This is a genomic window from Actinopolymorpha sp. B17G11, from assembly GCF_040196095.1.
Classification (GTDB): domain Bacteria; phylum Actinomycetota; class Actinomycetes; order Propionibacteriales; family Actinopolymorphaceae; genus Thermasporomyces.
Genome location: NZ_JBEFTW010000010.1, coordinates 57,672 through 115,342, shown reverse-complemented (window position 1 = coordinate 115,342; position 57,671 = coordinate 57,672). Strand labels below are relative to the sequence as shown.

Genomic DNA, 57,671 nt, shown 5'->3' with positions numbered 1-57,671 from the left:
GTCTCCCCACCGCTGTCGAGTGTTCGTGCGTACGTCCGAAGCGGAGGTCGCGTCGGCCCTGGCGCCGCAGGTCGACCGCATCCTCACCGGAGACGTCTGCACCGGCGATGTCGGCATCGTGGACGTCGGGACCGTGGACGTGGGCATCGGCGACGTGGGCGCCGTGGACGTCGGGACCGTGGACGCGGGCATCGGCGACGTCCGGACCGGTGATGACCCCGAGGTGCGCCATCTCGCCGATCCGTCCGTCCCGGCCGCCGTCGAGGCGCTGGCGGACCGGACGACGACAGTGCTCGCCACGCCCGCTGTCCTCCTCGCCGCCGGGCCTGGCTGGTTCCAGCGGGTGATCGAGGCGGCGACCTCCACCCGGCCGGCTCCTGGGCTGCGCGACATCCCGCTCGATCCTCGGCGGTGGCCGGCCTGGTGGTGGGGCCTGCTCGTCGGGATGGGCATGATCGGCGCCGGGCTCGGCGCGGCGGCGATCACGCTCGGCCCGGTGCTGCTGTGGTACGACCGCGACTTTCTCGGCGCGGACCGTACGCACCTGCATGCCATCAACCACCACCTGGTGTCGTTCCTCCAGCACGACCGGATCACCATGGCCGGCACGATGGTGGCGATCGGAGCGTTGTACGTGGGCCTTGCCGCGGGCGGCATCCGCAAGGGCTGGCCGTGGGCCCGCAACGCCTACCTCGCCTCAGGTCTGGTCGGGTTCCCCACGTTGTTCTACTTCCTGGCGTTCGGATTCGTGGAGCCGCTGCACACGGCCGTCACCGTGGTGCTGTTCCCGATGTTCCTGCTCGCGACCTGGCGGCGCCCGCCGGAACCCAGATGGAGGCTGCTTCCGGACGGTCCCGAGCGGCTTCGGCGCCGGGCGCTCGTCGGACAGCTCCTCCTGATCGTCACCGGATTCGGGCTCTTCGTCGGCGGCGCCACGGTGTCGGTCGTGGGTCTCACCACGGTGTTCGTCCCCACCGACCTGCAGTTCCTCCTCACCGATGCCCACGCTCTCCACGGTGAGAATCCCCGCCTGATGCCGTTCATCGCGCACGACCGGGCCGGCTTCGGCGGGGCGCTGATGGCGGCGGCTCTGGCGATCACGGCGTTGACCCTCTGGGGTTGGCGGCGCGGGGAGTCCTGGGTGTGGTGGTCGCTGGCGTGCGCCGGGACGGCCGGGTTCGCTCCCGCGGTCATCGTGCACTGGCTGATCGGCTACACCGACCTCTGGCACCTGGCACCGGTCTATCTCGGTATCGGTATGACGGTGGGCAGTCTTGTCCTCGCCCGACCGTTTCTGTGCGCCCGCCCGAACGCGGTGGGCGGCCGTGCTTGCGGGCCGGGGAGCTCGAGCGCGCTCCCGTCCGTTCGTACCTCCTCGACGTCTGGTCCGTTACCGTGACGGCGACCTGTCCGTCAGCGTGCGAGGAGCCACCGTGGAGTTCGCGACAGCACAACAGCGCGTGTGGGACAACAAGGTGGCCAAGGGGTTCAACGTCACCGACGTACCGCTGGAATTCTGTCTGCTCCAGGGGGAGGTCGCCGAGGCGTTCGACGCCTGGCGGCGCAAGGAGCCCCATCTCGGAGAGGAACTCGCCGACGTCGCCCTCTATCTCCTGTCGCTCGCCCGGATGACCGGAGTCGACCTGGGCGCGGAGGTGGAACGCAAGCTCGCCATCAATGCCCGTCGTAGGTACGAACGCGATGAACGCACCGGCACCCTGAACCGAGTCGTGGGAGAGGACCCGAGTGGGTGGGAGCGCTGACGGGCAGCGGCCAAGGTGGGGGAGCACTGAGGGGTGAAGACGACCGTGTGGGAGCGCTGACGGGCGACGGCCACGCTGTGAGCGATCGCGAGCGCGGGATCCTCGCCGACGTGGTGACCGCCTTCGGGTTGGGCGAGCTGTCGACCGTCGAACCCGTGACGACTGGCACGATGAACCGGAACTGGCGGGTAAGCACGCCGGCGGGTGTGTACGCGGTCAAGCAACTGCTCGACGTCGGAGCCGACCAGGCGAGGCGCCACCACGCGGCCACCTCCGCCCTTGCCGCCAAGGGCTTTCCAGTCCCGTGCCCGGCCGCCCTGGCCGGCGGCGACACACTGCTGGTACATCCGGCCGGCCTGTTCGCCGTCTCGGCCTGGGCCGCTGGGGTTCACCGCGCAGGCAGTGAGCTGGACCTGGCGCGGTGCGAGGCATTGGGGCGGGTGCTCGGTGACGTCCACGTCCTGCTTTCGTCCGTCCTGCCCGCCGCCCCGCCGCTCGTGCCGGCGGACACGAAGGATCCGGGCGTGGTGTGCGAGGCCATCGACCGGTACGTCGCCCTCATCGATGGCCGGCGGTCGCGCGGCGATGGTGACGACTTCGACGAACGTGCGCGCGGTCTCCTCCTGACCCGCCGCGCCTCGATCGAGGCGCAGGTGTGCCGCCGGCCGGATGACGCTGCGCGGGTTGGACCGGCAGGGTGGATCCACGGCGACTTCCAGCAGTACAACGTGCTCTGGGATGGTGGTCGTGTCTCGGCCGTCCTGGACTGGGACCGGATGAGGGTGGGCGTCCTTCCCAGCGAGGTGGTCCGCGCCGCGGTCTACATCTTCTCCCACGCTGACGGGCACGGCGTCGACCTGGATCGGGTGGCGGCGTTCGTGCGTGGGTATCGCGCGGTGGAACCGGTGGACGCGGCTGCGTTCGCCGACGCGGTGCACCGCTGGTGGTGGAACCAGCTCTGCGCACTGTGGCAACTCAGCCGGCACTACGAGCTCGGCGACCTGCGGTGCGATCGCTTCTTCTTCTCCGAATCGGCGCTCCTGTCGTGGTGGGAGCACCACGCCGACGACGTGCGTGACGCGTTCGCGAGCTAGCTCCTGACCGTCGTCTGGGCGGAGCCTCGCCCATGAACAAGAGGCTGGAAGAACTCGCGGTCCATCCCGGCCACCTCGGCGATCGCGCGGAGGAGTACGCCGTCGCCGACCGATGTCTGGCCCGCGACGAGCGCGTCGAGGGGCTGCGTTCCGAGTCCGGGTGCGTACGTGTCAAGCGCGGTTCGCTTCGCCTGGACGGAGGGCTCGGTGAACTGGAGTGCCACGAGGTCCTCCTCCCTCGCGCAGCCACGGATCCCGCCTTCGCCGAGTGGGCGGGTCGGCGTCAGCAGCGCCAGGCGTTCCCACGCGGCCCGAACATCCTTCGTGCGTACGCATCCACCCAGTGTCAACGGAATCTTGCGGCCCTCCGCCGCGAACAGGCCGAGCGCCTGGCGGACTGCTCGGTGACAGGTGATGTGGTCGGGGTGGCCCGTCACGCCGTCGTCGGAAACGGTGAGAACGACGTCGGGTGAGACCTCTGTCAAGGTCTGCTTGACACAGGCGACGATCGCGGCGATCGCGCCGGCCTCCGCCAACGCACCCGTCGACGGCTCCGCCGGCGTACCCGTCAAGGGCTCGGCCGACGAAGCCGCCAACGGGCCCGCCCGGGAACCCGGCACCGGCACGGGCCCGAGGTCCCGCCATCGCCGACCGCCGATGACGCCAGAGTCCTTGACTCCCAGGGCTTGGCAGGCGCGTGCGTATCGCGCGGCACCTCGGTCCGCGGCGGCGTCGATCGCGACCTGATCCGGCTCGCCGGCGGCGGCGCGTGCGGCCGCGACTCCGACGATGCCCGCTTCGCCCGCGGTGAGCGACACAAGGCGCACTGTGCAGCCGGCCGCTGCGTACGCCGCCAGCGTCGCGCCGGCGAAGAACGTCTCGTCATCGGGATGCGCGAACACACCGAGCACTCGGGTCTCCCGCCCGCGCGGCAGCGGAACTCCTCGAGCCCCGGTCGCCTTTGGTCTCGCCGTCATGCGTCGGCCGCGTCCGGGATGGCCGCGACCTCAGGCCTGGTGGTCATGAAGCTGAGCCCGGCACTTCCATGATCGTGCAGCTGACCACGGCACTGCCGTGATCATGAAGCGAGACCGGGTCGTGAAAGCAAAAGGGGCCATAGAACCCGAAAAGCTTCATCGTCACGATCATGATCACGAGTCGAGGGCGTCGCGGATGGGGACCAGCTTGGCTTGGGCCTCGGCGAGTTCGGCTTCGGGTACGGAGTCGGCCACGATGCCGCAGCCGGCGTAGAGGCGCAGCCGGGTCGGGTCGTCCGGATCCAGCTGGGCGCACCGCAAGGCGATGCCCCACTCGCCGTTCCCGGTCGCGTCCATCCACCCGACGGGACCCGCGTAGCGTCCGCGGTCCATGCGTTCGAGCTCGGCGATCAGCCGCAGCGCCACCGGCGTCGGCGTACCGCACACCGCCGCCGACGGATGGAGCGCGGCGGCGAGCTGCAGCGACGTCGAGGAGTCGGTGAGGACGCCGGCGAGATCGGTCGCGAGGTGCATGACGTTCGGCAGGTGCAGGACGAACGGCGACTCGGGCACGTTGACACTCGAACAGTGTGGCGCGAGCGCGTCAGCCACCGACCGAACGGCGTACTCGTGCTCCTCCAGATCCTTGCTCGACCGGGCCAGGGACGCCGCCAACGCCAGGTCGTGCGCGTCGTCGTCGCTTCGCCGGATCGTGCCGGCCAGCACCCGCGAGGTGACCAGGCCGTTGTCCAGGCGCACGAGCAGCTCGGGTGTCGCGCCGATCAGCCCGCGTACGGCGTAGGTCCAACACGCGGGATAGCGCTCGGCCAGCCGGCGCAAAGGCCACCGCAGGTCGAGCGGCTCCCCGGCGACGGCCAGAAGATCGCGGGCGAGAACTACTTTGTCGAGTTCGTGCGCACCGATCCGGCGGACGGCGTCGGCGACCGCGCCCACCCACTCGGTGCCGGTGAGCGCACCGTCGGCGAAGGCCACATCGCGCGGCGGGCGTGGTGGCGGAACCGCAGTGCCCAGGGTGTCCAGCGACGGTACGCCAGGAAGGGCCGGCTCGACGGTCACCGTCGTGAGCCAGGTCCGGCCGTTGCGGCGGCCGAGGAGGACCCGCGGAACGACCAGCGAGGACTCGCCAGGCTCGTCCGCGAACGCAAAGGACCCGAACGCCACCAGGCCCGTGCCCGGCACGCCCACCTCGTCGCGCACGGCGGCAGTCCCCACCACCGCCGACCACCAGCGCACCGCCACCTCGAACCGGTCGGGGCCGGAGACGTCCAGCCGGACCGCCTCGCCGTGCCCCACGAACCCGGCGCCCCGCCGCACCCACGCGGTCGCCTCGGTCGTGGCCAGGGTCTGCAGCAGATCGACCCGATCGTGGATCTCGGTCGTACGCACGACGAGCCGTGGAACGGCGTCGGCGGCGTTGTCTTCGCGGAGAACCGGCGATTGCGTCACGGCTCCACAGCGTAGAAGGTCGATCGGCACAGGCGTCGCGCTCGCCCCCAGGAGGTCGTGAGAGGTTGGACACGTGGCTCGCGCATCTCTGGCTAAATCCCCCCGTGACGTGGCGGCGATGTTCGACGACGTGGCCGAGCGGTACGACGTGACGAACGACATCCTGTCCCTCGGTCAGGACCGGCTCTGGCGACGGGCGGTCACGCGCGCCGTTGATCCGCGGCCGGGCGAGAGGGTACTCGACCTCGCCGCGGGGACGGGTACGTCGAGTGAACCGCTGGGCCGGGCCGGTGCCGCGCTCGTCGTCCCCTGCGACTTCTCGTGGGGGATGTCGGCGACGGGCAAACGCGCCCGGCCGGACCTGCCGTTCGTGGTCGGTGACGCGGTCCGGCTGCCGTTCGCGGATGCCAGCTTCGACGCGGTCACGATGTCGTTCGGGCTGCGCAATGTCGTCGACGTGACGGGCGGGCTGCGGGAGATGCTCCGCGTGACCCGTCCGGGTGGCCGGCTGGTGGTGTGCGAGTTCAGCCAGCCGGTGTGGAGGCCCTTTCGTACGGTCTATCTCGAGTACCTCATGCGGGCCGTGCCGGCGCTCGCCCGCAGGGTGTCGTCGGATCCGGAGTCCTACGTCTACCTCGCCGAGTCGATCCGGGCCTGGCCGGCGCAGGCGGATCTGGCGCAGACCTTCGCCGCGGCCGGCTGGGCGGGTGTGGAGTGGCGCAACCTCAGTGGCGGCATCGTCGCCCTCCACCGCGCCCGCCGCCCCTGACACGAAGATCATCGGTGGGAAGTGGGTCAGCGCGACGTGGATCGATCGCCCACTTCCCGCTGATGATCTTGGACGGTGAGCAGGTACGACGACCCACCCACCCGGGTTGTTGGAGGTTCGTCGGCGCAGATGTCGGCACAGATGCCGGTGAAGCTCCAACAACCTGGGTGGTCACGTCAGCGAGGGCGATAGGCGCTTGCCCGGTGGCGGATGTCGAGCACGGTCACGGTGTGCTTCGCCTCGTCGATCTCGTACAGGACGCGCCATTCCCGGCCCAGTCGGGCGCTGCAGATGCCCGCGAGTTGTTCGCGAAGGGGCTTGCCGACGCGTTGCGGGTTCTCCACCAACGGCCCGGTGATGAATTCCACGGCAGCCGTCGCCACAGCGTGGGGAAGTCCGTCGGTCAGGGCGCGGCGGGCGCGTGAGGTGACAGCCAGGTCGTAGGCCTGGCTCACGACGCCCGGCGCTGTTTGAGCAGGGCGCGAACGGCATCGACACCGTGGACAACCTCACCCTTCCTGACCTCCTCGCGTGCTTCGGCAAGAGCGCGCAACGTGTCAGGGTCGGCCTTGATCTCCTCGGTCTCGCGAAGGGCCAGCCAGGTCTCGATCGCGAGCAGCACTGTCTGGTGCAGGCTGCGTCGATCCTCTTCTGCGGCGACGCGAAGCTCGTCTTCCAACTCGGGCGGGAGTCGTAGCGTCATGGCCATAGCGTGATGGTATCAATCTGCACCGTTCTGATGGCACGCCTTGAGGCTCTGTCCTGACCTCACCCGGCAATTCCCAACGATGCGCGACATCTTCACCGCGCATCGTTGGGAATGATCACGCATGCGTGATCATTTCGCGGCCCAGCGCCGCCGATCGTTTTAGCAAGGTCGATGTCACGTAAATCGCCAGGTCAGCACGCATGTCCCCGCCTGCGGGGGCGCCGGTTGCCGCCCCCGGCCACGCCGTAGACTGTGCGTTGCGTGGACTCGTGAAGGCATTCACAAGTTCGCAAAGGGGCGTCACCCACGGGGTTCCGGACAAACTCCTCACCAGGTACGAGGAATGATGAGCCGCCAGAGCATCGACGACGACGCGGATGTCATCGTCGTCGGAGCAGGACCAGCCGGTGCCACGACCGCCTATCACCTGGCGCGCACCGGGCTCGACGTACTGCTCCTCGAGAAGACCGCCTTCCCGCGCGAGAAGGTCTGCGGCGACGGGCTCACCCCTCGTGCCGTCACCCAGCTGGTCAAGATGGGTATCGACACCTCGCCTGAAGCCGGCTGGCTGCACAATCACGGCCTGCGTATCTACGGCGGCGGCATGCGACTCGAGCTGCCCTGGCCGGACCTGGCCGAGCACCCCACCAACGGGCTCGTCCGCAAGCGCACCGACTTCGACGAGCTTCTCGCCCGGCAGGCGCAGAAGGCCGGTGCCCGCCTCCACGAACGCACCGCGGTGACGGGGCCCGTGGTCGACGAGCACACCGGCCGGATCGCCGGCGTCACCGCCAAGCCGCACGGCGCCGAGACGGAGACGACCTACCGCGCGCCGCTCGTCATCGCGGCCGACGGCAACTCCTCGCGCCTCTCGGTCGCGGTGGGCCGGCAGCGCCGCGAGGACCGCCCGATGGGCGTCGCGGTGCGTACGTACTTCACCAGTCCCCGCCACGACGACGACTGGCTCGAGTCGTGGCTGGAGCTCTGGGACGGTAAGCCCAACCAGAGCAACCTGTTGCCCGGCTACGGCTGGGTGTTCGGCATGGGCGACGGCACCAGCAACGTCGGGCTTGGCCTGCTGAACACCAGCAGCGGATTCAAGAGCGCCGACTATCGCGGCCTGCTCAAGGCATGGCTCTCCGGGATGCCCGAGGAGTGGGGCTTCGTCGAGGACAACCAGGTCGGCCCGGTACGCGGCGCGGCGCTTCCGATGGGCTTCAACCGCCAGCCGCACTACTCCGCCGGACTGCTGCTCGTCGGCGACGCCGGCGGGATGGTGAATCCCTTCAACGGTGAGGGGATCGCCTACGCGATGGAGTCCGGCGAGCTGGCCGCCGACGTCATCGCCCAGGCGCTCGCACGGCCGGCGGGTCCGCACCGGGAGCGGGTCCTCGCGGCCTATCCGAAGGCGCTGAAGGCACGGTACGGCGGGTACTACACACTCGGCCGGCTGTTCGTAAAGGCGATCGGGAATCCGCAGGTGATGAAGATCGCCACCCGGCACGGTCTGCCACGCCCGCTCCTGATGCGCTTCACGATCAAGCTGCTGGCGAACCTGACCGATCCACGGGGCGGCGACGCACACGACCGGATCATCAACGCGATGTGCAAACTCACACCCGCGGCCTAGGGGGTGGGTACGCATGAGAGATGGGGGCCCTAGGATGGCGAGCCGGTCTGAGCTCGGCAGCCGGCGCGGCGTGCGCGCGGGCGTCGCGCCAACGCCGCCGCGTCGGTGGGCGCCACACACCTGTGTGCGGGCACATCACAGCACGGCGAGAAAGGGGAGCGGGCCGGCGTGAACAACCTCTACGTGCCGATTCTCGTGCTGCTGCTGCTCGGCGGCGGCTTCGCGGTCGTCTCCGCGGTGGCCGGATCCGTCATGGGTCCGAAGCGCTACAACCGCGCGAAGGTCGACTCCTACGAGTGTGGGATCGAGCCCACACCGCAGCCGGCCGGCGGTGGCCGTTTCCCGGTGAAGTACTACATCACCGCGATGCTGTTCATCATCTTCGACATCGAGATCATCTTCCTGTTTCCGTGGGCGGTCGCCTTCGACCAGATGGCGATCTTCGGTCTCGTCGAGATGGTGCTGTTCATCGTGACCGTGTTCGTGGCGTACGCCTATGTCTGGCGGCGCGGAGGTCTCGAATGGGACTGACCGTGAGCCGTCGTCTGCCAGCCAGATCCAGTCGTTCGGAAGAGAGCTGTTGATCGCACATGGGCATCGAAGAAAAGCTGCCCTCAGGGCTACTCCTCACCACGGTGGAGGGTCTTGTCGGGTACTTCCGCAAGGCGTCGCTGTGGCCCGCGACATTCGGGCTGGCGTGCTGCGCGATGGAGATGATGACCACCGGCGGCCCGGTCTATGACACGGCACGGTTCGGCATGGAGGTGTTCCGCGCCTCGCCGCGGCAGGCCGACCTGATGATCGTCGCCGGCCGGGTGAGCCAGAAGATGGCCCCGGTGCTGCGCCAGATCTATGACCAGATGGGTGACCCCAAATGGGTGCTGTCGATGGGCGTCTGCGCCTCCAGCGGCGGCATGTTCAACAACTACGCGATCGTGCAGGGCGTCGACCACGTGGTCCCGGTCGACATCTACCTGCCGGGCTGCCCACCGCGGCCGGAGATGCTCCTCGACGCGATCCTCAAGCTGCACAAGAAGATCCAGAACGAGAAGCTCGGCGTCAACAAGCAGGAACTGCTCGCCGAACAGGAGCGCCTCTCGCTGGAGAGCGCGCCCACCTCGGAGATGAAGGGGCTGCTCCGATGAGTGGCGCTGAGACACCGGACCAGGTTCCGGACGAGACAGCCGACGACCGGCTGCCGGAGAAGCACGAGCCGGCGCCGCCGGAGATCCTCGGCGTCCGGCGCGGCGCCTTCGGTGTGCGGGGCAGCGGCGACACCTCCGGTTACGGCCGGCTGGTCCGCACCGTCGCCCTTCCCGGCGGCACTGTCCCGCCCTACGGTGGCTGGTTCGACGAGGTGACCGACCGCCTGGCCGAGGTGCTGGGTGACGAGGGCGCTCCGGGCTTCGACGAGGCGATCGAGAAGGTCGTGGTCGACCGGGGCGAGATCACGTTCTACGTCCGCCGCCAGCACATCGTCGAGGTCGTACGAAACTTCCGCGACGACCCCGCCCTGCGCTACGAGTTCTGCAGCGGCGTCTCGGGCGTGCACTACCCGGGCGACAAGGACCGGGAGCTGCACGCGGTCTACCACCTGCTGTCGATGACCCACAACCGGCGGATCCGGCTCGAGGTGGCCTGCCCCGACGCCGACCCGCACATCCCGTCGGTGGTCGAGGTCTACCCGACGGCCGACTGGCACGAGCGCGAGGCGTACGACTTCTTCGGCATCGTCTTCGACGGCCATCCCGGCCTGACAAGGATCCAGATGCCGGACGACTGGCCGGGCCACCCGCAGCGCAAGGACTACCCGCTCGGCGGCATCCCGGTCGAGTACAAGGGCGCGACCATTCCGCCTCCGGACGAACGGAGGGCATACACCTGATGACCACGCAACAGGACCGTACGCACGACGAGGCGCGGCAGGACCCCTACGCCAGCGTCCGCGACACCACCGAGGGCCAGGTCTTCACAGTCACCGGTCAGGACTGGGACTCGGTCGTCGCAGGTGCCGCCGAGGCCGCCGACGAGCGGGTCGTCGTCAACATGGGTCCGCAGCACCCCTCGACCCACGGGGTGCTCCGACTGATCCTCGAGCTCGACGGCGAGACGGTGACCGATGCCCGGTGCGGCATCGGCTACCTCCACACCGGCATCGAGAAGAACATGGAGTACCGGAACTGGACCCAGGGGGTCACGTTCTGCACCCGGATGGACTACCTCTCGCCGTTCTACAACGAGGCGGCGTACGTCGGTGCGGTCGAGAAGCTCCTCGGCATCACCGACGACGTGCCGGAGCGGGCGCAGACCATCCGGGTGCTGATGATGGAGCTCAACCGGATCTCCTCGCACCTGGTCGCGATCGCCACCGGCGGCATGGAGATCGGCGCGCTGACGGTGATGACGATCGGCTTCCGCGAGCGCGAGAAGGTGCTCGACATCTTCGAGCTGATCACCGGCCTGCGGATGAACCACGGCTACATCCGGGTCGGCGGCGTCTCCCAGGACCTGCCGGACAATGCGATCGAGAAGCTCCGCGAGCTGATCGCGTGGTTCAAGAAACACCTCAAGGAGTACGCCGAACTCTGCAACGAGAACCCGATCTTCAAGGGCCGGCTCTGCGATGTCGGGCACCTCGACCTCACCGGCTGCCTGGCCCTAGGTATCAGCGGTCCGCCGCTTCGGGCGACGGGCTACCCGTGGGACCTGCGCAAGACCCAGCCGTACTGGGGTTACGAGACCTACGACTTCGAGGTCGCGACGTGGGACACCGCCGACTCCTACGGCCGGTTCCGGATCCGCCTGCAGGAGATGGAAGAGAGTCTGAAGATCATCGAGCAGGCGACCGACCGGCTGGAGAAGACGCCAGGCCCGGTGATGGTGGCCGACAAGAAGATCGCCTGGCCGAGCCAGCTCGCGCTCGGGCCGGACGGCCTCGGCAACTCCCTCGACCACATCAAGCACATCATGGGCGAGTCGATGGAGGCGCTCATCCACCACTTCAAGCTCGTGACGGAGGGGTTCCGGGTGCCGGCGGGTCAGGCGTACTTCGCGGTCGAGAGCCCGCGCGGTGAGCTGGCCTGCCATGTGGTCTCCGACGGCGGCACGCGGCCGTTCCGAGCCCACTTCCGTGACCCGTCGTTCGTCAACCTGCAGGCCACGGCGGCGATGTGCGAGGGCGGCATGGTCGCCGACGTCATCGTCGCGGTGGCGAGCATCGACCCGGTGATGGGTGGTGTGGACCGGTGAGCGCCGAGACCACTGCGCGTACGGAGAACCCGGGTGATCCCGCGATCTCCGAGCGTACGAAGAACGAGATGCGCGAGATCATGGCGCGCTATCCGCAGGCGCGCTCCGCCCTGCTGCCGATGTTGCACCTCGTGCAGAGCGAGGTCGGCCACGTCAGCCCCGAGGGCATCGAGGTGTGTGCCGAGCTGCTCGACCTGACCGCGGCCGAGGTGGCGGCGGTCGCGACGTTCTACACGATGTACAAGCGCCGCCCGGTCGGCGACTACCACGTCGGTGTCTGCACCAACACGCTGTGCGCGGTGATGGGCGGTGACGAGATCTTCGCAGGACTCAAGGAACACCTCGACATCGGCAACGACGAGACCACGCCCGACGGCAAGGTCACCCTCGAACACGTCGAGTGCAACGCCGCCTGCGACTACGCGCCCGTCGTGATGGTCAACTGGGAGTTCTTCGACAACATGACGCCGGAGAAGGCGCGGCAGCTGGTCGACGACCTCCGCGCCGGCACCGAGGTCCAGGCGAGCCGCGGTGCCCGGGTGTGCACCTGGCGGCAGGCCGAACGGGTGCTCGCCGGTTTTCCCGACGGACGCGCCGACGAAGGTGTGACGGCCGGCGAGGCCTCGCTCGCCGGGCTGCGGCTCGCCGAGTCGCGAGGCTGGGCGGCACCGAGTGGCGGCGCCGGAGAGCCACCCGCGATGACGACCCAGCCGGCGACTCCGGCCGCCGCCACCCGGGCAGCGGAGCAGGCCGACACCCAACGGGCCGAGTCGGAGTCCAAGATCGCCGAGGTCGACGCTGGCCACGACTCCGCCAAGCGTGACGGGACCGCCAACGGCGATGCCAGGAAGGGGAAGCGGCGATGACCGATCCGCTGGCACCAGTGCTGACCGCCAACTGGGCGCAGGATCGCGCGTGGACCCTCCAGGCCTACTCCGACCAGGGCGGCTACCGCGCGCTTCGCAAGGCGTTCGGGCTGGACCCGGACGAGGTCGTCACCATGGTCAAGGACTCCGGCCTGCGTGGCCGGGGCGGTGCGGGCTTCCCGACCGGCATGAAGTGGGGCTTCCTGCCGCCGCTCGGTGAGAAGCCGCGCTACCTGGTGGTCAACGCCGACGAGTCCGAGCCGGGCACCTGCAAGGACATCCCCTTGATGCTGGCCAGCCCGCACACGCTGGTCGAGGGCGTCATCATCTCGGCGTACGCGATCCGCGCGCGGCAGGCGTTCATCTACGTCCGCGGTGAGGTGCTGCACGTCGTCCGCCGGCTGCAGCAGGCGGTGCAGCAGGCCTACGACGCCGGCTTCATCGGCCACGACATCCTCGGCACCGGCTACGACCTCGACGTCGTGGTGCACGCCGGTGCGGGTGCGTACATCTGCGGTGAGGAGACCGCGCTGCTCGACTCGCTCGAGGGGCGACGCGGCCAGCCGCGGTTGCGCCCGCCGTTCCCGGCGGTGGCTGGGCTCTACGCCTCCCCGACCGTCATCAACAACGTCGAGTCGATCGCCAGCGTCCCGGGCATCGTGGCCAACGGCCCGGAGTGGTTCTCCGGGATGGGTACGGAGAAGAGCAAGGGCCACGTGATCTACTCACTGTCCGGTCACGTGCGCCGCCCAGGCCAGTACGAAGGTCCGCTCGGGATCACACTCCGCGAACTGCTCTCGTTGGCCGGTGGAATCCGTGCCGGGCACGAGCTGAAGTTCTGGACGCCCGGCGGCTCGTCGGTGCCGATGCTCACGAAGGAGCACCTCGACGTCCCGCTCGACTTCGAGGGCATGGTGTCGGCCGGCAGCCTGCTCGGCACCCGCGCCCTGTCGATGTACGACGACACCGTGTGCATCGTGCGGGCGGTCCTGCGCTGGACGGAGTTCTACAAGCACGAGTCGTGCGGCAAGTGCACGCCGTGCCGCGAGGGCACGTGGTGGCTCGTGCAGATCCTGCAGCGCATCGAGGACGGCAAGGGTAGCGAGGACGACATCGACACGCTCGTCGACCTGTGCGACAACATCCTGGGCAAGTCGTTCTGCGGGCTCGGCGACGGCGCGACCTCACCCATCACGTCCTCGGTGAAGTACTTCCGAGACGAGTACATCGCGCACGTGACCGGGGGTGGGTGCCCGTTCGACCCGGCCGCGGCGACCTTGTTCGAGTCAAGACCGGCAGGAGCGACCGTATGACCCTCCAGAGCCAAGGCACGCCGTCGGCGGAGCTGGAGAACCTCGTCACGCTCACCATCGACGACATCCCGGTGAGCGTGCCGAAGGGCACCCTGCTGATCCGGGCGGCCGAGTTGATCGGCATCGCGATCCCCCGCTTCTGCGACCACCCGCTGCTGGACCCGGTGGGTGCGTGCCGGCAGTGCCTGGTGGAGATCCCCGACGCGGGCAACGGCCGCGGCATGCCCAAGCCGCAGGCGTCCTGCACGATTCCGGTCGCCGAGGGCATGGTCGTCAAGACCCAGTTGACATCGGCCGTCGCCGACAAGGCGCAGCAGGGGCAGATGGAGTTCCTGCTGATCAACCACCCGCTGGACTGCCCGGTCTGCGACAAGGGCGGCGAGTGCCCGCTGCAGAACCAGGCGATGTCCAACGGGCGCGGCGAGTCGCGTTTCACCGAGGTCAAGCGGACCTATCCGAAGCCGATCAACATCTCCAGCCAGGTGCTCCTCGACCGGGAACGCTGCGTCCTGTGCGCCCGGTGCACGCGCTTCTCCCAGCAGATCGCCGGCGACCCGTTCATCGAGATGCTCGACCGGGGTGCCCTGCAGCAGGTCGGCATCTACGAGAAGGAGCCGTTCTCCAGCTACTTCTCCGGCAACACCATCCAGATCTGCCCGGTGGGTGCGCTGACGAGTGCGCAGTACCGCTTCCGGTCCCGTCCGTTCGACCTGGTGTCGAGCCCGAGTGTCTGTGAGCACTGTGCGGGCGGCTGCTCGATTCGTACCGACCACCGGCGCGGCAAGGTCATGCGCCGGCTGGCCGGCGACGAGCCCGAGGTCAACGAGGAGTGGGTGTGCGACAAGGGACGCTTCGCGTTCCGCTACGCCGCACTGCCCGACCGGCTGACCTACCCACTGGTCCGCGACGCCGAGAGCGGCGAGCTGGAGCCGGCCTCGTGGTCCGAGGCGTTCCGCGTCGCGGCCGACGGCCTCGAGGCGGCCGGCGGGCGGGTCGGTGTCCTTCCCGGTGGCCGGGTCACGATGGAGGACGCCTACGCGTACGCGAAGTTCGCGCGGACCGCACTCGGCACCAACGACATCGACTTCCGGGCGAGGCCGCACTCGACGGAGGAGAGCGACTTCCTCGCCTCCGCCGTCGCGGGTACCGGACTCGGGGTCACCTACCGCGACCTGGAGAACGCGGCCTCGGTCCTGCTCGTCGGTCTGGAGCCCGAGGAGGAGGCGGCGATCGTCTTCCTCCGACTCCGCAAGGCCGCGAAGAAGAACGGCACCGCGATCTGGTCGGTCGCGCCGTACACCACCGACGGCCTGCGGAAGATGGACGGCACCCTGCTGCGGTCCGCACCGGGCACCGAGGCGCGGGTGCTGGCCGCCCTGGCCGGCGGCGGCGCCGGTCTGGACCTGGCGGGGTTCAACTGCGCGCAGGCGCTGCAGAAGGAACGCGCGATCGTCCTGGTGGGCGCCCGCCTCGGCGCGGTACCCGGCGGACTGTCTGCGGCCCTCAGGTTGGTCGAGGCGACCGGCGCCCGGCTGGCCTGGGTGCCCCGGCGAGCGGGCGAACGCGGCGCGGTCGACGCTGGTTGCCTGCCGAACCTCCTGCCTGGCGGTCGGCCGGTGGGCGACGCCGCCGCGCGGGTCGACCTCAGCGCCGCCTGGGGTGCCGGTGACCTGCCGATCGAGCCGGGCCGCGACACCTCCACCATCCTCACCGCCGCCGGTCTGGGTGAGCTCGGCGCGCTGGTCGTCGGCGGCGTCGAGGTCGCGGACCTGCCCGACCCGGCAGCCGCACGGGTGGCGCTCGCGAAGGCGTCGTTCGTGGTCAGCCTCGAGCAGCGACCGAGCGAGGTCACCGAGCACGCCTCCGTCGTCTTCCCGGTCGCGGCCGTCGCGGAGAAGGCCGGCACTTTCGTCGACTGGGAGGGTCGGGAGCGGCCCTTCGAGAAGGCGCTGGAGAACGCCGACACCCAGTCCGATCTCTGGGTCCTCGCCGGTATCGCCGACGAGATGCGGCGCCCGCTCGGTTTCACGACGGTCGAGGGCGCCCGCCAGGAACTCATCGAGCTGGGTGCCTGGGACGACACCCGGGCGGCGCCGCCTCGGCGCGGCCCGGCCGAGTCGGCCCAGCCACGTGACGGCCAAGCCGTCCTCGGGACCTGGCACCAACTGCTCGACCAGGGCCGGTTGCAGGAGGGCGAGCCCTACCTCGCCGGCACCGCCCGTCCCGCCCGCGCCCGGGTGTCGGCCCGCACGGCCGAGGACCTCGGCGTCGCGGTGGGCGAGGGGCTCGCGGTCTCGGACGGGCGAGGCACGATCACCCTCCCGCTGGAGATCGCCGACCTGCCCGACCAGGTCGTTTGGATCCCGACCAACTCCGCCGGCTCGGGCGTACCCGACCAGCTCGGTGTCGACGCCGGTGCCGTCGTCAACCTCGCGCCCGGCGCCCTCGGCACCGACGCCACCGCACCTGGGGCGGTCACCGCAGGAGAAGGGGGCACCTCATGAGCGACGAAGGTCTGTCGGCGTTCGGGAACGACCCGTGGTGGATCATTCTCATCAAAGCAGGTGCCATCACGGTCTTCCTGCTGCTCATCACGATCTTCAACATCTGGTTCGAACGCCGGGTCGTGGCGCGCATGCAGCACCGGGTCGGTCCCAACGTGCACGGGAAGTTCGGCCTGCTGCAGAGCCTCGCCGACGGGATCAAGCTCTCGCTGAAGGAGACGATCCGGCCGAAGAACATCGACACGGTCGTCTACGTCCTGGCGCCGGTCATCGCCGCGGCCATGGCGTTCACGGCGTTCTCGGTGATCCCGCTCGGTCCGGAGGTGTCGATCTTCGGCCACCGCACTCCGCTGCAGCTCACGGACCTGCCGGTCGGCGTACTCCTGATCCTGGCGGCCGCGTCGCTCGGCATCTACGGCATCGTGCTGGGCGGCTGGGCCTCCGGCTCGACCTACCCGCTGCTCGGCGGCCTGCGGTCTTCCGCGCAGATGATCTCGTACGAAGTGGCGATGGGTCTCGCGCTGGTCGCCGTCTTCCTCTACGCCGGGTCGATGTCGACCTCGCAGATCGTCGAGGCGCAGGCGGGTGGCAGCCAGGCGACCATCCTCGGCGTGACGGTCGACCTGCCGAGCTGGTACGTCGTCGTCCTGCTGCCGTCGTTCCTCATCTACATGATCGCGATGGTCGGCGAGACCAACCGCGCGCCGTTCGACCTGCCGGAGGCCGAGGGTGAGCTGGTCGCGGGGTTCCTGACCGAGTACTCCTCGATGAAGTACCTGCTGTTCTTCCTCGCCGAGTACGTCAACATGGTCACCGTCTCCGCACTCGCGACGACGATGTTCTTCGGCGGCTGGCGGGCGCCGTGGCCGCTGTCGCTGTGGGAGGGCGCCAACCAGGGCTGGTGGCCGCTGCTGTGGTTCCTCGGCAAGGTCATGGCGTTCATGTTCCTGTTCATCTGGTTGCGCGGCACGCTGCCCCGGATGCGTTACGACCAGTTCATGAAGCTCGGCTGGAAGCTCCTCATCCCGCTCGCCCTGGTCTGGACGGTCTTCGTCGCGACCGCGCGCGCGACCCTGAGCGCCGGCTACCAGCGGCAGTTCTTCTACGCCATCGCCGGCCTCGTGGTGCTCGTCCTGCTGGGTTCGTTCGTCTACGACTGGATCGCGGCCAAGCGCGAGGAGGAACAGGCCGGCGAGGACGAGGAAGCCGACCAGCCGGAGTTCGACCCGTTCGCGGGTGGATACCCTGTCCCGCCGATGCCTGGACAGAAGGTGCCGGGCTTCGAACCCGCCACCGTGTCGGTGACCGCGGGCGCGGGGGCGCCGGGCGACGAGAGCGCGCCCACGGGCGACGGTAGGGGACAGTCAGCCACGTCACGAGAGGAGCATGGCGATGGCTAGCGACAAGCCGCAGCGCGGCGTCATGGCGCAGCTGTGGGAACCGATCGCCGGGTTCGGGGTGACCTTCCGGACGATGTTCCGCAAGCCCGTCACCGAGCAGTACCCGTTCGAGAAGCGGCCCACTGCCCCCCGGTTCCACGGCCGCCACCAGCTCAACCGGCATCCGGACGGGCTGGAGAAGTGCATCGGCTGCGAACTCTGCGCATGGGCGTGCCCGGCCGACGCGATCTACGTCGAGGGTGCCGACAACACCGACGACGGTGAGGGCACCGGCGGCCCGGGCAGCGGTCGGTTCTCGCCCGGCGAGCGCTACGGCCGCGTCTACCAGATCAACTACCTGCGCTGCATCTTCTGCGGCCTGTGCATCGAGGCGTGCCCGACCAGGGCGCTCACGATGACCAACGAGTACGAACTCGCCGACGACAGCCGGGCGAGCCTGATCTATGAGAAGAAGGACCTGCTGGCCCCGCTGCTCCCCGGCATGGAGGAGCCGCCGCACCCGATGCGGATCGGCGACGACGAGCAGGACTACTACCGCGGGGCCGGCCTGCCGGGCTGGTCGGAGCGTACGGAGTCTGCGAACGACGCCGAACCAGCCGCGGACGAGCCGGCCAGGGACGAGAGCGAGGCGGCGGCCCGATGACCGTGACGTTCTGGGTGCTCGCGCCGATCGCGGTGCTGGCGGCCCTGGGCATGGTGCTCGTGCGCAAGGCGGTGCACAGCGCGTTGCTGCTGGCGACGGTGATGATGTGCCTGGCGTTGCTCTACGCGATCCAGGATGCGCCGTTCCTGTTCGCCGTCCAGGTGATCGTCTACACCGGCGCGATCCTCATGCTGTTCCTCTTCGTTCTCATGCTGGTCGGCGTCGACGCGTCCGACTCGCTGGTCGAGACGTTGCGCGGGCAGCGCTGGCTGGCGATCATCGGCGCGATCATCTTCGGAGCCCTGCTCGTCACCGCGGTCGGTGGTGTCACGTTCGGCCAGCCGGTCGGGCTCGCCGACGCGACGCCGGACGGGAACGTGCCGGCCATCGCGGCGCTGCTGTTCTCGAAGTACGTCTTCGCGTTCGAGGTGACGAGCGCGCTGCTCATCACCGCCGCGCTGGGCGCGATGATCCTCGCCCACCGCGAACGCATCGGAGTGAAGCCGTCGCAGAAGGACCTCGCCGAGCGTCGCTTCCGCGACTACGCCGAGAAGGGCCGGCACCCCGGCCAGGCACCGGCACCCGGCACCTTCGCCCGGCACAACGCCGTCGACACGCCGGCCCTGCTGCCCGACGGGCGCGCCGCGGAGTCGTCGGTGTCGCGGGTGCTCATCGCCCGTGGCACGGTGCGGGAGCCGTCGCGCTACACCCACCAGGTGCCGGGGCTCGAGCGCTACACCGGTACGCCCACGCCACGGAGCACCCGCGCCAGTGGCAGTGGCAGTGGGAGTGGCGGTGGCGACGACGGAGCGTCGGCGTCGAACGGCAGAGTGAACGAGTCCGCGGCCGACGACGGTTCCACCGCCGACTCAGGCGATCGCCACGACGACAACGGCTCGGCCGGCGGGACGGGAGCGAAGCCATGAGCGAACGCAGTGAGGTCATCACTCAGCACGGCACTTTGGTCATGGGACCGACGAAGGAGGTCCCATGACCGCGACTTCCTACATCGTGCTGTCGGCACTGCTGTTCACGATCGGTGCGGTCGGTGTGCTGACTCGACGGAACGCGATCGTGGTCTTCATGTGCATCGAGCTGATGCTCAACGCCGCGAACCTCGCGTTCGTCTCCTTCGCCCGGCAGGCCGGCAACCTCGAAGGCCAGGTCGTGGCGTTCTTCGTGATGGTCGTCGCGGCCGCCGAGGTCGTCGTGGGGCTGGCGATCATCATGACCATCTTCCGCACCCGTCGCTCGGCCTCGGTCGACGACGCGAGCCTGTTGAAGTTCTGATTCGGTGAGAGGCGAACCCACGTGACCACCTCCGTGAGCACTGTGCTCCTGGCCCAGGACCAGCTCCTGGCGCAGGAGCCGACGGCCGCCACCGGTGCGTTCTCCCTGCTGTGGCTGGTCGTCGCGATCCCCGCGGTCTCGGCCGCGGTGATCCTGCTGGCCGGGCGGGCCGCCCGCCCGTGGGGGCACCTGCTCGGCTGCGCGGCACCGATCGCGTCGTTCGCGCTCGGTGCGGTGATGTTCGCGGCGATGCTCGGGCTCGGGCCCGAGGAACGCGCGGTCAGCCAGCAGCTCTACACGTTCATCCCGCTGGCGAGCTACCACGTCGAGGCGAGCCTGCTGCTCGACCAGCTGTCGATGTGCTTCGTCCTGCTCATCACCGGGGTCGGCAGCATCATCCACGTCTACTCGATCGGCTACATGGCCCATGACGAGCGGCGGTCGAGGTTCTTCGGATACCTCAACCTGTTCGTCGCGGCGATGCTGGTCCTGGTCCTCGCCGACGACTTCCTCGTGCTGTTCATCGGCTGGGAGGGTGTCGGCCTCGCGTCGTACCTCCTGATCGGGTTCTGGCAGCACAAACACTCCGCCGCCACCGCCGCCAAGAAGGCATTCGTCGTCAACCGGGTCGGTGACCTCGGGCTGTCGGTCGCCGTGATGCTGATGATCGCGACGTTCGGCACCTCGTCGTTCACCGGCGTCTTCGGCGGCGTCGCCGAGGCGGGCACCGGGATCGCCACCGCGCTCGGCCTGCTGCTGCTGCTCGGCGCGTGCGGCAAGTCCGCACAGTTCCCGCTGCAGTCCTGGCTGCTCGACGCGATGGAGGGCCCGACACCGGTGTCCGCGCTCATCCACGCGGCGACCATGGTGACCGCCGGGGTCTACCTCGTCACGAGGTCCAACGCGATCTTCAACGAGGCACCGATCGCCCAGACCGCGGTCGTCGCCGTCGGCACGGTCACGCTGCTCATGGGCGCGATCATCGGGTGCGCGAAGGACGACATCAAGAAGGCCCTCGCCGGGTCGACGATGAGCCAGATCGGCTACATGATGTTGGCTGCGGGGCTCGGGCCGGTCGGCTACGCGTTCGCGATCTTCCACCTGCTCACGCACGGGTTCTTCAAGGCCGACCTCTTCCTCGGCGCCGGCTCGGTGATGCACGGCATGAACGACGAGGTGGACATGCGTCGGTACGGCGGACTGGGAAGGTACCTCCCGGTCACCTACGTCACCTTCGCCGTCGGGTACCTCGCGATCATCGGGATCCCGCCGTTCGCCGGGTTCTTCAGCAAGGACAAGATCATCGAGGTGGCGTTCGGCTTCAACGTCTGGGTGGGGCTCTGCGCGCTGCTCGGCGCCGGCATCACGGCGTTCTACATGTCGCGGGTGATGGCCATGACGTTCCTCGGCCGCAAGCGCTGGCGTGAGGACGCCCACCCGCACGAGTCGCCCGGCGTCATGACCGTCCCACTGGTGCTGCTGGCGATCCTGAGCGCGGTCGGCGGCATGGTGCTCGCCTACCTCGGCGGCGGCATCGTGCACTGGCTCGAGCCGGTCGTCGGTGAGCAGCACGTCGAGCTGCCGGCGCCGCTGTCCGAGGCCCTGCTGATCGGGATCACGCTCGTCGTCGTCCTGCTCGGCGTCCTCGTCGCGGTGCTGTTCGTGGCCCGCCGCGACATCCCGGTCACCGCGCCCACGCGGGTCTCGCCGATCACCACCGCCGCCCGGCGGGACCTCTACGGTGACGCCTTCAACGAGGTCGTGCTGATGCGTCCCGGGCAGGAGGCCACCCGGGGTCTCGTCGCCTTCGACAACCGTGGGATCGACGGTGTGGTCAACGGCGTCGCCGCGTTCGTCGGTGGGCTCTCCGGTTGGGCACGCAGGTTCCAGACCGGGTTCGTCCGTTCGTACGCCCTCGTGATGTTCGGGGGTGCCGCCCTGGTTGTGGTGGCGATGGTGATGGTGAGGTTGTCGTGAACCTGGTCGCTCCCGATATCACGTTGCCGTGGTTGACCGTCGCCTGTGCGCTCCCGGCGCTGGGTGCGGTGTTCATCGCGCTGCTCCCGCGTGACCGGGACCTGCTGGCCAAGCAGGTCGCGACGGCGGTCGCCGGGCTGACGCTGGTGCTGGCGCTCATCATCGCCGTGCAGTACGACCCGGCCGGCGGCATGCAGTTCGTCGAGCAGCACCGCTGGATCCCGGCGTTCGGTGTCTACTACGCACTCGGCGTCGACGGCATCGGCCTCGTCCTCTTCCTGCTCACCGCGCTGCTGACGCCGATCGTCATCCTCGCCTCATGGAACGACGCCGAGTCCGGCAGCCGGAGTGTCAAGACGTTCTTCGCGCTGGTGCTCACGCTGGAGGCGCTGGCGCTCGGGGTGTTCGCCGCCACGGACGTCTTCCTCTTCTACCTGTTGTTCGAGGCGACGCTCATCCCGATCTACTTCCTGATCGGCAGCTACGGTGGGCCGCGCCGGTCCTACGCCGCGGTGAAGTTCCTCATCTACTCCCTTGTCGGCGGGCTCCTGATGCTCGCCGCCGTCGTGGGCCTCTACGCCGTCTCGGCCGCGCAGACCAACGGCGAGCCGTCCTTCCTGCTGAGCGCCCTGACCCAACTCGACATCGACGCAGGTACGCAGAAGTGGCTGTTCGCCGGCTTCTTCGTCGCGTTCGCGATCAAGGCGCCGATGTGGCCGGTGCACACCTGGCTGCCCGACGCCGCGCGCGAGGCGACACCTGGCACCGCCGTCCTGCTGGTCGCGATCCTGGACAAGATCGGGACCTTCGGCATGATCCGGTTCTGCCTCCAGCTCTTCCCGGAGGCCTCGCGGTGGGCGACGCCGGCGGTGATCGTGCTCGCCGTGATCAGCGTGCTCTACGGCGCGGTCCTCGCGATCGGGCAGCGCGACATCAAGCGGCTGATCGCCTACACCTCGGTGTCCCACTTCGGCGTCATCGTGCTCGGCATCTTCGCGATGACGAGCCTCGCCCAGACCGGCGCCACGCTCTACATGCTCAACCACGGCCTGTCGACCGCCGCGCTGTTCCTCGTCGCCGGCTACTTCATCACCCGACGCGGCTCGGCGCAGATCGGCGACTTCGGTGGCGTCGACAAGGTGGCACCGGTCGCCTCCGGTGCGTTCCTGTTCGCCTGCCTGTCCGGGCTGGCGCTGCCTGGCCTGGCGCCGTTCGTGAGCGAGTTCCTGGCGCTCGCCGGCACGTTCCAGCGGTACGAGGTGGCCGCCGTGATCGCGACCATCTCCATCGTCCTGGCGGCGCTGTACATGCTGATCCTCTACCAACGCACCATGACCGGCCCGACCGCGACCGCGGTGGCGAACATGCCGGATCTCCGCCCCCGCGAGGTCGTCGCGGTCGCACCGCTCATCGTCCTGATCCTCGGCCTCGGGCTCTTCCCGGGCCCCGCGCTGGACGTGATCTCGCCGGCCGTCGACTCCACCATGGAACGGGTCGGCGTCACGGATCCGGCGCCCGAGCACCCCGTCACGGCTCCTTCGGAAGGTGAGAAGTGACACCGATCAGCCTCGCCCAGGAGCTTGCCGCTCCGGTTGCCGCTCTCTCGGCCACTGGCCACGGGTGGGCGGCACCTGTGCCCACACCCGGGTTCAGCACGCCGACGATCGAGTACGCCAAGGTCGCGCCGCTGCTCATCGTCTTCGGCGTCGCGATCCTGAGCGTGCTCGTCGAGGCGTTCCTGCCCCGGCGGACCCGCTACACCGCCCAGGTGATCCTGTCGCTCGCCGCGCTCGTGGCGGCCCTGGTGTCGACGATCGGTCTCGCCGGCAGCAAGCTGCTCGCCGCGGAGGGTGCGATCGCCGTCGACGGGTTCACGTTGTTCCTGTGGGGCACCATCCTGGTGCTCTCGATCGTCTCGCTGCTTCTGGTCGCCGAACGCTCCGTCGACGGCGGTGTGACGGCGTTCGCCGGCCAGGCCGCGGCATTGCCGGGCACGGAGGCGGAGCGGGAGGCCCTCGCCCGGCGGCTGGAGCAGACCGAGGTCTTCCCGCTGTTCCTCTTCGCGGTCGGCGGGATGCTGCTGTTCCCGGCGGCGAACGACCTGCTGATGATGTTCGTGGCGCTCGAGGTGCTGTCGCTGCCGCTCTACCTGCTGTGCGGGCTCGCCCGCCGGCGGCGGCTGCTGTCGCAGGAAGCCGCGATGAAGTACTTCCTGCTCGGTGCGTTCGCCTCCGCGTTCTTCCTCTACGGCATGGCCCTGCTCTACGGCTACGCCGGCACGGTCAGCTTCACTGGCATCGCGGCGGCCATCGGCGGCAAGGTCGGTGTCGACGGGCTGCTGCTCGGCGGCACCGCACTCATCGCGGTGGGGCTGCTGTTCAAGATCGGTGCGGCGCCCTTCCACATGTGGACGCCGGACGTCTACCAGGGTGCGCCGACGGCGATCACCGCGTTCATGGCGGCGTGTACGAAGATCGCGGCGATCGGCGCGCTGCTGCGGCTGTTCTACGTCGCGCTCGGTGCCGCGCGCTGGGACTGGCAGCCCATGATCTGGGTCGTCGCCATCCTCACCATGGGAGTCGGAGCGGTCCTGGCCCTGACGCAGAGCGACATCAAGCGGATGCTGGCGTACTCCTCGATCGCACATGCCGGGTTCCTGCTCGTCGGCTTCGTCGGCGTACGCAACGACATCGGGATCAACACCTCGGCGATCCTCTTCTACCTCGCGGCGTACGGCTTCGCGACGGTCGGCGCGTTCGCGGTCGTCACGCTGGTCCGCGACGCGAGTGGCGAGGCGACCCACCTGTCCCGCTGGGTCGGGCTCGGCAAACGGGCGCCGCTCGTCGCCGGGGTGATGGCGCTGTTCCTGCTCGCGTTCGCCGGTATCCCGTTGACCAGCGGGTTCATGGGCAAGTGGGCCGTGTTCAGCGCTGCCTGGCAGGGTGGTGCGTGGCCGCTGGTCGTCGTCGGCGTGGTGGCGAGCGTCGTCGCCGCGTTCTTCTACGTACGCGTCATCGTCTTGATGTTCTTCAACGAACCAGCGGCAGAAGGTCCGACGGTCGCGGTCCCCAGCATGTTCACCTCGGTCGCCGTCGCCATCGGAGTCGCGGCTACCGTGGTGCTTGGCCTGATGCCGGAGCCGCTCCTGCAGCTCGCGGCGCGGGCCTCGCAGCTGGCGGGCTGACCGCGGATCGCGACGGGCGACCGCGGGGGCGGGCGACGCGTCGCAGCCTCAGCGGGAGGGTAGGTGTGCCGATGAGCATGACCGGGCTGACCGTTCCGTTCGTCGACGCCGACCTGGACGCACGTGTGCGGGCGCGACTCGACGAGGTGGAGCAGCAGCTGTCGACCGTCGTCGCGAGCGACTTCGGCTTCGTCACCGAGACGGCGCGGCACCTGATCGAGGCGGGGGGCAAGCGGTTCCGGCCCCTGCTCGTGGTGCTGGCCGCGGAGTTCGGCGACCACGAGGCGCCGGGGGTCGCCCCGGTGGCGGTCGTCCTCGAGCTCACCCACCTCGCGACCCTGCACCACGACGACGTGATGGACGAGGCGGCGTTGCGCCGGGGCGCTCCGAGCGCCAACGCCCGGTGGGACAACACCATCGCGATCCTCACCGGCGACTACCTGTTTGCGAAGGCGTCGGACCGGATGGTGGATCTGGGGCTCGAGGCCGTACGCATCCAGTCGCAGACCTTCGCGCGGCTCGTGGAGGGGCAGATCCGCGAGACGCTCGGGCCGTCCGACGATGACGACCCGCTCGACTACTATCTCTCCGTCCTCGCTGACAAGACCGGTTCGCTGATCGCCACGTCGGCCAGGTTGGGTGCGAAGCTCGCGGGCGCATCGGCCGAGATCGAGGCGGTCGTGACGGAGTACGGCGAGAAGGTCGGGGTCGCCTTCCAGCTCTCCGACGACGTCCTCGACATCGCGAGCGACTCCGACCAGTCCGGCAAGACGCCGGGGACGGACCTGCGTGAGGGCGTTCCGACGCTGCCGGTGCTCCTGGCGCAGCGCTCGCGGGACCCGGCCGACGCGCGGCTGCGGGACCTGCTGGCGAAGCCGCTGGTCGACGACGACGAGCACGCGGAGGCGCTCAAGCTGCTCCGGGCGCATCCGGCGATGGACCAGGCACGGGCGATCGTGCAGCAGTGGGCCGACGAGGCGCGCGCGACGCTCCCTTCCCTTCCGGACATACCGGCGCGTGACGCGCTCGCCGGCCTGTGCGACCTGGTGGTCTCGCGTACGGGGTGACGACTGACCCACCGATCGGGTGCGGTAAATGAGGCTCCCTTGACACATGTGTCAGGAGAGAGCGGTAAATGACCACGCTGAGCAGGCGTTCGGCACCCGGAACGGGTGTCGACGCCTCTTTGGCGAACACGGGCATGCTCAGCGTGGTCATTTACCGCCCGCCCCGGGTCCCCGGGCTGCCGGGTCGCCCGCCCCCCCGGGCTGCCGGGTCACCCGGTCCCCGGGTCCTCCGGGTTCCCCGGGGCCCCTGTACGACGTGAGACCACGACGTGGACGGGGCTGGTCAGGGCATGGCGAGCGGTTCGCGCCTGGCGAAGGTCCCCTGCCGGCGCATCGCGTGCCAGCGCAACGGCGCACCTAGCAGGGCCGTCACCACCGACTGGATGACGACGAGGTACATGAGCTGCCGGTAGACGACCTGTTGGAGGGGCAGGCTCCACAACGGCCGTAGGCGCTCGCCATCCAGCCGCAGCGCGTAGGCCCCGGCGAGGACCTGGACGAGCAGGAAGCCCAGCCACACGGCAAGGACGCGCGCCGGCTCGCCGAACACGAGCCCGTACAACGCGAACACGTCGACGGCCGGTGCAAGGAGGGGTAGGGCGACCTGGAAGAGCGCGAGGTACGTGAGCCCACGACGCCCCAACTTGCCGGCCTGGCCGCGTTCGATCAGGGCCCTTCGGTGCTTCCACATCGACTGCAGCGTGCCGTAACACCACCGGTAGCGCTGCCGCCAGAGTTGGCGAAGCGAGCTCGGCGCCTCGGTCCAGGCCCGCGCCTTCTCCTCGTAGACCACGCGCCAACCGGCCCGGCAGATCGCCATTGTGAGGTCGGTGTCCTCGGCCAGCGTGTCGCCGCTGATGCCGCCGACGCTGGCAAGCGCATCTCGGCGGAACGCCCCGATCGCGCCCGGCACCGTGGGCATGCAGGCCCAGACGTCGAACATCCGGCGGTCGAGATTGAACCCGATGACGTACTCGATGTGCTGCCAGCGTCCGAGGAGTCCGCGGCGGTTGCCGACCTTCGTGTTCCCACTCACCGCACCAACCCGCGGATCTGCGAACGACCGGACAAGTCGTTCGATGGTGTGGGGTTCGAAGACGGTGTCGCCATCGACGAGGATCACGATGCCGGATCTCGCGCGGGCGATCCCGGTGTTGAGGGCGCTTGGCTTGCCGGCGTTGGCCTGGCGGATCACGGTCACGCCGGGGAGGCGGAGACGCGCCGCGATGTGTCCGGTGCCGTCGGTCGAGCCGTCGTCGACCACGATCACCTCGACCCTGCCGGGATAGCGGGTGGCGACCAGTGAACGGACGGTCGCCGCAATCCCTGCCGCTTCGTTGTAGGCGGGTACGACGACGGAGACTGCGGGGAAGGTGAGTCGCATGACGCGTCGGCGCTGTTGGAGTTGTCGCCGCCACTTCCGACGCGCACGCCTGGCGCGCCGGGCATGCAGCCTGGCCACGCCCACGAGGAGAACGACCCTGACCAGGGTGAGTGCGCCGGCGATGCCGAGTGCGACGGTCAGACCGGCTGCCAGGACGTGGCCCACCAGTTGTGCTCCGACCAGGGTCAGGCCAGCGAGGCGCTGCGGGCGTGTCGCCGGCAGGCTCGTGGCGGGCAGCCCCACCCCGTCGGATACGGTCGTGAACTGGTAGCCGGCGGCATCCAGCCGGGTCAACAGGTGGTCGACCGCCGTGACAGTCGCGCCCCGGTCACCTCCGGAATCGTGGACCAGGACCACGGCGCCCTGGCGGCCGCGCGGAGTCGCGGCGGCCACGATCTGCTCGGGCGTACGACCGGACCAGTCCTTGGTGTCACGGTTGGCCAGAACGATGAGATAGCCATCCCGGCTCAGCGCCCGGGCTGTTTCGTACTCCGGTGCGGTCATGGCAGAAGGCACTGAGGCGTACGGCGGTCGGAGCAGTCGTGTGTGATGTCCCGTGGCGCCGGCGATGGCCTTCTGCGTGAGGGAGAGTTCCAGCCCGCGCTGCCAGGTGGGGACCCGGCTGAGGTCCGGATGGGTGTAGCTGTGCGAGCCGAGCTCGTGCCCCTCGGCCACGATCTGTCGGGTCAACTGCGGATGGGCCGCCACCTTCGAGCCGAGGACGAAGAACGTCGCGCGGGCTTGGTGGCGGCGCAGCACCTCGAGGATCTGCGGCGTCCACCGCGGATCCGGTCCGTCGTCGAAGGTGAGCGCGATCGTGCCTGCCGGCATGGCCGCAGCGCCGGGCCGGGCGCCTGAGAGGTCGACGACGGGCTCGGAGTCGGCCAGGAGGCGGCCGTCTCGTTTGTGCCCTGGCGGAGTGTCACCTCCCGGCTCCGGTGGTGCCGGCGAGAGGTCGCTCCAACTGCGTTCCACGTAGCCCTGGAGCAGGAGAACGCCGACGAGCACGGCCAGGACGAGACTGAGCAGGGCCCAGTGCTGGCGTGGTTCGCGGAGCCGGACGTGGCGGTGCACGTCAGGGGCGATCGGGCGGTCCGGGCGAGCGAGTCGCGCGCCCGGGCGGAGTATCCGGCTTCGATCCCGACGCCTTGGTCGGCGTGGCGGTGGCAGTGGGGGTAGGAGTCGGCGTGCCGGTCGGATCACCCGTACGCGAGGTGGAGGTCGGCGTCGGGCTCGGGGAGGCCGTCGCCGACGGGCGCGCCTTCTGGGTCTCCTTGTCCCGCCCGGCCCGGCTGGCCGGCTGATCCGCGCGCTCGCGCTGCGGGCGGGCCGCCGGACTCGGAGTCGGGGATGGTTTCTGCTCGCCCAGGGTCCACGGTGGCGTGCCCGGATCGGAGTCGGTGAACAGACTTATGCAGAGCAGCACGAGCGCCGCGGCCACCAGGCCTCCGCCAATCCGCCCTGCCTGTCGAAGCATGCGGTGCCGGCGTCCGGAGTGGTCGACGAAGACCGCGTGCCTGCCAGGCGGTTGTCGTCTCACGGCGAAGCAGTGTAGGCGGTGGAAGGTAGGACTGCGGAGATATGTAATGACAGAAAGGACTTGCTCAACACTCTGTGACCTCGCAATTCATTGAGGGTGCAGGTTAAATGGCGCATTCGCGGTAGAGCGGACAATTGGAGGAGCCTCGGTCAACCGCGACTCCGGACTTGCACGGCCGACACCTGGGAATGGGCGAACGTCCCTTCCCTGCGCATCGTGTGCCAGCGCAGGGGAGCGCCGAGTACTGCCGTCACGACGGACTGGATGACGACCATGTACATGAGCTGTCGGTAGACGAACTGCTGGAGCGGCATGGTCCACAGAGCCGTGAGGCGTTCACGGTCGAGCCGGAGCGCGTAGCCACCGACGACCATCTGCAGGAGTACGAACGTCAACCAGACCCCCAGCACCTTCGACGGCCGCCCGAAGAGCACGGCGTACAGCGCGAAGACGTCGATGGCAGGAGCGAACAGCGGTAGCGCGACCTGGAAGACGGCGAGGTAGGAGAGGCCGCGCCGCCCGAACCGGCCGGCGGGGCCCCGCTCGAACAGGGCCCGGCGGTGCTTCCACATCGACTGCAGCGTTCCGTAGCACCACCTGTAGCGCTGGCGCCAGAGCTGTGCCAAGGAGGCGGGTGCCTCCGTCCACGCGCGGGCGCTCTGCTTGTAGACGACCCGCCAGCCGACCCGGCAGAGCGCCATGGTGAGGTCCGTGTCCTCGGCGAGCGTGTCGTCGCTGATCCAGCCGACGCTCGCGAGGGCCTCGTAGCGGAAGGCGCCGATCGCCCCCGGCACGGTGGGCATGCATTCGAGCAGGTCGAACATCCGCCGGTCGAGGTTGAAGCCGATGACATATTCGAGGTGCTGCCAGCGACCAAGGACTCCCCGCCGGTTGCCCACCTTCGTGTTGCCGCTCACCGCACCCACCTCCGGGTCGGCGAGCGGCTGCACCAGGCGCCTGATGGTGGTGGGTTCGAACACGGTGTCCCCGTCCACCATGACCAGGACATCGTGGCGGGAGTACGAGATTCCGGTGTTGAGCGCCGAGGCCTTTCCGGCGTTCCGCTGGCGGATCACCCTGACCTCAGGAAGGCCGAGCCTGGACGCGATGGCCGCGGTGTTGTCAGTCGAGCCGTCGTCGACAACCACCACCTCGAGATCGCCCGGATAGTCGCTCGCCACGAGGGATCGAAGGGTGGCCGTGATGCCCGCCGCCTCGTTGTAGGCGGGGACGATGACCGAGACCGGCGGGTGGTAGCGCGACTTCGTGGTCATGGAGTACGCCCGCTCGCGCGCCCGGGCCGCGCGCGTGCGTGCGCCATGGGTGCGCAACCGGACGGCGCGGGACCGGGAGCGGAGTGCGCGGGCCTGCGCCCGGAGTGCCCGAGCCTGCGCCCGGAGAACACGTGCGCGCGCCCTGCGTACGCCGATCTCGTGGCGCCAGGCGAGCAGAACCATGAGAACCAGCCGCCCGACGGTGAGGACGCCGGCAGCCACCGTGGCCATCGTGAGTCCCTCGGCTGCCACCTTTCCGGCGCGTTGCGCACCTACCAGGACGGCGCCCGCCGAGCGGTCGACCATGCCGGCGGGAGTGTTGGCCTCCCGCAGATGCAAGGCGTCGGAGACGGTCGTGAAGCGGTACTTCTTCGGCTGGAGCCGGGTGATCAGGCGATCCACGCCCTCGACCACCGCGCTCCGGTCGCCTCCGCCGTCATGCAGGCGGACCACCGCGCCGCGACCCGCCTTCGGTGTGGCCGCCGCGACGATCTGTTTCGTCGTACGACGTGAGGCGTCACGCGTGTCGCGGTCGGTCAGCACGATGAGGTAGCCCTGCCGGCTCGCGTCACGCGCGGCTTCGTACTCCGGCCCCGTGAGCCTCGAGGGAGTCGAGGTGTGCGGCGGCCGGAGCAGGTAGGTGTGCATCCCGGTCGTCCCGGCGAGCGCTCGCTGCGCGAGCGTCAGCTCCACGGCGCGTCGCCAGCCGGGAATTCCGCCGAGATCGGCGTGGGTGTAGGTGTGGCTGCCGATCTCGTGCCCCTCCGCAAGGATGCGTCGGGTGAGTTCGGGATGAGCCGCGGCCTTGGATCCGACGACGAAGAACGTTGCGCGTACGCCGTGTCGGCGCAGGACGGCGAGGACCTGCGGGGTCCATCGGGGATCGGGCCCATCCTCAAACGTCAGGGCGATGGTGCGGTGGGGCATCCCGGTCCGGGCTGGCCGCGAGCGGCTGAGGTCGAGGATCGGACCGGCGTACGAGAGCGGCAACGGGCTGGTGGATGAGCTCTGTTCTGATGGCGCTGTGGAGCTGCTCCACGCCTCGTCAAGGTATCCCTGCCCGTCAGAGCCCTTCTCGACGTACCCGTGGACGAGGAGGACGGCCGCGAGCGAGGCGAGCAGGAGGCAGATGAGGGTCCAGTGGTGGCGGGGCTCCCGGAGTCTGACGTGTCGTGCCATGCGCGCTAGCTGTCCAGTTCGGCAGCCCGCTGACTGTCCAGGTTCAGACGCGCGGAAGTGGGCTCAGCTGATTCGTCTGTACGTCGCCGAAGCATTGCCGCCTTTCAGCCGTAACCAGGTGGCCAGTCTCTCGTTGTCCTCCTCGCAGGCGACATGTCGACCTGTGGCGATGGCGCATGCCTTCGCTGCGGGCTGCCCACCTTAGAGCGTCCGTATGTCGGTCCTGTAGCGGGACTGATCTCGGGCGTGTTCTCAGCTGTCCGCAGCCGTGTCGTCTCGCAGAGTTGCGAGGTCGTCCGGTGTGTCGATGTCTGCGGCAGACCCCACGTCGTCACAGGGAACCTTCGTCACGAGATCCGGCCGGCTCCGCAGGAATCCCCGGGCACCCGCGTCACCGGTGGCGAGTTCGGCGATGTCCTTCCAGACAGCGCGGGCGAGGAGCACCGGATGGCGAGGGTGCTCGCCGTAGGTCGCGACCGCCGCCACCGCACCCGCGGCGTATGCAGCGCGAAGGCGTTCGACGGCCGTGGCGGTGACGAGGGGCTGGTCGACGAGGGCGATGACGACGGCGCCGACGTCCGGTGGCATGGACGCCAGTCCAGCTCGCAACGACGACCCGAGGCCGGTCGGCCAGGCGTCGTTGCGTACCACCGTCGTCGCGGCGGCGAGGTCGGCGGTCGCGAGGATCTCGTCGTACGCCGCACCGAGGACGACGTGCACCGGGGCGCAGCCTCCCGCGGTCAGCAGTCGGAGTCCGCGCTCGACGAGGAGTTGTCCGCCGAACTCGACCAGCGCCTTGGGCCGCCCGAACCGAGCGCCCTCACCTGCGGCGAGCAGCAGCCCGGCGACGTTCGTCATGCCAGCATTGTCGCCGGTGCCAGGCCCCCGCTTCGTCGGCCCCTTCCTCGGCCCCCGTTTCGTCGGCCCCTTCCTCGGCCCCCGTTTCGTCGGCCCATTCCTCGCCCTGTCCTCATGTCGTTCCCGTGATCATGAAAGCGGACCGGACCGTGAAGGGAACGGGCCCCTACGTACCGGACGCCTTCATGATCACCGAGGCGGGAGGGCGCAGGGCGGGTCAGTCCATCCAGACGCAGGCGACCGACGGGTGTGGCTGGCCGCCGTACGGCCACCTCGACGCCGGCTCCTCCGGGGTCGCGCCGTCGACCTCGCCCGGATGCTGGACGGCGACGAACACCGTCCGCTGGTCAGGGGTCACCAGCGGTCCGCACGTCTCCGCGCCCACCGGCACCGTCAGGAACTGCCTGACATGCCCGCGTTCCGGCCCGCGCACCGGGGTGGCGAACAGCCCGTCGTTGGACTCCAGCGCGTTGCCGTCGGTGGAAATCCACAGGTTTCCCGCACCGTCGAACGCCAGGTTGTCCGGGCACGAGATCGGGCTCACCTTGGACTTGTCGTACCCACCGAAGTAGGTCGTCGGATCGCCCGGATCCCCGCAGACCAGGAACAGCCGCCAGCTGAACGACGTCGCCGCCGCGTCCCCGCGGCTCTCGTCGATCTCGACGACGTGACCGTGCTTGTTGGCCGCCCGCGGGTTGGCCTCGTCGACCTGCTCCGCCGTGCGGTTGGAGTTGTTGGTGCACGCCATGTAGACCGAGCCGGTGACCGGATTCCGCTCGACGTCCTCCGGCCGGTCCATCTTGGTGGGGCCTACCTTGTCCGCCGCGAGCCGCGTGTGGACGAGCACCTCCGCGACCGACATCCCGTCGACAAACGACTCCTCGTCGCTCGTCAGCGGGATCCACTCGCCGGTGCCGTCGTACTCCCCGTCGTCCGCGCCGTCGCCGGTGAACTTGGCGACGTAGAGGGTGCCGCGGTCGAGCAGGCTCATGTTGTGGCGGTGCGCGGCGGCGGTCCGGGTCGTCCGGTAGCGGTCGCGGGACACGAACTTGTAGAGGTAGTCGAAGCGCTCGTCGTCACCGAGGTACGCGACGATCCGGCCGTCGCGGGTCGAGGTGACTTCCGCGCCCTCGTGCTTGAACCGACCCAGCATGGTGCGCTTGCGGGGCGGGGCCTCCGGGTCGTACGGATCCAGCTCGACGATCCAGCCGAACCGGTTCGCTTCGTTCGGGTTCTTCGTCAGGTCGAAGCGTTCGTCGATCCTGGCCCACGACTTGCCCGCCGCCTTGGCCGTCGGCAGACCGTAACGCGTGAATGCCGGGACGTGCGCAGGGTCGACGGCGCCGGACGCTTCGAAGTACTGGTTGAAGTTCTCCTCACCGGACAGGACCGTGCCCCATGGCGTGGTGCCGCCGGCGCAGTTGTTCAGCGTGCCGAGCACCCGGCGTCCGGTCGGGTCGGCCGCGGTCTTGAGCAGGCCGTGGCCCGCCGCGGGTCCGGTGATGACATGCGCGGTCGTCGCGGTGACCCGTTTGTTGAACGGCCGCCGGCCAGAAGTGACGAGCTTCCACCGGCCGGTGCGTCCGACCCGCTCGATCTCGACGACGGACATCCCGTGGGCTGCGAGCGAGACCCGCAGTTGCTCCTCGGACGCCGATGCACCGTTGGCCCATCCGCGGAACATCAGGGCCTCGTCGGTGTACTCGTGGTTGGTGACGAGCAGCGCCCTCTCGCCGCCCCGGGAACCGCTCCCCAGCGGGAGCACGCTCACGTAGTCACAGTTGTAGCCGAACTGCTTCTCCTGCGCCGCCGCCGTCTGGATCTCGAAGTCGAACTCCGGGGCGTCCGGCAGCACCGGGTCGCCCCAGCTGGCCACGACTGCCTGCGCGTAGCCGTCCGGAACGACGAGCGCGTCGCGGGTGTTCGGCGCGACGGGGGTGAAGGCGAGGTCGCTGATCCGGGATCCGCCGCTGCCACGTCCGTTGCTCGGGCGCGGGCCGTCCGTCGGACTCGCGGCAGCCGCCGCGCTCGGCACGGCCGCGCCGGCGGCGCCGCCGATCACCAACGCGCCGACCGCGGTTCCCTTCAGCAGCGAACGCCTGGACAGCGCCGACGCCGCGACGTCTGCGAAGTACGGGTTGTCGCTCCGGTTGGGCACCGGGTGGTCGCAGGCGTTGCCGCACCGGAACTCACACGTGAGCCGGCTCCGTGAGCCGTGCCGTGGAAGGAGGGGGAGGAGCCGCTTCATGTCAGGACACACTCCAGGTCCGCACAGGTACGAAGGTGTGCCCGGAGCCGGGCGTGAGCGCTCCGAGCGAGGGCCGGGACCGCGCGCCGCTCCGCCTTCGAGGCGCGGCGAACCCGCGGTCGATCCCGAAGCCGAAGCTAGGTGACTCCGACAAGCGCGACACGGCGCGGACCTGAACGGCCGGTGACCGCCGGGAATCCGGCCGTCGACAGCGCCCGCCGACAGCCAGCCCGCCCGCTCAGCCAGCCTGCTCGCCCGTCGCCGACGGAACGCCTGCACCCTTGTTACGGTGCGTGCGTATCACGGTTGCGGGTGGTGCGGACTGGGCGCGGACTCCACACGGGCGAGACCTGGGCCGAACCTGGGCCGAACCTGGGCGGGACCTGGGACCGCGGACGGCCGGCATCGGCCCCGACTCGCGTCCACGCGCTCCGGTGGAGAGGATATGCGCGTGGACTCCGCTCTCGAGATCGCGAACCGCGTCACCACGGCTTATCGCTCGCTCGACGGCCTCGCGTTCGCCTACGGCCAGGGCCCGGTCATCGCGGGTTTCACCAACGACTCCGACCTCGACCTGATCATGGTCTGGGACGGCGATCCGCCCAAGGTGCGCTCCCAGGCGATGGCGGACCTACACAACGGCCCCGGCAAGCCGCTGCAGCACGACTATCCGGGCTTCTCCTTGGACCGGTTCTGGGTCAACGGCGAGCAGATCGAGGTCTCCCACAAGTCGCACGAGACGTTCTCCGGGTGGATCCGGGACATCCGTTCCGGCTGGGGTTGGGAGGACTCTGACTCCACGATGCCGCTCTACGCGATCGCGGGATTCGCCTACGGCCGGATGTTCATCGACGAGAACGGGCTCGCCGCCGCCGCACGGAGCGACCTCACGTCATTTCCGCCCCTGCTGATCGAGCGGTCCCGGACCGTGCTGGAGGCGGAACTTCCGTCGTACGAACGCGACCTTGCCGGCTCGGCCCGCCGCGGCGATGGGTTGCTCTTCCACGAACTCCTGAGCAGGGTGCTGCGGCACGCGCTCGTCGCGTGGTTCTCGGCCGAGCACCGGTACTGCCCGCACCCGAAGTGGCTGCAGCACTGGATCGCGCGGTTTGGGATGGACAGCCGGATAGCGTCGCTGGAGCGTTCGCTGTGGCTGCCCATCACCCTCGAACGCCGCCGCGAGGTGTTCGTCTCGATGGCCGAACGCATCCTCGACCAGAAACGGGAGCAACCTGACGCTGGATGAGGGCCGGGCTCCTGTGCATACCGTCTAGACCCGGTCGAGCGGATGGTGCGGTTCGGGTGGCAGCTCGACCTGGATGGCGTCACCGGGCCGGACCTCACCGCCGGTGACGACGACTCCCATGATGCCGGCCTTGCGGATGACCTTGCCGGTCTCGTCGCGGCCCAGGACGGCCGCGAGCAGGCCCGGCTGGAAGTCGTCCAGCTGCGTACACGGATTGCGGAGTCCGGTCACCTCGACCACCGCCGACGCGCCGAGATGGAGCCGCGTGCCGGTCGGCAGCCCGAGCAGGTCGACGCCGGAGGTGGTGACGTTCTCACCCATCTGCCCCGCCGCCACGGTGAACCCCGCCTCGGCCAGCTCCTCGTGGAGCTCTGCGTGGATGAGGTGGACCTGACGCAGGTTGGGCTGGCTGGGGTCGCGGGCCACCCTCGACCGGTGCTTGACCGTCACACCGGAGTGGGCGTCACCCGCCACACCGAGGCCGGCGAGCAGCTCGACGCGCTCGCAGACGTCCTTGCTGAACGAATGGGTCGCACTGCGGCTCACCGCCTTCACCGCTGCTGTCATGGACCGACATCCTTTCCTGCCCTCGGAGCTGCTCGGAGGTGCCCGACTGGAAGCGGGTCAACTTTCGGACCACTCGCGGTTGCGGTGGAGTCGAGTATCCGGGCCGCACCGCGCCCTGCGGAGGCCTGTCCTGGACCTGCCGATGCGCGGACCGGCGTGGATCGCCAGGATACGTGGGGTGGACACCGCTCTCCGGATCGCTCGCCAGGTCGTACCCACCTACCGTGCCCTCGGGGGGCTCGCCTTCGCCTACGGCCAGGGGTCGGTGTTCACCGGGTTCACGACGGACTCAGACGTCGACATCGTCCTGGTGTGGGACCGGGACGGCCCGCCCGCGCCGTCGGATCGCCCGGTCGAGAAGCTCCACACCGGCCGCGGCGTTCCGGTGACGTTCCACCAGCCTGGTTTCGTGCTCGACCGGCTCGACATCGGCGGATTCCAGGTCGACGTCTCCCACAAGACCCGCCGTGTCTTCGACGGCTGGGCCAGCGATGTGCGGTCCGGCCGTGGGTGGGAGGGCGTGGAGTACCCGACCCCGTTGTACGCCATTGCGGGCTTCGCCTACGGCACGCTGCTCGCCGACGGCGCCGGCACCGGGGCGGAGGTCAGGTCCCAGCTGTCGACATTTCCGCCGGCGCTCGTCGAACGGTCGCGGAGCGTGCTGGCGGAGGAGTTGCCGTCGTACGACCGGGATCTTGCGACCTGCGCTCGCCGTGGCGACGGGTGGCTGTTCCACGACCTGCTGAGCAAGGTGATGCGGCACGCGCTGGTGACATGGTTCGCGGCCGAACGCCGCTACTGCCCGCATCCGAAGTGGTTGCACCACTGGGTGGCGAGGTTCGGGATGGATCCCGCGATCGCCGGGCTCGAACGCGGCCTGTGGGCGCCGCCGGTCAGTTTGGCTCGGCGACGGGAGCTGTTCCTCGCGATGGCGGACCGGATCCTGCAGCTTCCAGTTGCGCGCGGCGGCCCCGTCGCAGGCCGTCCCACGTGAAGATCGCGAGGGCGAGCCAGACGATGGCGAAGCCGGCCAGGCGTACCGGCGGCATCGGCTCGGCGAACACCAGCACGCCGATCAGGAACTGCAACGTCGGCGCGATGTACTGGATGATCCCCAGCGTCGTCAGCGAGACCCGGGTGGCCGCGGCGGCGAACAGCAGCAGCGGGATGGCGGTGACCACGCCCGCGCCGGCCAGCAGGACGGCCTTGTCCCAGCCGGTGTGGCCGAAGGCACCCGCCCCGGTGAGTTCCAGCCAGCCGAGATATCCGAGTGCCAGCGGGCCCGCGACCGTGGTCTCGACGGCGAGGCTCTCCATCGCTCCGGCCGCGGCCTTCTTCTTGCACAGGGCGTACGCCGTGAAGGTCAGGGCGAGCGTGAACGCCACCCACGGCGGCCGGCCGTAGTCGATGGTGAGGATGACGACCGCGACGGCGGCGATCGTCAGGGCGGTCCACTGCGCGCGGTTGAGGCGTTCGCCGAAGAGCAGGACACCGGCCATCACGATCACGAGCGGGTTGATGTAGTAGCCGAGAGCCGTGTCCACTACATGGTCGTGGTTGACGGCCCAGATGTAGGTGCCCCAGTTGATCGCGATGATGAGCGCGGCGGCGGACAGGTAGCCGACACTGCGCGGACGGGTCCGGAGGGCTGCCCACCAACCCGGGCGGGGGCGGATCCTCAGCAGGATGGTGACGAAGACGAGCGACCAGATCAGCCGATGCGCCAGGACCTCGACCGATCCGGCGGGTTGGACGAGCGGCCAGTAGAGCGGGAACAGTCCCCAGCTCGCGTAGGCGAGGACACCGAAGATCAACCCCCGGCGTTGCTCGTCCACACGTCGCAGACTACGTACGACGGATTGATCAGACGAATCGTCGGCTCGCTGGTCTCGCGGACTGGGATCTCCGCCCCGCGTTCAGGCGCGGCGCCCCCGTCGGGCAATGACCACGCTGAGCATGCCAGTAGCACCTAGGCCAGGCATGGACGCCTCTCCGAGGTACGCAGACCTGCTCAGCGTGGTCATTGTCCGACGGGCAGTACGCCTGGTCGACTTCCCACGGGCCTGCTCAGCGTGGTCATTGTCCGACGGACGGTACGCCTGGTCGAGTTGCCACGGGCCTGCTCAGCGTGGTCATTCAGGCCCGGCCATGCCGAATCCGCGGTCAGGCGTGGGCGGTCAGGCGCTGGAGCCGACGGTCCAGGTGTCGGCTCCCTGGAGCAGTTGTGCCAGGTCGCCGGGGCCCTTGTCGGCCCGAACCTTCGCCAGTTGGTCACGGGCGAGATCGTCGTAGGTCGGCCGCTCCACCTGGCGGAAGATCCCGATCGGCGAGTGGTGCAGCGTCTGCGCGTCGGCGAGCCGGGAGAGACCGAACGCCGTCGTCGGGTCGGCACCGTAGGCGTCGTGCACGAGCACGGCGTCGGCCCCGACCTCGGCCACCGCCGCGACCCGCAGCCCGCCGGACGCCTGGTCGCGGACGACACCCAGCTCGCCGTCGCGGCCGAACAGAATCGGCTGGCCGTGCTCGAGCCGGATCACCGCCTCGTCCTGGGTGTCCTTGCCCTTGAGGATCTCGAACGCACCGTCGTTGTAGATGTTGCAGTTCTGGTAGATCTCGACCAGTGACGCGCCCCGATGCTGCACCGCGGCCCGCAGCACCGAGGTGAGGTGCTTGCGGTCGGTGTCGATCGTGCGGCCGACGAACGTCGCCTCGGCGCCGAGTGCCAGCGACACCGGGTTGAACGGCGCGTCGAGCGAGCCGAGCGGCGTCGACTTGGTGATCTTCCCCAGTTCCGACGTGGGCGAGTACTGTCCCTTCGTCAGCCCGTAGATCCGGTTGTTGAACAGCAGGATCTTGAGGTTGACGTTGCGCCGCAACGCGTGGATCAGGTGGTTGCCGCCGATGGACAGCCCGTCGCCGTCACCGGTGACCACCCACACCGACAGGTCCGGCCGCGATGTGGCGAGGCCGGTCGCGATCGCGGGGGCGCGGCCGTGGATTCCGTGCATGCCGTACGTGTCGAGGTAGTAGGGGAACCGGCTCGAGCAGCCGATGCCGGAGACGAAGACGACGTTCTCCCGCTTGACGCCCAGCTCGGGCAGGAACCCCTGCACCGCCGCGAGGATCGCGTAGTCGCCGCAGCCTGGGCACCACCGCACCTCCTGGTCGGAGGTGAACTCCTTGCGGTTCTGCGGAGCGTCAGCCGTCGGGACGCCCCGCAGTCCGGGCAGCGGCAGATCGGTGGTGGTCATGAGCGTCTGCAGTCCTCCTCCACGTCGACGCCGTGACGGACGTGGCCGTTGGGCGACGGGTCAGACAGGGAGCCGGCATCGTCGCCGTCCTCGAGTGAGCCGATGAGCTCGCCGATCGCCTCGACGAGTTCGGCGGCGCTGAACGGAAGCCCGCGAACGCGGTTGTAGGTCACCACGTCGACGAGGTAGCGGGCCCGCAGCAGCATGGCCAACTGGCCGAGGTTCATCTCCGGGACCAGCACGCGTTCGTAGCTCTTGAGCACCTCGCCCAGGTCGGGTGGCAGCGGGTTGAGGTGCCGCAGGTGCGCCTGTGCGACCGGGGTGCCGTGCTCGCGCAGGGTCCGACAGGCAGCGCCGATCGGGCCGTACGTCGAGCCCCAGCCGAGGACGAGCACCTTGGCGTCCTTGCCCGGGTCCTCGACCTCCAGCGGCGGGATGGTCCGCGCGATCCCGTCGATCTTGGCCTGGCGGGTGCGGACCATGAGGTCGTGGTTGGCGGCGTCGTAGGAGATGTTGCCGTGTCCGTCCGCCTTCTCCAGCCCGCCGATCCGGTGCTCGAGGCCGGGTGTGCCCGGCACCGCCCAGGGACGGGCGAGGGTCTCGGGGTCGCGCTTGTACGGCCAGAAGACCCGCTCGCCGGTCTCGGTCTCGTGGTTGGGTTCGGTGGCGAACTCGACCTTGACCTCGGGCAGATCGGCGACGTCCGGGATCCGCCACGGCTCGGAGCCGTTGGCGAGGTAACCGTCGGACAGCACGAACACCGGCGTGCGATAGGTCACGGCGATGCGTACGGCCTCGATGGCGGCGTCGAAGCAGTCCGACGGCGAGCGCGGTGCGATGATCGGGACCGGCGCCTCGCCGTTACGCCCGAACATCGCCTGCAGCAGGTCGGCCTGCTCGGTCTTGGTCGGCATCCCGGTCGAGGGACCGGCGCGCTGGATGTCGCAGATCACCAGCGGGAGCTCGAGCGTCACACCCAGGCCGATCGTCTCCGACTTCAGCGAGACACCGGGCCCGGAGGTCGTGGTCACCCCGAGCGCGCCCCCGAACGCGGCACCGAGGGCGGCGCCCACCCCGGCGATCTCGTCCTCGGCCTGGAACGTCGTCACGTCGAAGCGTTTGTGCTTGCTCAGCTCGTGCAGGACGTCGCTCGCCGGCGTGATGGGGTAGGAGCCGAGGAACATCGGCAGCCCCGCCCGGTTGGCCCCCGTGATGAGGCCGTACGCAAGAGCGAGGTTGCCGGAGATGTTGCGGTAGAGCCCGGCCTTCATCTCCGCCGGCCGGACCTGGTAGGAGATCGCGAACGCCTCGGCGGTCTCACCGAAGTTCCAGCCCGCCTTGAACGCCGCGATGTTGGCGTCGCGGATGGCGGGAAGGCGAGCGAACTTCGCGTTCAGGAAGGACAGGGTCGAATCCGTCGGACGGTTGTAGAGCCACGAGACCAGGCCGAGGGCGTACATGTTCTTGGCCCGGCTGGCGTCCTTGCGCGACAACCCGCCCTGGTCCGGCCCGAGCGCGGCCTTGATCGCCTCGGTGGTCATGCTCGTGAGCTTGAACCCGTGGGTCTGGTAGGCGTCGAGCGAACCGTCGTCGAGCGGGTTCTCCGTGTAGCCGACCCGGCTGAGGTTCCGCTTGGTGAACTCGTCCGCGTCGACGATCAGCGTGGCGCCTCGGGGCAGCTCCGGCAGGTTGGCCTTCAACGCCGCGGGATTCATCGCCACCAGGACATCGGGGGCATCACCAGGGGTCAGGATGTCGTGGTCGGCGAAATGGATCTGGAATGACGAAACGCCTGGCAGTGTCCCGGCTGGCGCGCGAATCTCCGCCGGGAAGTTGGGCAATGTCGACAGGTCGTTTCCGAAAGATGCGGTTTCCTGAGTAAATCGGTCACCGGTCAGTTGCATGCCGTCACCGGAATCGCCGGCAAATCGGATGATGACACGGTCGACCTGCTGGACCTGTTTGGTCACCGGGCGAACGACCTCCTCGGGCGCCGTGCCAGGGCTAGTCCCCAAAACCGTGTTGCGGTGAGGCTCCGCCTTCGGGGGCGGCGCGCTCTCCTGTCGTGCTTCTATGCTACGTCCGGGTTGTTCGGTGTTGGGGGGGCCACCGCACTTTGGGACGCCATCGCAGTACGCGACTCGACTGTAACCCTCGGTGTTTCGTGCCGGAGGATGTACCCGCAAGTCCGGCTACCCAGGGTACGTTCCGGCCCATCAAGATGGAGGGCCCCATCGATGCGACCTGCGACACGTCGCCCGACGCTGGGCTCGACACGGCGTCCGATGTGGCCCAAGACGCGGCGTTCGATGCGGTGCCGGACGCGAGTCTCGGTGGTGGTCGTCGCTGCGGCATGGGCGCTCGCGCTGGGGGCGTGTAGCGCGCTTCCGCTTCCTGGACAGGGAAGCGGCGACGGGTCGCCTGAGCCGAGGCGTACCTCGACGGCCTACATCGAGGCGCAGGACCCGCACGCCGAGGCGCCCGCTCCGCAGGTGGCCAAGGCCAGGTCCGGCGGCACGCTGCGCGTTCTGTCCGCCAACTCGCCGCACACCTTCGACCCCACGAGGGTCTCCCCACTCGACACCCTGGCGATCATGAAGTTGGTCACCCGGGGTCTCACCCAGACGGTGTACGAAGGCGGCAACCCGGTTCTGGTGCCGGATATGGCCACCGATCTCGGCCGGCCAAACCGGGATTTCACCCGGTGGGAGTTCACTCTTCGCGATGGCTTGAGGTACGAGGACGGGGCACCGGTCAAGGCGGTCGATGTGGCGTACGCCATCACACGGCAATTCGCCCAACAGGAACTTTCCGGCGGACCGACGTACGGACTCGACTACTACCTCGGTGGCGACACCTATGCGGGCCCGTACGCCGACGACGGCGACTTCGAGGCGGTCGAGACGCCGGATGACAAGACGATCATCGTCAAGATGCGCAGACCGTTCCCGTCGATGCGTTACTACGCGTCGCTTCCGACATTCACGCCGATTCCCGCGGCAAAGGACACCCGTCAGGACTACACCCGGCATCCGCTGGCAACCGGCCCGTACAAATTCGCCGCCGACTGGAACGGCAGAACCCTTACCCTCGTGAAGAACCGGGAATGGTCGGCTTCGACGGACCCGGGTCGGCACCAGTTCGTCGACACGTTCATCTTCGAGTTCGGGCTCGACGAGAACGAAATCCAGCAACGGATCATCACCGATGAGGGCGACGACCAGTACGCGCTGAGCTACAACGATCTGCTGGCCGACAACTACCCGGTGATTCGCGGTACCGACGTCGAGAATCGACTGGTCGTCGGGCCGAGTCCCTGCATTTCCTACCTGTGGATGGACACCCGCAAGATTCCTCTGTCGGTACGCCGGGCCGTCGCCGAAGCGTGGCCCCTGAAGGCCGAGAACGAAGCCGCCGGATCGATTCCCGGGCTGACCTGGCAACCGGCGACCACCATCATGGCCTCGGCCACGCCCGGGTGGCTCGCCCACGACGCCATCGGCAACCAGGGGAAAGGCAACGGCGACCCGTCGGCCGCGCGGACTCTGCTGGAGGAGGCCGGCCAACTCGGCTTCGAACTGTCGTTCTTCTCCTCCGACGACGACACCGAGACCGCGATCGCCGAGGTGAGGCGAAAGGCCCTGACCAAGGCAGGTTTCACCGTCAAGACCGTTCCGGCGCCGTCGGCGCTCGCCCGCGACCTCGCAAGCGACGGCACCCGGCCGGTCAACCTGCGTTCGGGCAGGTGGTGCATGGACTGGGCCAACGGCGACGCCGTACTCCCGGCGATCCTGGACGGGCGGAAGGCCCACCTGCCGGGCGCTCCGATCCCGTCGTTCCTGAACGTCGATCGCGTCAACGCCGAGATCGACCGGATCAGCAGGCTGTCGGCCCACAAGGCGTTGGCCGAATGGGGCCGCCTCGACGCGATGATCATGGACGAGTACCTCCCCGTGGTGCCGCTCGGCGAGGAGGGTACGACGCTGCTGCACGGCTCGAAGGTCGCGAACGTCATCGTCGACACCGTGGGCGGGAGCCCCGACTACACCCAGATCTACGTCCTGGAGTAGGGGTCGCGCGCGGGGCGGCGCAGCGGTCGGTGGCCCGAGCCGCTCGCCGCCTGAGTCGCGAAGCGGGCTCGCCGGGTCCATGATCATGAAGGAAAAGTCGCGAATGGACCGAAAAACCTTCATGATCACGATCATGATCACGGGGGAGGGAGGCGCGTGTCGAAGCGCGCGGGCGGAGCTTGAGGGCGCCCTTCCGCCCGACACTAGACTCGGCCGTCGGATGTGAAGGAGAGGGGCATGAACGCGGACTACTACGCGACCTACACGGTCGTGCTGAGCGTTCTGCTTCTCGGCGTGGTCTTCGCCGCGGTGGCTCTCGTCGCCAACCGGCTCCTCCGGCCCACCAACCCGTCCCGTGAGAAGTACCTCACCTACGAGTCCGGCGTCGATCCGGTCGGCGCGGGTTGGGCGCAGAGTCATGTCCGTTACTACGTCTTCGCCTACCTTTACGTCGTCTTCGCCGTCGACGCGATCTACCTTTTCCCCTGGGCCACGATCTTCGCCGCGCCGGGGTTCGGGTGGACGACGCTGGTGGAGATGTTCGTGTTCCTCGGCTTCATCGCCGTCGGCCTGCTCTACGCCTGGCGCAAGGGAGTGCTGACATGGACGTGACGACCCCCGCCGGCCAGGGAACGGGTTCGGCGCCGCACACTCCGAAGACCGCGCAGCCGCTCGACCTGCCGATGCCGCATGTCGGGCCGCTGCAGAAGCTGGCGCCCGAACCCCTGAAGTTCGTTCTCAACTGGGGTAGGCGCTGGTCGCTGTGGGTCTTCAACTTCGGCCTCGCCTGCTGCGCGATCGAGTTCATCGCGTCGTCGATGTCGCGGCACGACTTCATCAGGCTGGGCGTGATCCCGTTCGCGCCGGGGCCCCGGCAGGCCGACCTGATGGTCGTCTCCGGCACGGTGACCGACAAGATGGCGCCCGCGATCCGCCGCCTGTACGAACAGATGCCCGAGCCGAAGTACGTCATCTCGTTCGGTTCCTGCTCCAACTCCGGCGGGCCGTACTGGGATTCGTACTGCGTCACCAAAGGGGTCGACCAGATCGTGCCGGTCGACGTCTACGTGCCGGGGTGCCCGCCGCGGCCGGAGGCGTTGCTGCAGGGCATCGTCAAGCTGCAGGAGAAGATCGCGGCGGAGTCGCTCGAACAACGGTACGCAGGTGCCGGCGCTGCCCCGTCGCGGTGGCGGAGCGTGGCGTCCCTGCTCAGGCGGCCCGTTCGGCCGGGTGACACCTCGTGACCTGGTACACCGACACCCGGGACCTGCTGGCGACGGCGCTCGGTGTCGAGGTCGGGCTCGACGAGGGCTTCGGTCCACCCACCCTCGACGTACCCGCTGACCGATGGGTCGAGGCACTGCGCGTCCTGCGGGACGAGGCGGGGTGCACCTTCTTCGACTGGTTATCCGCCGTCGACGAACTCGACCAGGGCTTCGCCGTCGTGTGCCACGTCGCCCGGCTCGGCGCCGCGTCGGAGCAGTCGAGCGCGCCGGCGGTGGCGCACCTGTTGGTGCGTACGCGGATTCCGCGTTCCGCACCTGCTCTGGCGACGGCCACCCCGGTCTACGCGGGTGCCGGGTGGCACGAGCGCGAGACGCACGAGATGTTCGGCATCGACTTCGCCGGGCACCCGGGGCTTGCGCCGTTGTTGCTGCCGGACGAGTTCGAGGGTCACCCGTTGCGCAAGGAGTTCGTGTTGGCGGCCCGGGTGGCGAAGGCATGGCCTGGCGCGAAGGAACCCGGCGAGTCCGACCACGACACCGGCCGGTCGCCGAGCCGGCGACGGATGGCGCCACCTGGCGTACCGGCTGCCGAGGCGTGGGGTCCGCGCCCGCCCGGTTCGGAGGCGCCGGACCCGATGGCGGTCACCGCTCCGCCGGCCCGACCCGCCCGTGGTCGGGGTGAGCGTCCGGCTCGGGGTGAGCGTCCCGCTCGGGGTGAGCGTCCGGCCCGGGGTGAGCGTCCCGCTCGGGGTGAGCGTCCGGCCGACGGTGAACGTCCGGCCCGGGGTGAGCAGCCGCCCGAAGCGACCGGCGGGGGCGATGATGGCTGAGGCGCTCGAGTTCGTCCTTCGCGTGGGCGGCGTCTTCGTGGCGTTCCTCGTCCTCCCGCTCCTCGTCGGTCAGACCGAGCACAAGGTGATGGCGCACATGCAGGGTCGGCTCGGCCCGATGTACGCGGGCGGTTTCCACGGTTGGGCACAGCTCGTCGCCGACGGAGTGAAGTTCGCGCAGAAGGAAGATGTCGTACCCGCCAACGCGGATCGCCGGGTCTTCCAACTCGCGCCTGTCCTCGCGCTCGTGCCGTACCTCGTGGCACTGGTGGCGATCCCGTTCGGGCCGGGACTCGTGGGGGTCGAGCTCGACGCCGGGCTGTTCTTCGTACTCGCCGTGATGGGCGTCGGCGTCCTCGGTTCGCTCATGGGCGGCTGGGCGAGCGGCAACAAGTACAGCCTGCTGGGCGGCTTCCGGTCGGCGGGCCAGTTGCTCGCGTACGAACTGCCGTTCGTCCTCGCAGCGGCAAGTGTCGCGATGGCGGCCGGCACGCTGTCGCTCTCGGGCATTGTCGAGGCGTGGGAGCCGTGGTGGCTGATCTGGCAGCTGCCCGGGCTGTTCGTCTTCTTCGTCGCCGGACTGGCCGAGCTGCACCGGCCGCCGTTCGACATGCCGGTCGCCGATGCGGAGATCATCTTCGGGCCGTACACCGAGTACACCGGGATCCGGTTCGCGCTGTTCCTGTTGGCGGAGTACGCCGGAATCGTCGTGCTCGCGGCCCTGACGACGGTCCTCTTCCTCGGCGGTTGGGAGGGGCCGTTCGCCGGTGCGCTGGGATGGTTGTGGACGCTGCTCAAGGTGTTCGCGGTGGCGTTCGTGGTGATCTGGGTGCGGGTCGCCTACCCGCGGCTGCGGGCGGACCAGCTGCAGCGGTTGGGGTGGCAGCTGCTCGTACCGCTCGCCCTCCTGCAGCTCGCCCTCACCGGCGTGGTGGCGGTGGTCCGCTCATGAGACTTCGGGTCGTACGCAAGGAGGTGTGGTGATGGCCGGGATTCCGGGCAAGGGACTCGCGCACGGGCTCAAGGTGACGTTCGACAACCTCACCAGGCGTTCGGTGACGCAGCAGTACCCCGACGTCAAGCCGGACCTGCCGGCGCGGTCGCGCGGTGTGATCGCGCTCTTCGAGGAGAACTGCACCGTCTGCATGCTCTGCGCCCGCGAATGCCCGTGCTGGTGCATCTACATCGACTCCCACAAGGAGACGACGCCCCCGGCGGAGGAGGGCGCGCGCGAACGCAGCCACAACGTGCTCGACCGGTTCGCGATCGACTATTCCCTCTGCATGTACTGCGGGATCTGCATCGACGTGTGTCCGTTCGACGCGTTGTTCTGGTCGCCGGAGTTCGAGTACGCCACGACCGACATCGCCGATCTCACCCACGAACGCGACGAGCTGCGCGAGTGGATGTGGACCGTGCCCGTACCGCCGCCGCTCGACCCTGGCGCGGAGCCGGCCAGGGAGATCGGCGTCGCGGAGAAGGCCGTGGAGAAGGCCGCGGCGAGAGCCGTCGAGCAGGCCGCTGCTCAGCCTGGTGAGCAGGCCGGTGAGAACGAACGTACGAACGCGGACGGCGAGCCATGAGAGCCGTCCAGGTGCTCTTCGCCCTCTTCGGTGTGGTGGCGGTCGGCTCGGCGTTGCTGGTCGTCACGACGCGGCAGGTCGTCCACGCGGCGCTCTGGCTCGTGGTGACGCTCGGCGCGCTCGCGGGGTGCTATCTGCTGTTGACGGCGGAGTTCGTGGCGTGGGTGCAGGTGCTCATCTATGTGGGAGCGGTGGTCGTCCTGCTGCTCTTCGCGCTCATGCTCACCCGTGCGCCGACCGGGCCGGTCGCCGACCTCACCAAGGCGAACGCCTGGTTCGCCGGGATCGTCGCGTTGGCGGTCGCGGCGGTCCTCGGTACGACGATGGTGGCGGGCTTCGCCGGTGAGGTGATCGACCTTCACCGGGTCGAGGTCGGGAGCGCGAAGGCCATCGGTGCAGCGGTGTTCTCCACCTGGGTCCTGCCGTTCGAGGTGCTGTCGGTGCTGCTGCTGGCCGCGCTCGTGGGTGCGATCGCGCTGTCGACCCGTGGTTCGCCGAGCGGCCCGAGGAGTACGCCCCGTACGCCACCGGAGGGAACGAAGGGCGCGGGCGTCACCGGCACCGGAGGTGGCCGCTGATGCCACTGCTGCTGCCGCTGCTCGTCGGGGTCCTACTGTTCTCCATCGGCGTCTACGGCGTCCTCGCACGGCGCAACGCCGTCCTCGTCCTCGTCGGTGTCGAGCTGATGCTCAACGCGGTGAACCTGAACGTCCTCGCCTTCGACGCCTGGCACCGGGACCCCTTGCACAGCGGGCAGATCCTGACCCTCTTCGTCATCACCATCGCCGCCGCCGAGATCGGGCTCGGGCTGGCGATCGTCCTGCTGGTCTTTCGTACCCGCGCGTCGATCGACGTGGAGGACGCCCGCGAGCTCGCCGACCGCGACGCCACCGATGAGGCGTACGCCGACGAGGTGGCGGCGATGGATGCGGCGGAGGACGCGCGGGTGGAGGCAAGGGCTGAGGCAGCGGATGCGGCGGCGGCGGCCGAGCTGTCCGAGGATGGTGGCCGGCCATCTCGACATGCCTCCGGCAACTCCGAGGACGCACCGGCGGAGGCCAAGCGATGACCGCACTCCTTCTCGCCGCGACCGGCGCGGCGTTCCTCGCCGCCGTCCTCACTCTCCTGCTCGGCAGGGCCGTCCCGCGCGCCGTCGCGCCGATCGGTGTCCTGGGCGCCGGCGTGGGATGGATCGCCTCGCTGGCCGTCGTGATCGCCGACCTTTCCGGACGCCTCGAGCTCCAGACGCTGGTGCTGGCGCACGTGCCGACGGGAGGGCTGGCGTTCGACATCGCCTTCCGGGTCGACGGGCTCTCGGCGCTGGTGAGTCTGCTCGTCACGAGCGTGGCGCTGGCGGTGCAGATCTACTCGATCGACTACCTGCGCGGGGATTCGCGGTATCCGTCGTACGTCTGCCTGGTGTCGCTCTTCACCGCCGCGATGCTGCTCGTGGTCGCCGCCGACGACCTCCTGGTGCTGCTCGTGGGCTGGGAGGTGATGGGCGTCTGTTCGTACTTCCTGATCGGCCATCACTGGGAGCTCGCCGACGCGCGTGACAGCGCGGTGAAGGCGTTCCTGGTCACGAGACTGGGCGACATCGGCTTCCTGTTCGGGATCTTCGTCCTCGGCGTCGCGGCCGGCACGTTCCGAATCAGCGAGATCCAGGAGGCCGCCGTCAATGGCGGGTTGACAGTCGGTACGGCCACGCTGGCGACCCTGCTGCTGCTCTGTGGCGTGGTCGGCAAGTCGGCGCAGTTCCCCCTGCACATCTGGCTTCCGGACGCGATGGCCGGGCCGACACCGGTGAGCGCGCTCATTCACGCGGCGACCATGGTGGCGGCGGGGGTGTTCCTGGTGGCGCGGCTGCTCGCGGTGTTCGAGCTCGCGCCCGCGACGCTCGCGGTGCTCGCCGTCATCGCCGCGATCACCATGGTCGGATCCGCGCTCGCCGCGCTCGCCGAGGAGGACATCAAGCGGGTGTTGGCGTGGTCGACGGTCAGCCAGTTGGCCTACATGCTGGCGGGACTCGCGGCGGGTGGTTACACCGCGGGGGTCCTGCTGCTCGTTGCGCACGGGGCGTTCAAGGCGTTGCTGTTCCTGTGCGCGGGCGCGGCGATCCACGCCGTGGGCAGCAACCTGATGTCGGCGATGGGCGGGCTACGGCGGACGCTGCCGATGACGTTCGTGACGATGACGATCGGGTTGGCGGCGCTCGCGGCACTGCCGCCGTTGTCGGGGTTCTTCGCCAAGGACGCCGTGCTCGGTGCGATCCAGGAAGCGGTCCAGCACGGTGGAGTGCTGCCGGTGAGCGTCGGATGGATACTGCTGGTGGCGGGGTTCGCGACCGTCGCCCTCACCGCGGCGTACTGCACGCGGCTGTGGCTGCGGGTCTTCTTCGGAGCCGGACCTGACTCGGCTCCGTTGGGTGAGGGACACGCCTTGGATGAGGGTGCCCCTGCGGTACACGCCTTGGGTGTGGGTGCCCCTGCGGCACACGCCCCGGATGGAAGGACTCCTCCTCCAAGATCGGAGGCACCGGCACTCATGCGATGGCCGCTGATCGTGCTGGCGGTGCCGAGCGCACTGCTCGGGTTCCTGGCGCTGGCCCCGCGAACATGGGCGCGCTGGCTGGGCGGCGGTGGGCCCGCGGAGGCCGAGGCGCCGAGCCTGCTCCATGCGAGTACGACGATGCTGTCGCTCGCCCTTGCCGGACTCGCGGTCGCGGCGGTCACGGCAGCATGGCGGAGCCGGGGCAGGCGCGACCCCGCGGACCTGCTCGGCCCGGCGAGACCCCTGCTGCAGCAGGGATTCCGGATCGACGCGGTGGTCGCCAGGATCGTCGTACGACCGGTCTACGCGCTCGCGCGCGTCGTCGTGGCCGGCGACCGCGATGTCGTCGACTTCTACGTCCAGGGCTCGGGCCGGGCGGCCCGCTCGGTCGGAGGCCTGCTGCGGCTCGCCCAGACCGGGAACGTCTCGACCTACCTGAGCCTGGTCGTCGCCGGTGTTCTCGTCCTCGCCCTCGCGGCGTGGGGGGTGGTCGCGTGATCGAACTCCTGATGTGGCTGGTGATGCTGCTCCTGGCAGGTCTCACCGTGCGGACGGTGCCATGAACGTCCTGCTCTGGCTCCTCCTCGCCCTGCCCCTCGCCGGTGCCGGCGTGGTGGCGGGTGCGCCGAGGCTGGTCGCCGAGCCGGTGGTGGCGCGGGTGGGTGCCGTCGTCGGTGCGGCGACGTTGCTGGTCGCTGTCGTCGTCGCGGTGCGCTTCGACTACGCGGCGGCGGAACGCGTGCAGTTCGAGACGGACGCGAGCTGGATCCCCGCGATCGATGTCCGCTGGCATCTCGGCGTCGACGGCATCTCACTGGCGATGGTCCTGCTCACGGCGTTGCTGGCGTTCTGCTGCCTGCTCTACACGACCCGCATCCCGCCCTCGACCGCCGCGTCCGTCACGGCCGCCGGTTCCGACGCCGCCTCCGCTGGTGGCGCCGCCACTTCCGCCGGGCAAGGACAGCGGCCACCGACCCGGGCGTTCGTCGCTCTGGTCCTGCTCCTCGAGGTCGGGATGCTCGGGACGTTCGTGGCGTTCGACCTGATCCTGTTCTTCCTGTTCTTCGAGGTCGTCCTCATCCCGATGTGGTTCGTCATCGCCGTCTGGGGAGACCCGCACGACGGAGCCGGGCGGCGCCGTGCGGCCACGACGTTCATCCTCTACACCCTGCTCGGCAGCGCGCTCATGCTGCTGGGATTCCTGCTGGTGTACGCACAGGCCGGTACGTTCGACCTCACCGCTCTCGCGGCGGGCGCCGGCCGGGGAATCACCACGGCCGCCCAACTGCTCGCCGCCATCGCCATCGGACTCGGCCTCGCGGTCAAGAGCCCGATGTGGCCCCTGCACACCTGGCTGCCCGACGCGCACGCGAAAGCTCCCACGGTCGGCTCGGTCCTGCTGGCCGGCGTACTCCTGAAGATGGGAACGTACGGCTTCGTCCGCGTCTGGCTCCCGGTCGTCCCCGACGGCGCCCGCGCGGTGGCGCCCTATCTCGCCGGACTCGCCACCGTCGGCATCATCTACGGCGCACTCGCCTGCCTGGCGCAGCGCGAACTCAAGCGGCTCATCGCGTACTCCTCCGTCGGCCACATGGGTTTCGTCCTGCTCGGCATCGCGACACTCACGCCGGTCGGCGTCAACGGCGCGATCTTCGCGGGAGTCGCGCACGGGCTCATCACCGGGCTGCTGTTCTTCCTCGCCGGCGCCATCAAGGACCGGCACGGCACCGGTGTCCTCGCCGACCTCGGTGGCGGACTGTACGCACGGATGCCGCGGCTCGGCGGGCTGTTCGTCTTCGGAGCGGTGGCGAGCCTCGGGCTCCCCGGGCTGGCCGGGTTCTGGGGCGAGATGCTGGCGCTGTTCGGTGCGTACGAACCGCACGCCGCGCTTGCCCGGACGACCTACATCGTGCTGATGGTGCTCGCCGGACTCGGCGCTGTCCTCACCGCTGCGTACTTCCTCGTCCTCGTTCGGCGGATCTGCCAGGGCAGCGACACGATCGGGCCGAGCCTCGTACAGAACGGTGCGGCCCTTCGTGACGTCACCGCGATCGAGGTGTGGTCGTGGGCGCCGCTGGTGGCGCTGACGCTGGTGCTCGGGCTGTATCCCGGCGCGGTCCTGGCGGTCACCGAACCCGCCGTCACGCTGCTGGTGGGGAGGTGAGTGCCGGTGCCTGACCTGGTGCAGCCGATCAACTGGCTCGCGATCGCGCCACCGCTCGCCGTCGCGCTGACCGCTGTCGCGGTACTGGTCGTCGACGCGGTGGCGCGTGGTCGGCGGCCCGGCCTCGTGTCGTGGGCGGCGTTCGGCGGCCTGGTGAGCGCGCTCGCGCTGCTGCTACCTCTTCGTCATGTCGCCGGCACGAGTTCGGCAATGTTGGCCGCGGAGGCCGCCTCCTCGCCCGGACAGAACATCGACTTCGCGATTCTTGGGCACGATTTTGCCTTCTGCGCACAGGTGGTTGCCTTCCGCGTCGACCCTCTCAGCGGACCAATGACGTGCTCATACGTCGTCGACAACACAACACTGGTCTTCCAGCTGCTTGCGGCCGGGGGTGCGGCCGTGGTCGTCTTGCTGTCGACCCGTGCGTCGCTCGGTTCCCGGATCCCAGTGGGGGAGTACCACTTCCTGCTGCTCTGTTCTGCCAGTGGGGCGATGGTGCTGGCCGGGGCGCGGGACCTCATCACGCTGGTCGTGGCGTTGGAGCTGGTCTCGCTTCCGGCGTTCGCCCTCGTGGGGTTGCGCGGCGGCGACCGGCGGGCGGCCGAGGCAGCGCTGAAGTTCTTCCTTGTCTCCGTCGTGTCTGTCGCGGTGATGCTCTTCGGGGTCTCACTCGTCTACGGCGTCACCGGCACCGTCTACCTTGCGCAGATCGACGCGGCGCTGCGGGACGGCGCCGGCCCGGCCGGCGTCGCGGCCGTCGGCGTCATGCTCACGCTGGTGGGGCTGGCCTTCAAAGTGGCGGCTGTGCCGTTCCACTTCTGGGTGCCCGACACGTATGTCGGCGCGCCCGTACCGGTCGCCGCCTACCTGTCCGTGGTGTCGAAGGCGGCCGGATTCGTCGGGCTCCTGCTGGTGGTGAGCATCGCGTTTCCGTCGTACGCCGGAGTGTGGGCACCGGTCGTCGCCGTCCTCGCGGCGCTGACGATGACGCTCGGCAACCTGGTGGCGCTGCGGCAGCGCAACGCCGTCCGGCTGCTGGCGTGGTCGAGTGTCGCGCAGGCGGGCTACCTGTTGGTGCCGCTGGGGGCGGCGTCGGCGGCGTCGTCCGCGGTTACCTCCGGAGGCGAGGGGTCGGCGGCGGGCGCCGACGGGTTGCTGCAGGCGACCGTGGCGTACCTCCTCATCTATGCGGTCGTGAACCTCGGTGCGTTCTCGGTCGTCGCTGTGACCGCGGGCGCGCGCGGGCCCGAGGTGCGGGGGTCGGACGCGCGCGGGTCGGCTGGCGGCCGGCCAGCGGGCGGCGGGTCGGAGCTGCGCGGGTCGGTGGGCGGCGGACGGATGCTCGCGGACTACCGCGGGATGGCGTGGTCCCGGCCCGTGCGGGCGTGCGCGCTGGCGTTCTTCCTCCTCGCACTGGCCGGGCTACCGCCGGGTGTCATCGGGTTGTTCGGCAAGGTCGTGATCTTCCGGGCGGCGATCGACGGCGGCGCCGGGTGGCTCGCGGTGGTGATGGCCGTGAACGTCGTGATCGCGCTGGCGTACTACCTGTACTGGGCGGCGCTGCTCTTCCTCCCGCCGCAGGCTCGTGGACGTCCTGTCGATGGCGTACGTCTGGACCCGGCGACGGCGGGTCGCCGGCTCGCCACCCCCTGGCCGGCCGGGATCGCGGTCGGGCTGACGGCGGTGCTCGGCGTCGTCCTCTCGGTCGCGCCCAACCTCGTCCTCGGGGTCCTCGGCGTGGTGAGGCTGGCGTTCTGAGCGGCACGATGAGCGGCAGACCGATGGCAGCCGAGCGGCAGGCGGATGGCAGCAGAGCGGAAGGCGGATGGCAGCCGAGCGGCAGGCCGGTGGCGACATGAGCGGCGACCATGGTCCACGTGCGCGGCGGGCGACCATGATCATGAAGGATTCGAGGCGTATGCGACCACAAGACCTTCATGATCACGATCATGATCACGGGGCAGGTCCTGGGCCGGGCGGCGGCGGGCAGGATCCTGCGCTGGGACGCGGGCCGGACCCTGCCGGGAGCGAGGCCGGTGGGGGAGCGGACTGCGAGGTGCTCGTCGTGGGCGCCGGGGCGACCGGGCTCGCCGCCGCGCTCGACCTGGCCCGGCGCGGCGTGGACGTTCGCCTCGTCGACCAGTCACCGGAACCGAAGCCCGGGTCGCGGGCGTGGACACTGCATCCCCGTAGCCTCGAGATCCTTGCCGATCTGGGAGTGATCGACGACGTACTCGCCCGTGCCTCGCGGAGCGCCGCCCAGCGCGTCCATGTCCGTGGGCGGTTGCTGGCAGACCTCGGTGACCGTCGCCGCGGGCAGAATTCCACCACGACCAGGGCGGGCCAGCGCTTCACCGGTCCGGTAGCCCTCTCGCAGGTGCACCTGGAGGAGATTCTCCGGGCGCGACTCACTGGTCTCGGGATCCGGATCGACTTCGGCCATACGCTCCGACACCTCCGCCAGGATTCGCGCGGCGTCGTGGCCGGTCTTACCGACGAGGCGGGCGACGATCGTCGTGTGCGTTCGGCGTATGTCATGGGGGCAGACGGCGGCCAGAGCACCGTACGCCGGCTGCTGGGCCTCGCCTTCACCTCCGCCTCGCCCGGTACCCCTGCGCCCACCGGTAACTCCGCTCCGGCCGGCACGTCCGCGCCCACCGGGACGTCCGCGCCCACCGGTACGCCAGCGCGGTCCGGTGCCGGCGCCGCGGAGTCAGCCCCGGCCGTGCGGCTGTGGTGCGGCGACATGGGCGTCGAGGGTCTCCCACCCGCCGACCGCACGTACCGCTGGTGCGGGCCCGACCACGACATCACCCTCGCTCCCCTCCCGCACACCACCCGCACGGGCGCCACGATCTGGGCCGTACGCATCGTCGCGGACGCCGCCGCGCTCGGCGCGGCACGCCCCAGCACGGATGCCCTCCAGACGCTGTTCCAGCGCTTCACCGGATGGACCCAGGTGCGGTTCATCGAGGCGGCCTGGCTGTCGGCGTACGACATCGCTCCTGGGGTCGTCGACCGGATGCGCGACGGGCGTGTGTTCGTGGCAGGGGACGCGGCCCACGCTCACTCGCTTCATGCGCCGCACGCGGCGGCGGGCTTGGCCGCCGGCCTGTGCGACGCGACCAACCTGAGCTGGAAGCTGGCCGCGGTCCTGCGTGGGGCGGAAGAGGACCTGCTCGACAGTTACGAGGCGGAGCGCCTTCCGGTCGCGCTTCGCACGAGCCAGCTGTCGACGGACCCGGTACGTGAGCTGCTCGGCGACGCCACCGGACCGCCCGCAGCCCGACGAGGCGCTGGTCGAATTCTGCGAAGCCTCCCGCCGCAAGCCGCGGGCCTTGTTCTGCGTCGCCGGACCGCCCGCGACGTCCGACGTGGCGAGCGCGACCTGCACTACCGCGGATCCCGACTGTCCCAGGAACTCGGTGGCCGGCGGGTCATGCTCCGCGCCGGCGACCCGGTGCCGGACGTACTCCTGTGGAGCCCGGCCCGCGCCGCCGACGTACGCCTGTCCGACGTACGCCTGTCCGACGTACGCCTGTCCGGCGTACGGGCATCCCCTCCCACGCGGGCCACCCAGTGGACGGTTCTCGGGCTCGGCAGCGTCACGACCGAGGTGGTCAGGGCCGCCCTGCATCGGTTCGGGCCGGCGGTTTGCGGCGAGGTCATCGGCGGTGGCCTGGGTACCGCCAGGGGCGTGACTCTCCTGGACAGATACGGCGAGGCGCGGCGCCTGCTCGGCCGCCAGGGCGGGTCGGTTCTCGTCGTACGTCCCGATGGTCATCTCGGCCTACGCTGCGGACTGAACCCGGACATTCTCGAGGCGTACCTCGAGGATCTTGTGGGGGCCTCCGCCGAGGTCGCCGGCTGACCTCCGCGGTCGGCGCCCGCGGCGTTGTCAGGACGTCGGACGCGTTGACATTCGCCGAACGCCAGAACTTTCCCCGAACGCCGGAACTTTCGCCGAACGCCGCAACTTTCGGGAACGCCACCGTCGGCGCCAGGCGTTCTCCGGACGGAGGTCCAACGAAGGTTATGCACGACCGCGCGCACTGCCATCGCAACCAGCTCAAGACGACGATGCTGCTGGCCTCGTTGTCGGTGCTGCTGATCCTCGGCGGCGGCGCGGTCGGCGGTCGGGTGGGCCTGGTGGTGGCGTGCGGCCTCGCGCTCGCCATGAACGCGGGCGCGTACTTCGCGAGTGACCGGATCGCGCTCCGGTCCATGCGGGCCTATCCCGTCAGCGAGGCCGACCATCCGGAGCTGTGCCGGATCGTCCGCGAACTCGCCACCGCGATGCGCCTCCCGATACCCGCCGTCTACGTCTCCGCGACCGCGACACCCACCGCGTTCGCCACGGGCCGCAACCCGCGCCGTTCGACGATCTGCGTGACCCAGGGGCTGCTCCGGCTCCTCGACCAGCGCGAGCTGCGCGCAGTCATCGGGCACGAACTCGGCCACGTCGCCAGCCGCGACATCCTCATCTCCTCGGTCGCTTCCGCGTTGGCGAGCATGATCATGTCCGCGGTCCAGTGTGCGTGGCGGGTGCGGTTCGGGCGTACGCACACCGCCTGGCCGGGCTCGGCAGGGCGGTCGGTGCGAGGCGTACGCCCGGTCGGCCTGCTCCTGCTCCTGGTCCTCGGCCCGCTCGCGGCGTCCCTGTTGAGGGTGGCGATCACCCGCTCGCGGGAGTACGCGGCAGACCGTACGTCGGCGAGGATCACCGGCGACCCGCTGGCGCTTGCCGACGCGCTCCGCAAGCTGGAGTCGACGACGCGGCGGGTGCCCCTGCCGGCCGACCCGGCGCTGCGGAGCACCGCCGCGCTCATGATCGCGAGCCCCTTCCGCCAGAGTGGGTTCGGACGACTCTTCTCCACCCACCCGTCGACCCGAGACCGGGTCCGGCGGCTGGAGTATCTGGCAGGGGTCCGCCGCGGAACTCAGCGGTAGTTGACGAACTGCAGGGCAACGTCGAGATCCTTGCCCTTGAGCAGGGTGATCACCTGCTGCAGGTCGTCCTTCTTCTTGCTCGCCACCCGCACCTCGTCGCCCTGGACCTGGACCTTGACGCCCTTCGGGCCCTCGTCCCGGACGATCTTGGCGACCTTCTTGGCGTTCTCGGTGGAGATCCCCTCCTCGAACGTGCCCTGGATGCGGTAGTCCTTGCCCGACTGCCGCGGATCGCCGGACTCGAGATGCTTCAGCGACACGCCACGCTTGACGAGCTTCTCCTTGAACACGTCGAGCACGGCTTTTGCCCGTTCCTCGGAGTTGGCCGCGATCTCGACGCCGAACTCACCCGACCAGCGGATCTGGGCACCTGTGCCCTTGAAGTCGTACCGCTGGGCGATCTCCCGCGCCGCTTGGTTGAGTGCGTTGTCGGCTTCCTGCCGATCGACCTTGCTCACGATGTCGAACGACGACTCGGCGGGCATGCGGGCTCCCCTCATTCGTAGCTGCTGGTGACGCCCGGCCGGCTGCGGCGGCCAGGTAGCGTCTGCGCTATCCTCTCAAGTCGCTGTCGTACGACAGCACCCAGGCAGGTTGCCCGAGTGGCCAAAGGGAGCGGTCTGTAAAACCGTCGCTGAACTGCTACGTTGGTTCGAATCCAACACCTGCCACCTTGTAAATGCCCAGGTCAAACCGGGTTTGGTGACTTCGCCACCGGCTAACGGGCGAGCGGTACGCATACCGTCGCCCTTAGCGTGTCGTCTGGTGTTCGCGCTGGTCAGAGCGGTGCTTAGACAGGCTGGCTGCATGCAGCGGCGGCCGACGCGGCGTATATGCGGCGAAGTTTCC

General features: G+C 69.5%; 47 protein-coding genes, 1 tRNA gene and 2 pseudogenes (2 of these 50 cut by a window edge). 36 read left to right on the top strand and 14 right to left on the bottom strand.

From position 1 onward, the window contains the following. The 3 genes from ABN028_RS13295 to ABN028_RS13285 form a co-directional block, all read left to right on the top strand. Positions 1 to 1,399, top strand: the 3' portion of a protein-coding gene (locus ABN028_RS13295) for a hypothetical protein (protein ID WP_349696814.1). The gene continues 311 nt to the left of window position 1, outside the view; the window shows 1,399 of its 1,710 coding nt (coding positions 312-1,710); its start codon lies beyond the left edge, outside the window; its stop codon occupies positions 1,397 to 1,399. A 34-nt stretch (positions 1,400 to 1,433) separates the two neighbouring features. Further along, positions 1,434 to 1,763 (top strand): nucleoside triphosphate pyrophosphohydrolase family protein, encoded by a 330-nt coding sequence (locus tag ABN028_RS13290; RefSeq protein ID WP_349696813.1) that lies wholly within the window; start codon positions 1,434 to 1,436, stop codon positions 1,761 to 1,763. Positions 1,764 to 1,840: 77 nt separating this feature from the next. Continuing rightward, positions 1,841 to 2,857 carry a phosphotransferase gene (locus ABN028_RS13285; RefSeq protein WP_349696812.1) on the top strand — a complete coding sequence of 339 codons (1,017 nt, stop codon included), beginning with the start codon at positions 1,841 to 1,843 and terminating at the stop codon, positions 2,855 to 2,857. Here the strand turns inward: ABN028_RS13285 and ABN028_RS13280 are convergent. After that, entirely contained in the window at positions 2,854 to 3,834 is a 981-nt protein-coding gene (locus ABN028_RS13280) for a PIG-L family deacetylase (protein WP_349696811.1), read from the bottom strand. The genes ABN028_RS13285 and ABN028_RS13280 overlap by 4 nt on opposite strands. A gap of 174 nt (positions 3,835 to 4,008) precedes the next feature. Further along, the gene (locus tag ABN028_RS13275; RefSeq protein WP_349696810.1) at positions 4,009 to 5,301 is read right to left on the bottom strand and encodes an isochorismate synthase; all 1,293 of its coding nucleotides are present in this window, start codon (positions 5,299 to 5,301) and stop codon (positions 4,009 to 4,011) included. 73 nt (positions 5,302 to 5,374) lie between these two features. Between ABN028_RS13275 and ABN028_RS13270 the strand changes: the two genes are divergently transcribed. Then, on the top strand, positions 5,375 to 6,070 hold the full coding sequence (locus ABN028_RS13270; RefSeq protein ID WP_349691278.1) for a demethylmenaquinone methyltransferase: 696 nt from the start codon (positions 5,375 to 5,377) through the stop codon (positions 6,068 to 6,070). A 176-nt stretch (positions 6,071 to 6,246) separates the two neighbouring features. Here ABN028_RS13270 and ABN028_RS13265 read toward each other — a convergent pair whose 3' ends face one another. Together ABN028_RS13265 and ABN028_RS13260 are read right to left on the bottom strand one after the other, a co-directional pair. Continuing rightward, the gene (locus ABN028_RS13265) at positions 6,247 to 6,525 is read right to left on the bottom strand and encodes a type II toxin-antitoxin system RelE family toxin (RefSeq protein ID WP_349330076.1); all 279 of its coding nucleotides are present in this window, start codon (positions 6,523 to 6,525) and stop codon (positions 6,247 to 6,249) included. Further along, entirely contained in the window at positions 6,522 to 6,773 is a 252-nt protein-coding gene (locus ABN028_RS13260) for a hypothetical protein (RefSeq protein ID WP_349330077.1), read from the bottom strand. The genes ABN028_RS13265 and ABN028_RS13260 overlap by 4 nt, the downstream gene beginning before the upstream one ends. 352 nt (positions 6,774 to 7,125) lie before the next feature. Between ABN028_RS13260 and ABN028_RS13255 the strand changes: the two genes are divergently transcribed. The 16 genes from ABN028_RS13255 (at position 7,126) to ABN028_RS13180 (ending at position 25,902) form a co-directional block, all read left to right on the top strand. Next, entirely contained in the window at positions 7,126 to 8,409 is a 1,284-nt protein-coding gene (locus ABN028_RS13255) for a geranylgeranyl reductase family protein (protein WP_349696859.1), read from the top strand. 168 nt (positions 8,410 to 8,577) lie between these two features. Further along, positions 8,578 to 8,940 (top strand): NADH-quinone oxidoreductase subunit A, encoded by a 363-nt coding sequence (locus ABN028_RS13250; RefSeq protein ID WP_349330079.1) that lies wholly within the window; start codon positions 8,578 to 8,580, stop codon positions 8,938 to 8,940. 59 nt (positions 8,941 to 8,999) lie between these two features. After that, positions 9,000 to 9,554, top strand: a complete 555-nt coding sequence (locus ABN028_RS13245; RefSeq protein WP_349691275.1) for a NuoB/complex I 20 kDa subunit family protein — start codon at positions 9,000 to 9,002, stop codon at positions 9,552 to 9,554. Further along, a complete protein-coding gene (locus ABN028_RS13240) occupies positions 9,551 to 10,294 on the top strand; it encodes an NADH-quinone oxidoreductase subunit C (RefSeq protein WP_349696809.1) in 744 nt (247 codons plus the stop codon). The genes ABN028_RS13245 and ABN028_RS13240 overlap by 4 nt, the downstream gene beginning before the upstream one ends. Continuing rightward, positions 10,294 to 11,658 (top strand): NADH-quinone oxidoreductase subunit D, encoded by a 1,365-nt coding sequence (locus ABN028_RS13235; RefSeq protein ID WP_349330082.1) that lies wholly within the window; start codon positions 10,294 to 10,296, stop codon positions 11,656 to 11,658. The genes ABN028_RS13240 and ABN028_RS13235 overlap by 1 nt, the downstream gene beginning before the upstream one ends. A 68-nt stretch (positions 11,659 to 11,726) precedes the next feature. After that, on the top strand, positions 11,727 to 12,524 hold the full coding sequence (gene nuoE, locus ABN028_RS13230) for an NADH-quinone oxidoreductase subunit NuoE (protein ID WP_349696858.1): 798 nt from the start codon (positions 11,727 to 11,729) through the stop codon (positions 12,522 to 12,524). Further along, complete coding sequence (nuoF, locus tag ABN028_RS13225; protein WP_349330083.1) at positions 12,521 to 13,837, top strand: NADH-quinone oxidoreductase subunit NuoF; 1,317 nt, start codon at positions 12,521 to 12,523, stop codon at positions 13,835 to 13,837. Before nuoE ends, nuoF begins: the two co-directional genes overlap by 4 nt. Then, entirely contained in the window at positions 13,834 to 16,341 is a 2,508-nt protein-coding gene (locus tag ABN028_RS13220) for an NADH-quinone oxidoreductase subunit G (RefSeq protein ID WP_349696808.1), read from the top strand. The genes nuoF and ABN028_RS13220 overlap by 4 nt, the downstream gene beginning before the upstream one ends. Then, a complete protein-coding gene (gene nuoH, locus ABN028_RS13215) occupies positions 16,338 to 17,741 on the top strand; it encodes an NADH-quinone oxidoreductase subunit NuoH (RefSeq protein ID WP_349330085.1) in 1,404 nt (467 codons plus the stop codon). The genes ABN028_RS13220 and nuoH (ABN028_RS13215) overlap by 4 nt, the downstream gene beginning before the upstream one ends. After that, positions 17,734 to 18,384, top strand: a complete 651-nt coding sequence (nuoI, locus tag ABN028_RS13210; protein WP_502877604.1) for an NADH-quinone oxidoreductase subunit NuoI — start codon at positions 17,734 to 17,736, stop codon at positions 18,382 to 18,384. Before nuoH (ABN028_RS13215) ends, nuoI begins: the two co-directional genes overlap by 8 nt. Further along, complete coding sequence (locus ABN028_RS13205) at positions 18,381 to 19,310, top strand: NADH-quinone oxidoreductase subunit J (RefSeq protein ID WP_349696807.1); 930 nt, start codon at positions 18,381 to 18,383, stop codon at positions 19,308 to 19,310. The genes nuoI and ABN028_RS13205 overlap by 4 nt, the downstream gene beginning before the upstream one ends. A gap of 64 nt (positions 19,311 to 19,374) precedes the next feature. Then, positions 19,375 to 19,674: an NADH-quinone oxidoreductase subunit NuoK gene (nuoK, locus tag ABN028_RS13200; protein WP_349330088.1), complete on the top strand. Its 300-nt coding sequence runs from the start codon at positions 19,375 to 19,377 to the stop codon at positions 19,672 to 19,674. Between the two features lie 108 nt (positions 19,675 to 19,782). After that, a complete protein-coding gene (gene nuoL, locus ABN028_RS13195; protein WP_349696857.1) occupies positions 19,783 to 21,651 on the top strand; it encodes an NADH-quinone oxidoreductase subunit L in 1,869 nt (622 codons plus the stop codon). Positions 21,652 to 21,668: 17 nt separating this feature from the next. Then, positions 21,669 to 23,207 (top strand): NADH-quinone oxidoreductase subunit M, encoded by a 1,539-nt coding sequence (locus ABN028_RS13190; protein ID WP_349330123.1) that lies wholly within the window; start codon positions 21,669 to 21,671, stop codon positions 23,205 to 23,207. A gap of 77 nt (positions 23,208 to 23,284) precedes the next feature. Beyond that, positions 23,285 to 24,835: an NADH-quinone oxidoreductase subunit NuoN gene (gene nuoN, locus ABN028_RS13185; RefSeq protein ID WP_349696856.1), complete on the top strand. Its 1,551-nt coding sequence runs from the start codon at positions 23,285 to 23,287 to the stop codon at positions 24,833 to 24,835. Between the two features lie 71 nt (positions 24,836 to 24,906). Then, positions 24,907 to 25,902, top strand: a complete 996-nt coding sequence (locus ABN028_RS13180) for a polyprenyl synthetase family protein (protein ID WP_349330089.1) — start codon at positions 24,907 to 24,909, stop codon at positions 25,900 to 25,902. A 283-nt stretch (positions 25,903 to 26,185) separates the two neighbouring features. On the opposite strand, the gene ABN028_RS13175 is transcribed toward ABN028_RS13180, so the two are convergent. The 4 genes from ABN028_RS13175 to ABN028_RS13160 form a co-directional block, all read right to left on the bottom strand. After that, positions 26,186 to 28,360 (bottom strand): bifunctional polysaccharide deacetylase/glycosyltransferase family 2 protein, encoded by a 2,175-nt coding sequence (locus ABN028_RS13175; RefSeq protein ID WP_349696806.1) that lies wholly within the window; start codon positions 28,358 to 28,360, stop codon positions 26,186 to 26,188. A gap of 615 nt (positions 28,361 to 28,975) precedes the next feature. Further along, a complete protein-coding gene (locus ABN028_RS13170; RefSeq protein WP_349696805.1) occupies positions 28,976 to 31,279 on the bottom strand; it encodes a bifunctional polysaccharide deacetylase/glycosyltransferase family 2 protein in 2,304 nt (767 codons plus the stop codon). Positions 31,280 to 31,531: 252 nt separating this feature from the next. Continuing rightward, positions 31,532 to 32,137 (bottom strand): nucleotidyltransferase family protein, encoded by a 606-nt coding sequence (locus ABN028_RS13165; protein ID WP_349696804.1) that lies wholly within the window; start codon positions 32,135 to 32,137, stop codon positions 31,532 to 31,534. Between the two features lie 217 nt (positions 32,138 to 32,354). Beyond that, positions 32,355 to 34,385 (bottom strand): PhoX family protein, encoded by a 2,031-nt coding sequence (locus tag ABN028_RS13160; RefSeq protein WP_349696803.1) that lies wholly within the window; start codon positions 34,383 to 34,385, stop codon positions 32,355 to 32,357. Between the two features lie 451 nt (positions 34,386 to 34,836). On the opposite strand from ABN028_RS13160, the gene ABN028_RS13155 reads away from it, so the two are divergent. After that, the gene (locus tag ABN028_RS13155; RefSeq protein ID WP_349330094.1) at positions 34,837 to 35,631 is read left to right on the top strand and encodes a DUF4037 domain-containing protein; all 795 of its coding nucleotides are present in this window, start codon (positions 34,837 to 34,839) and stop codon (positions 35,629 to 35,631) included. A 24-nt stretch (positions 35,632 to 35,655) separates the two neighbouring features. Here the strand turns inward: ABN028_RS13155 and ABN028_RS13150 are convergent, their stop codons facing one another. Continuing rightward, complete coding sequence (locus ABN028_RS13150; protein ID WP_349330095.1) at positions 35,656 to 36,198, bottom strand: MOSC domain-containing protein; 543 nt, start codon at positions 36,196 to 36,198, stop codon at positions 35,656 to 35,658. Positions 36,199 to 36,376: 178 nt separating this feature from the next. Here ABN028_RS13150 and ABN028_RS13145 point away from each other — a divergent pair, with 178 nt between their 5' ends. Continuing rightward, positions 36,377 to 37,192, top strand: coding sequence for a DUF4037 domain-containing protein (locus ABN028_RS13145; protein ID WP_349696802.1), 816 nt, complete (start codon positions 36,377 to 36,379; stop codon positions 37,190 to 37,192). Here the strand turns inward: ABN028_RS13145 and rarD are convergent. From rarD to ABN028_RS13130, 3 genes are all read right to left on the bottom strand, one after another. Continuing rightward, a complete protein-coding gene (rarD, locus tag ABN028_RS13140; RefSeq protein ID WP_349696801.1) occupies positions 37,092 to 38,033 on the bottom strand; it encodes an EamA family transporter RarD in 942 nt (313 codons plus the stop codon). The two genes, ABN028_RS13145 and rarD, sit on opposite strands and share 101 nt — an antisense overlap. Before the next feature lie 342 nt (positions 38,034 to 38,375). Next, a complete protein-coding gene (locus ABN028_RS13135) occupies positions 38,376 to 39,449 on the bottom strand; it encodes a 2-oxoacid:ferredoxin oxidoreductase subunit beta (RefSeq protein ID WP_349330098.1) in 1,074 nt (357 codons plus the stop codon). Continuing rightward, positions 39,446 to 41,419, bottom strand: a complete 1,974-nt coding sequence (locus tag ABN028_RS13130) for a 2-oxoacid:acceptor oxidoreductase subunit alpha (RefSeq protein WP_349330099.1) — start codon at positions 41,417 to 41,419, stop codon at positions 39,446 to 39,448. Before ABN028_RS13130 ends, ABN028_RS13135 begins: the two co-directional genes overlap by 4 nt. 363 nt (positions 41,420 to 41,782) lie before the next feature. On the opposite strand from ABN028_RS13130, the gene ABN028_RS13125 reads away from it, so the two are divergent. The 13 genes and pseudogenes from ABN028_RS13125 (at position 41,783) to ABN028_RS13065 (ending at position 56,822) form a co-directional block, all read left to right on the top strand. Next, the gene (locus ABN028_RS13125) at positions 41,783 to 43,519 is read left to right on the top strand and encodes an ABC transporter substrate-binding protein (RefSeq protein WP_349696800.1); all 1,737 of its coding nucleotides are present in this window, start codon (positions 41,783 to 41,785) and stop codon (positions 43,517 to 43,519) included. A gap of 237 nt (positions 43,520 to 43,756) precedes the next feature. Then, positions 43,757 to 44,131 (top strand): NADH-quinone oxidoreductase subunit A, encoded by a 375-nt coding sequence (locus ABN028_RS13120; protein ID WP_349330101.1) that lies wholly within the window; start codon positions 43,757 to 43,759, stop codon positions 44,129 to 44,131. Further along, complete coding sequence (locus tag ABN028_RS13115) at positions 44,122 to 44,763, top strand: NADH-quinone oxidoreductase subunit B (RefSeq protein WP_349330102.1); 642 nt, start codon at positions 44,122 to 44,124, stop codon at positions 44,761 to 44,763. The genes ABN028_RS13120 and ABN028_RS13115 overlap by 10 nt, the downstream gene beginning before the upstream one ends. Continuing rightward, on the top strand, positions 44,760 to 45,575 hold the full coding sequence (locus tag ABN028_RS13110; protein ID WP_349696799.1) for an NADH-quinone oxidoreductase subunit C: 816 nt from the start codon (positions 44,760 to 44,762) through the stop codon (positions 45,573 to 45,575). Before ABN028_RS13115 ends, ABN028_RS13110 begins: the two co-directional genes overlap by 4 nt. After that, positions 45,532 to 46,527 carry an NADH-quinone oxidoreductase subunit NuoH gene (nuoH, locus tag ABN028_RS13105; RefSeq protein WP_349696798.1) on the top strand — a complete coding sequence of 332 codons (996 nt, stop codon included), beginning with the start codon at positions 45,532 to 45,534 and terminating at the stop codon, positions 46,525 to 46,527. The genes ABN028_RS13110 and nuoH (ABN028_RS13105) overlap by 44 nt, the downstream gene beginning before the upstream one ends. Before the next feature lie 157 nt (positions 46,528 to 46,684). Then, positions 46,685 to 46,912: pseudogene (locus tag ABN028_RS13100) on the top strand (4Fe-4S binding protein); the annotation flags it as partial. A gap of 242 nt (positions 46,913 to 47,154) precedes the next feature. After that, on the top strand, positions 47,155 to 47,736 hold the full coding sequence (locus ABN028_RS13095) for an NADH-quinone oxidoreductase subunit J family protein (protein ID WP_349696797.1): 582 nt from the start codon (positions 47,155 to 47,157) through the stop codon (positions 47,734 to 47,736). Further along, a complete protein-coding gene (nuoK, locus tag ABN028_RS35355) occupies positions 47,736 to 48,227 on the top strand; it encodes an NADH-quinone oxidoreductase subunit NuoK (protein WP_502879179.1) in 492 nt (163 codons plus the stop codon). Before ABN028_RS13095 ends, nuoK (ABN028_RS35355) begins: the two co-directional genes overlap by 1 nt. Next, a complete protein-coding gene (locus tag ABN028_RS13085) occupies positions 48,224 to 50,206 on the top strand; it encodes an NADH-quinone oxidoreductase subunit 5 family protein (RefSeq protein ID WP_349696796.1) in 1,983 nt (660 codons plus the stop codon). The genes nuoK (ABN028_RS35355) and ABN028_RS13085 overlap by 4 nt, the downstream gene beginning before the upstream one ends. 61 nt (positions 50,207 to 50,267) lie before the next feature. Beyond that, a complete protein-coding gene (locus ABN028_RS13080; protein WP_349696795.1) occupies positions 50,268 to 51,872 on the top strand; it encodes a complex I subunit 4 family protein in 1,605 nt (534 codons plus the stop codon). A 6-nt stretch (positions 51,873 to 51,878) separates the two neighbouring features. Then, the gene (locus tag ABN028_RS13075) at positions 51,879 to 53,630 is read left to right on the top strand and encodes an NADH-quinone oxidoreductase subunit N (RefSeq protein ID WP_349696794.1); all 1,752 of its coding nucleotides are present in this window, start codon (positions 51,879 to 51,881) and stop codon (positions 53,628 to 53,630) included. A 160-nt stretch (positions 53,631 to 53,790) separates the two neighbouring features. Further along, a complete protein-coding gene (locus ABN028_RS13070) occupies positions 53,791 to 55,743 on the top strand; it encodes an FAD-dependent oxidoreductase (protein ID WP_349696793.1) in 1,953 nt (650 codons plus the stop codon). Positions 55,744 to 55,907: 164 nt separating this feature from the next. Then, positions 55,908 to 56,822, top strand: coding sequence for a M48 family metalloprotease (locus ABN028_RS13065; RefSeq protein ID WP_349696792.1), 915 nt, complete (start codon positions 55,908 to 55,910; stop codon positions 56,820 to 56,822). On the opposite strand, the gene ABN028_RS13060 is transcribed toward ABN028_RS13065, so the two are convergent. Next, entirely contained in the window at positions 56,813 to 57,307 is a 495-nt protein-coding gene (locus tag ABN028_RS13060) for a YajQ family cyclic di-GMP-binding protein (RefSeq protein ID WP_349330111.1), read from the bottom strand. The genes ABN028_RS13065 and ABN028_RS13060 overlap by 10 nt on opposite strands. Positions 57,308 to 57,410: 103 nt before the next feature. On the opposite strand from ABN028_RS13060, the gene ABN028_RS13055 reads away from it, so the two are divergent. Then, positions 57,411 to 57,493 (top strand) — tRNA-Tyr (locus ABN028_RS13055). A gap of 168 nt (positions 57,494 to 57,661) precedes the next feature. On the opposite strand, the pseudogene ABN028_RS13050 reads toward ABN028_RS13055, so the two are convergent. Beyond that, a pseudogene (locus ABN028_RS13050) lies at positions 57,662 to 57,671 on the bottom strand (transposase); its annotated part runs 98 nt beyond the window's last position; the annotation flags it as partial.

Coding starts and splice junctions, on each gene's coding strand:
- ABN028_RS13205 (WP_349696807.1), top strand. CDS start 18,381: ATGACCGTGACGTTCTGGGTGCTCGCGCCGATCGCGGTGCTGGCGGCC.
- ABN028_RS13070 (WP_349696793.1), top strand. CDS start 53,791: ATGCGACCACAAGACCTTCATGATCACGATCATGATCACGGGGCAGGT.
- ABN028_RS13080 (WP_349696795.1), top strand. CDS start 50,268: ATGAACGTCCTGCTCTGGCTCCTCCTCGCCCTGCCCCTCGCCGGTGCC.
- ABN028_RS13120 (WP_349330101.1), top strand. CDS start 43,757: ATGAACGCGGACTACTACGCGACCTACACGGTCGTGCTGAGCGTTCTG.
- ABN028_RS13160 (WP_349696803.1), bottom strand. CDS start 34,385: ATGAAGCGGCTCCTCCCCCTCCTTCCACGGCACGGCTCACGGAGCCGG.
- ABN028_RS13255 (WP_349696859.1), top strand. CDS start 7,126: ATGAGCCGCCAGAGCATCGACGACGACGCGGATGTCATCGTCGTCGGA.
- ABN028_RS13280 (WP_349696811.1), bottom strand. CDS start 3,834: ATGACGGCGAGACCAAAGGCGACCGGGGCTCGAGGAGTTCCGCTGCCG.
- nuoK (WP_502879179.1), top strand. CDS start 47,736: ATGCCACTGCTGCTGCCGCTGCTCGTCGGGGTCCTACTGTTCTCCATC.
- ABN028_RS13150 (WP_349330095.1), bottom strand. CDS start 36,198: ATGACAGCAGCGGTGAAGGCGGTGAGCCGCAGTGCGACCCATTCGTTC.
- ABN028_RS13165 (WP_349696804.1), bottom strand. CDS start 32,137: ATGACGAACGTCGCCGGGCTGCTGCTCGCCGCAGGTGAGGGCGCTCGG.
- ABN028_RS13060 (WP_349330111.1), bottom strand. CDS start 57,307: ATGCCCGCCGAGTCGTCGTTCGACATCGTGAGCAAGGTCGATCGGCAG.
- ABN028_RS13115 (WP_349330102.1), top strand. CDS start 44,122: ATGGACGTGACGACCCCCGCCGGCCAGGGAACGGGTTCGGCGCCGCAC.
- ABN028_RS13135 (WP_349330098.1), bottom strand. CDS start 39,449: ATGACCACCACCGATCTGCCGCTGCCCGGACTGCGGGGCGTCCCGACG.
- ABN028_RS13240 (WP_349696809.1), top strand. CDS start 9,551: ATGAGTGGCGCTGAGACACCGGACCAGGTTCCGGACGAGACAGCCGAC.
- ABN028_RS13260 (WP_349330077.1), bottom strand. CDS start 6,773: ATGACGCTACGACTCCCGCCCGAGTTGGAAGACGAGCTTCGCGTCGCC.
- ABN028_RS13180 (WP_349330089.1), top strand. CDS start 24,907: ATGAGCATGACCGGGCTGACCGTTCCGTTCGTCGACGCCGACCTGGAC.
- ABN028_RS13095 (WP_349696797.1), top strand. CDS start 47,155: ATGAGAGCCGTCCAGGTGCTCTTCGCCCTCTTCGGTGTGGTGGCGGTC.
- ABN028_RS13245 (WP_349691275.1), top strand. CDS start 9,000: ATGGGCATCGAAGAAAAGCTGCCCTCAGGGCTACTCCTCACCACGGTG.
- ABN028_RS13085 (WP_349696796.1), top strand. CDS start 48,224: ATGACCGCACTCCTTCTCGCCGCGACCGGCGCGGCGTTCCTCGCCGCC.
- ABN028_RS13220 (WP_349696808.1), top strand. CDS start 13,834: ATGACCCTCCAGAGCCAAGGCACGCCGTCGGCGGAGCTGGAGAACCTC.
- ABN028_RS13065 (WP_349696792.1), top strand. CDS start 55,908: ATGCACGACCGCGCGCACTGCCATCGCAACCAGCTCAAGACGACGATG.
- nuoE (WP_349696858.1), top strand. CDS start 11,727: ATGCGCGAGATCATGGCGCGCTATCCGCAGGCGCGCTCCGCCCTGCTG.
- ABN028_RS13235 (WP_349330082.1), top strand. CDS start 10,294: ATGACCACGCAACAGGACCGTACGCACGACGAGGCGCGGCAGGACCCC.
- nuoH (WP_349330085.1), top strand. CDS start 16,338: ATGAGCGACGAAGGTCTGTCGGCGTTCGGGAACGACCCGTGGTGGATC.
- ABN028_RS13170 (WP_349696805.1), bottom strand. CDS start 31,279: ATGGCACGACACGTCAGACTCCGGGAGCCCCGCCACCACTGGACCCTC.
- nuoK (WP_349330088.1), top strand. CDS start 19,375: ATGACCGCGACTTCCTACATCGTGCTGTCGGCACTGCTGTTCACGATC.
- nuoI (WP_502877604.1), top strand. CDS start 17,734: ATGGCTAGCGACAAGCCGCAGCGCGGCGTCATGGCGCAGCTGTGGGAA.
- nuoF (WP_349330083.1), top strand. CDS start 12,521: ATGACCGATCCGCTGGCACCAGTGCTGACCGCCAACTGGGCGCAGGAT.